At 46.1% G+C, this 57,671-nt stretch carries 48 protein-coding genes, 13 tRNA genes and 1 pseudogene (2 of these 62 only partly in view); 37 read left to right on the top strand and 25 right to left on the bottom strand.

Translation table 11 applies throughout. From position 1 onward, the window contains the following. Positions 1-612: the 5' portion of a hypothetical protein gene (locus ACOCLE_RS01135; protein ID WP_419535158.1), read on the bottom strand. Its footprint begins 375 nt before the window's first position; only the first 612 of its 987 coding nucleotides appear in the window; the start codon lies at positions 610-612; its stop codon lies off the left edge, out of view. 271 nt (positions 613-883) lie between these two features. Beyond that, the gene (locus ACOCLE_RS01130; protein ID WP_419535157.1) at positions 884-1,762 is read right to left on the bottom strand and encodes a LysR family transcriptional regulator; all 879 of its coding nucleotides are present in this window, start codon (positions 1,760-1,762) and stop codon (positions 884-886) included. Between the two features lie 145 nt (positions 1,763-1,907). On the opposite strand from ACOCLE_RS01130, the gene ACOCLE_RS01125 reads away from it, so the two are divergent. The 16 genes from ACOCLE_RS01125 (at position 1,908) to ACOCLE_RS01050 (ending at position 7,665) form a co-directional block, all read left to right on the top strand. Beyond that, the gene (locus ACOCLE_RS01125; protein ID WP_419535156.1) at positions 1,908-2,900 is read left to right on the top strand and encodes a TDT family transporter; all 993 of its coding nucleotides are present in this window, start codon (positions 1,908-1,910) and stop codon (positions 2,898-2,900) included. A gap of 120 nt (positions 2,901-3,020) precedes the next feature. After that, positions 3,021-4,292, top strand: a complete 1,272-nt coding sequence (locus ACOCLE_RS01120) for a cation:proton antiporter (protein ID WP_419535155.1) — start codon at positions 3,021-3,023, stop codon at positions 4,290-4,292. Positions 4,293-4,409: 117 nt separating this feature from the next. After that, on the top strand, positions 4,410-5,888 hold the full coding sequence (gene gltX, locus ACOCLE_RS01115; RefSeq protein WP_419535154.1) for a glutamate--tRNA ligase: 1,479 nt from the start codon (positions 4,410-4,412) through the stop codon (positions 5,886-5,888). Between the two features lie 226 nt (positions 5,889-6,114). After that, positions 6,115-6,190, top strand: a tRNA-Ala gene (locus ACOCLE_RS01110). Positions 6,191-6,197: 7 nt separating this feature from the next. Next, positions 6,198-6,273 (top strand) — tRNA-Gly (locus ACOCLE_RS01105). Between the two features lie 48 nt (positions 6,274-6,321). After that, positions 6,322-6,397, top strand: a tRNA-Glu gene (locus ACOCLE_RS01100). Positions 6,398-6,440: 43 nt separating this feature from the next. Next, a tRNA-Ser gene (locus ACOCLE_RS01095) sits at positions 6,441-6,526 on the top strand. 51 nt (positions 6,527-6,577) lie between these two features. Then, a tRNA-Glu gene (locus ACOCLE_RS01090) sits at positions 6,578-6,653 on the top strand. Between the two features lie 55 nt (positions 6,654-6,708). Beyond that, positions 6,709-6,797, top strand: a tRNA-Gly gene (locus ACOCLE_RS01085). Positions 6,798-6,845: 48 nt separating this feature from the next. After that, positions 6,846-6,921: transfer RNA gene (locus ACOCLE_RS01080), tRNA-Glu, on the top strand. Between the two features lie 55 nt (positions 6,922-6,976). Beyond that, a tRNA-Gly gene (locus tag ACOCLE_RS01075) sits at positions 6,977-7,052 on the top strand. 48 nt (positions 7,053-7,100) lie between these two features. Next, a tRNA-Glu gene (locus tag ACOCLE_RS01070) sits at positions 7,101-7,176 on the top strand. A gap of 53 nt (positions 7,177-7,229) precedes the next feature. Further along, positions 7,230-7,305, top strand: a tRNA-Gly gene (locus ACOCLE_RS01065). 54 nt (positions 7,306-7,359) lie between these two features. Next, a tRNA-Ala gene (locus ACOCLE_RS01060) sits at positions 7,360-7,435 on the top strand. Between the two features lie 19 nt (positions 7,436-7,454). After that, positions 7,455-7,530 (top strand) — tRNA-Glu (locus ACOCLE_RS01055). 59 nt (positions 7,531-7,589) lie between these two features. After that, a tRNA-Gly gene (locus ACOCLE_RS01050) sits at positions 7,590-7,665 on the top strand. A 141-nt stretch (positions 7,666-7,806) separates the two neighbouring features. Here ACOCLE_RS01050 and fba read toward each other — a convergent pair. The 5 genes and pseudogenes from fba to ACOCLE_RS01025 all read right to left on the bottom strand — a co-directional run. Further along, complete coding sequence (gene fba, locus ACOCLE_RS01045; RefSeq protein WP_419535153.1) at positions 7,807-8,871, bottom strand: class II fructose-bisphosphate aldolase; 1,065 nt, start codon at positions 8,869-8,871, stop codon at positions 7,807-7,809. 138 nt (positions 8,872-9,009) lie between these two features. After that, positions 9,010-10,083: a class II fructose-bisphosphate aldolase gene (fbaA, locus tag ACOCLE_RS01040; protein WP_419535152.1), complete on the bottom strand. Its 1,074-nt coding sequence runs from the start codon at positions 10,081-10,083 to the stop codon at positions 9,010-9,012. A 499-nt stretch (positions 10,084-10,582) separates the two neighbouring features. Further along, a complete protein-coding gene (locus tag ACOCLE_RS01035; protein ID WP_419535151.1) occupies positions 10,583-11,290 on the bottom strand; it encodes a transposase in 708 nt (235 codons plus the stop codon). Next, positions 11,274-12,554: an ISKra4 family transposase gene (locus tag ACOCLE_RS01030; protein ID WP_419532972.1), complete on the bottom strand. Its 1,281-nt coding sequence runs from the start codon at positions 12,552-12,554 to the stop codon at positions 11,274-11,276. The genes ACOCLE_RS01035 and ACOCLE_RS01030 overlap by 17 nt, the downstream gene beginning before the upstream one ends. An 84-nt stretch (positions 12,555-12,638) precedes the next feature. Continuing rightward, positions 12,639-13,025 (bottom strand): annotated as a pseudogene (locus ACOCLE_RS01025) (IS701 family transposase); the annotation flags it as partial. Positions 13,026-13,444: 419 nt separating this feature from the next. Here ACOCLE_RS01025 and adhE point away from each other — a divergent pair. Then, complete coding sequence (gene adhE, locus ACOCLE_RS01020; RefSeq protein WP_419535150.1) at positions 13,445-16,060, top strand: bifunctional acetaldehyde-CoA/alcohol dehydrogenase; 2,616 nt, start codon at positions 13,445-13,447, stop codon at positions 16,058-16,060. A 380-nt stretch (positions 16,061-16,440) separates the two neighbouring features. Here adhE and ACOCLE_RS01015 read toward each other — a convergent pair whose 3' ends face one another. Then, entirely contained in the window at positions 16,441-16,692 is a 252-nt protein-coding gene (locus ACOCLE_RS01015) for a hypothetical protein (protein ID WP_419535149.1), read from the bottom strand. A 98-nt stretch (positions 16,693-16,790) separates the two neighbouring features. On the opposite strand from ACOCLE_RS01015, the gene tnpC (ACOCLE_RS01010) reads away from it, so the two are divergent. Continuing rightward, positions 16,791-18,296, top strand: coding sequence for an IS66 family transposase (tnpC, locus tag ACOCLE_RS01010; protein ID WP_419532963.1), 1,506 nt, complete (start codon positions 16,791-16,793; stop codon positions 18,294-18,296). Between the two features lie 1,178 nt (positions 18,297-19,474). Here the strand turns inward: tnpC (ACOCLE_RS01010) and ACOCLE_RS01005 are convergent. Next, positions 19,475-19,831 carry a hypothetical protein gene (locus ACOCLE_RS01005; protein ID WP_419535148.1) on the bottom strand — a complete coding sequence of 119 codons (357 nt, stop codon included), beginning with the start codon at positions 19,829-19,831 and terminating at the stop codon, positions 19,475-19,477. A gap of 193 nt (positions 19,832-20,024) precedes the next feature. Here ACOCLE_RS01005 and tnpC (ACOCLE_RS01000) point away from each other — a divergent pair, with 193 nt between their 5' ends. Beyond that, positions 20,025-21,530 (top strand): IS66 family transposase, encoded by a 1,506-nt coding sequence (gene tnpC, locus ACOCLE_RS01000; protein ID WP_419532963.1) that lies wholly within the window; start codon positions 20,025-20,027, stop codon positions 21,528-21,530. On the opposite strand, the gene ACOCLE_RS00995 is transcribed toward tnpC (ACOCLE_RS01000), so the two are convergent. After that, the gene (locus tag ACOCLE_RS00995) at positions 21,481-22,362 is read right to left on the bottom strand and encodes a hypothetical protein (protein WP_419535147.1); all 882 of its coding nucleotides are present in this window, start codon (positions 22,360-22,362) and stop codon (positions 21,481-21,483) included. The genes tnpC (ACOCLE_RS01000) and ACOCLE_RS00995 overlap by 50 nt on opposite strands. Positions 22,363-22,422: 60 nt before the next feature. Continuing rightward, a complete protein-coding gene (locus ACOCLE_RS00990; protein WP_419535146.1) occupies positions 22,423-22,680 on the bottom strand; it encodes a hypothetical protein in 258 nt (85 codons plus the stop codon). A 301-nt stretch (positions 22,681-22,981) separates the two neighbouring features. Here ACOCLE_RS00990 and rpe point away from each other — a divergent pair, with 301 nt between their 5' ends. The 7 genes from rpe (at position 22,982) to trpC (ending at position 30,898) form a co-directional block, all read left to right on the top strand. After that, a complete protein-coding gene (gene rpe, locus ACOCLE_RS00985; protein ID WP_419535145.1) occupies positions 22,982-23,659 on the top strand; it encodes a ribulose-phosphate 3-epimerase in 678 nt (225 codons plus the stop codon). A 57-nt stretch (positions 23,660-23,716) separates the two neighbouring features. After that, a complete protein-coding gene (locus tag ACOCLE_RS00980; protein WP_419535144.1) occupies positions 23,717-24,361 on the top strand; it encodes a phosphoglycolate phosphatase in 645 nt (214 codons plus the stop codon). Between the two features lie 291 nt (positions 24,362-24,652). Then, complete coding sequence (locus ACOCLE_RS00975; RefSeq protein WP_419535143.1) at positions 24,653-26,572, top strand: MBL fold metallo-hydrolase; 1,920 nt, start codon at positions 24,653-24,655, stop codon at positions 26,570-26,572. A gap of 305 nt (positions 26,573-26,877) precedes the next feature. Next, positions 26,878-28,419, top strand: a complete 1,542-nt coding sequence (gene trpE / locus ACOCLE_RS00970) for an anthranilate synthase component I (RefSeq protein WP_419535142.1) — start codon at positions 26,878-26,880, stop codon at positions 28,417-28,419. Then, positions 28,419-29,003, top strand: coding sequence for an anthranilate synthase component II (locus ACOCLE_RS00965; RefSeq protein ID WP_419535141.1), 585 nt, complete (start codon positions 28,419-28,421; stop codon positions 29,001-29,003). Before trpE ends, ACOCLE_RS00965 begins: the two co-directional genes overlap by 1 nt. 23 nt (positions 29,004-29,026) lie before the next feature. Continuing rightward, on the top strand, positions 29,027-30,076 hold the full coding sequence (trpD, locus tag ACOCLE_RS00960) for an anthranilate phosphoribosyltransferase (protein ID WP_419535140.1): 1,050 nt from the start codon (positions 29,027-29,029) through the stop codon (positions 30,074-30,076). Between the two features lie 18 nt (positions 30,077-30,094). Next, on the top strand, positions 30,095-30,898 hold the full coding sequence (gene trpC, locus ACOCLE_RS00955) for an indole-3-glycerol phosphate synthase TrpC (protein WP_419535139.1): 804 nt from the start codon (positions 30,095-30,097) through the stop codon (positions 30,896-30,898). Between the two features lie 54 nt (positions 30,899-30,952). Here trpC and sodC read toward each other — a convergent pair whose 3' ends face one another. Continuing rightward, complete coding sequence (gene sodC, locus ACOCLE_RS00950) at positions 30,953-31,534, bottom strand: superoxide dismutase [Cu-Zn] SodC (protein WP_419535138.1); 582 nt, start codon at positions 31,532-31,534, stop codon at positions 30,953-30,955. A 93-nt stretch (positions 31,535-31,627) separates the two neighbouring features. Beyond that, complete coding sequence (crp, locus tag ACOCLE_RS00945; RefSeq protein ID WP_419537275.1) at positions 31,628-32,269, bottom strand: cAMP-activated global transcriptional regulator CRP; 642 nt, start codon at positions 32,267-32,269, stop codon at positions 31,628-31,630. 140 nt (positions 32,270-32,409) lie between these two features. On the opposite strand from crp, the gene ACOCLE_RS00940 reads away from it, so the two are divergent. Together ACOCLE_RS00940 and ACOCLE_RS00935 are read left to right on the top strand one after the other, a co-directional pair. Beyond that, positions 32,410-32,838 carry a putative quinol monooxygenase gene (locus ACOCLE_RS00940; RefSeq protein ID WP_419535137.1) on the top strand — a complete coding sequence of 143 codons (429 nt, stop codon included), beginning with the start codon at positions 32,410-32,412 and terminating at the stop codon, positions 32,836-32,838. A gap of 124 nt (positions 32,839-32,962) precedes the next feature. After that, a complete protein-coding gene (locus tag ACOCLE_RS00935) occupies positions 32,963-33,376 on the top strand; it encodes an OsmC family protein (RefSeq protein WP_419535136.1) in 414 nt (137 codons plus the stop codon). 68 nt (positions 33,377-33,444) lie between these two features. Here the strand turns inward: ACOCLE_RS00935 and ACOCLE_RS00930 are convergent, their stop codons facing one another. Continuing rightward, a complete protein-coding gene (locus ACOCLE_RS00930) occupies positions 33,445-33,786 on the bottom strand; it encodes a histidine triad nucleotide-binding protein (protein ID WP_419535135.1) in 342 nt (113 codons plus the stop codon). A 112-nt stretch (positions 33,787-33,898) separates the two neighbouring features. Here ACOCLE_RS00930 and ACOCLE_RS00925 point away from each other — a divergent pair, with 112 nt between their 5' ends. After that, a complete protein-coding gene (locus ACOCLE_RS00925; RefSeq protein WP_419535134.1) occupies positions 33,899-34,624 on the top strand; it encodes a hypothetical protein in 726 nt (241 codons plus the stop codon). A 1,086-nt stretch (positions 34,625-35,710) separates the two neighbouring features. On the opposite strand, the gene ACOCLE_RS00920 is transcribed toward ACOCLE_RS00925, so the two are convergent. Further along, positions 35,711-36,991: an ISKra4 family transposase gene (locus ACOCLE_RS00920; protein ID WP_419532972.1), complete on the bottom strand. Its 1,281-nt coding sequence runs from the start codon at positions 36,989-36,991 to the stop codon at positions 35,711-35,713. Between the two features lie 87 nt (positions 36,992-37,078). Here ACOCLE_RS00920 and ACOCLE_RS00915 point away from each other — a divergent pair, with 87 nt between their 5' ends. The 3 genes from ACOCLE_RS00915 (at position 37,079) to ACOCLE_RS00905 (ending at position 39,942) form a co-directional block, all read left to right on the top strand. Then, entirely contained in the window at positions 37,079-37,720 is a 642-nt protein-coding gene (locus ACOCLE_RS00915) for a hypothetical protein (protein ID WP_419535133.1), read from the top strand. 444 nt (positions 37,721-38,164) lie between these two features. After that, entirely contained in the window at positions 38,165-38,911 is a 747-nt protein-coding gene (locus tag ACOCLE_RS00910; protein ID WP_419535132.1) for a hypothetical protein, read from the top strand. 269 nt (positions 38,912-39,180) lie between these two features. Next, positions 39,181-39,942 carry a hypothetical protein gene (locus ACOCLE_RS00905; protein ID WP_419535131.1) on the top strand — a complete coding sequence of 254 codons (762 nt, stop codon included), beginning with the start codon at positions 39,181-39,183 and terminating at the stop codon, positions 39,940-39,942. A 64-nt stretch (positions 39,943-40,006) separates the two neighbouring features. Here the strand turns inward: ACOCLE_RS00905 and cysZ are convergent, their stop codons facing one another. Continuing rightward, positions 40,007-40,810 carry a sulfate transporter CysZ gene (gene cysZ / locus ACOCLE_RS00900; protein WP_419535130.1) on the bottom strand — a complete coding sequence of 268 codons (804 nt, stop codon included), beginning with the start codon at positions 40,808-40,810 and terminating at the stop codon, positions 40,007-40,009. Between the two features lie 98 nt (positions 40,811-40,908). On the opposite strand from cysZ, the gene trxB reads away from it, so the two are divergent. Further along, complete coding sequence (gene trxB / locus ACOCLE_RS00895) at positions 40,909-41,862, top strand: thioredoxin-disulfide reductase (RefSeq protein WP_419535129.1); 954 nt, start codon at positions 40,909-40,911, stop codon at positions 41,860-41,862. Between the two features lie 52 nt (positions 41,863-41,914). Here trxB and ACOCLE_RS00890 read toward each other — a convergent pair whose 3' ends face one another. Next, positions 41,915-42,391 (bottom strand): YhcB family protein, encoded by a 477-nt coding sequence (locus tag ACOCLE_RS00890; protein WP_419537274.1) that lies wholly within the window; start codon positions 42,389-42,391, stop codon positions 41,915-41,917. Positions 42,392-42,522: 131 nt separating this feature from the next. Continuing rightward, positions 42,523-42,939, bottom strand: a complete 417-nt coding sequence (locus tag ACOCLE_RS00885; protein ID WP_419535128.1) for a hypothetical protein — start codon at positions 42,937-42,939, stop codon at positions 42,523-42,525. A 529-nt stretch (positions 42,940-43,468) separates the two neighbouring features. On the opposite strand from ACOCLE_RS00885, the gene zapE reads away from it, so the two are divergent. Beyond that, positions 43,469-44,563: a cell division protein ZapE gene (zapE, locus tag ACOCLE_RS00880; RefSeq protein ID WP_419535127.1), complete on the top strand. Its 1,095-nt coding sequence runs from the start codon at positions 43,469-43,471 to the stop codon at positions 44,561-44,563. A 59-nt stretch (positions 44,564-44,622) separates the two neighbouring features. Beyond that, positions 44,623-45,408 carry an SDR family oxidoreductase gene (locus ACOCLE_RS00875; protein ID WP_419535126.1) on the top strand — a complete coding sequence of 262 codons (786 nt, stop codon included), beginning with the start codon at positions 44,623-44,625 and terminating at the stop codon, positions 45,406-45,408. 732 nt (positions 45,409-46,140) lie between these two features. Here ACOCLE_RS00875 and ACOCLE_RS00870 read toward each other — a convergent pair. The 7 genes from ACOCLE_RS00870 to ACOCLE_RS00840 all read right to left on the bottom strand — a co-directional run bounded on the left by ACOCLE_RS00870 (position 46,141) and on the right by ACOCLE_RS00840 (position 53,863). Beyond that, positions 46,141-46,473 (bottom strand): rhodanese-like domain-containing protein, encoded by a 333-nt coding sequence (locus ACOCLE_RS00870; RefSeq protein ID WP_419535125.1) that lies wholly within the window; start codon positions 46,471-46,473, stop codon positions 46,141-46,143. A 71-nt stretch (positions 46,474-46,544) separates the two neighbouring features. Beyond that, positions 46,545-47,588, bottom strand: coding sequence for a transposase (locus ACOCLE_RS00865; protein WP_419533005.1), 1,044 nt, complete (start codon positions 47,586-47,588; stop codon positions 46,545-46,547). Between the two features lie 79 nt (positions 47,589-47,667). Further along, positions 47,668-48,594, bottom strand: coding sequence for an agmatinase (speB, locus tag ACOCLE_RS00860; RefSeq protein ID WP_419535124.1), 927 nt, complete (start codon positions 48,592-48,594; stop codon positions 47,668-47,670). 19 nt (positions 48,595-48,613) lie between these two features. Then, positions 48,614-50,590 carry a biosynthetic arginine decarboxylase gene (gene speA / locus ACOCLE_RS00855; RefSeq protein WP_419535123.1) on the bottom strand — a complete coding sequence of 659 codons (1,977 nt, stop codon included), beginning with the start codon at positions 50,588-50,590 and terminating at the stop codon, positions 48,614-48,616. Positions 50,591-51,195: 605 nt separating this feature from the next. Further along, positions 51,196-52,014: a co-chaperone DjlA gene (gene djlA / locus ACOCLE_RS00850; protein ID WP_419535122.1), complete on the bottom strand. Its 819-nt coding sequence runs from the start codon at positions 52,012-52,014 to the stop codon at positions 51,196-51,198. Then, entirely contained in the window at positions 52,011-52,763 is a 753-nt protein-coding gene (gene murU, locus ACOCLE_RS00845; RefSeq protein ID WP_419535121.1) for an N-acetylmuramate alpha-1-phosphate uridylyltransferase MurU, read from the bottom strand. The genes djlA and murU overlap by 4 nt, the downstream gene beginning before the upstream one ends. Next, complete coding sequence (locus tag ACOCLE_RS00840) at positions 52,760-53,863, bottom strand: aminoglycoside phosphotransferase family protein (protein ID WP_419535120.1); 1,104 nt, start codon at positions 53,861-53,863, stop codon at positions 52,760-52,762. Before ACOCLE_RS00840 ends, murU begins: the two co-directional genes overlap by 4 nt. A 600-nt stretch (positions 53,864-54,463) precedes the next feature. Between ACOCLE_RS00840 and ACOCLE_RS00835 the strand changes: the two genes are divergently transcribed. Beyond that, positions 54,464-57,271 carry an LPS-assembly protein LptD gene (locus tag ACOCLE_RS00835; protein WP_419535119.1) on the top strand — a complete coding sequence of 936 codons (2,808 nt, stop codon included), beginning with the start codon at positions 54,464-54,466 and terminating at the stop codon, positions 57,269-57,271. After that, positions 57,272-57,671 carry the 5' portion of a peptidylprolyl isomerase gene (locus tag ACOCLE_RS00830; RefSeq protein WP_419535118.1) on the top strand. Its footprint extends 956 nt past the window's final position, so only the first 400 of its 1,356 coding nucleotides appear in the window; its start codon is at positions 57,272-57,274; the stop codon falls past the right edge of the window. It begins immediately after the preceding gene.

The raw sequence follows: 57,671 nt of genomic DNA, 5'->3' as shown, positions 1-57,671 counted from the left end.
GTTAAACCAAACGTGTGAAGACGTGTTTGGGTGTTGCTCACTCATCAATTGTTTAATTTCCTGAGGCCAACTAGCTTGTAATATAAAAAATGATTTAGTCAAAAGTGCTTTGGCAAATTGTCCTGGTTGAGAATGAGTGCCTTGCTTTTCATGCAACTCTCGGCTTTTTTGATCAATTAGACGTAATTTGTCTCTAGCTTCGTCTAACTGTGTCATGTAAGTTGATTGACGTCTTGTGTCATTCAGGACTTCTTGCGATATTTTTTGATCGGCTGCGGAAGATAGTCGCTTCAGCTCATCTTGAAACGTCTTGCATTCTCCAGTGAAGCTGATTTTCCTTGGGATCCTTGGAGTATAAGTATCGTATTCACATACCCTGGCACGACGAGCCTCTATGTCGGCAAACTCCATTGCAAAGTAGGAGTCGGGATGTTCATTTTTTAAGATGATGGTCTGATAGTCAGAAATATCAACCTTGTAACCTCCCCAGATGCAGGCAGAGGCGGTCTGCAAGGATGCAGAGAGTCCACTCAATACTCGAATAGCAAAATAGTTGGAATCACTATTATGGTACGCATGGGAAAATGCTCCGAAAATGCCGAGAGAGTCCATTGATATACCCCTGAATAGTGTTCTTTTGTTTGGTTGATTTCTGGTTATAGACCGGTATTCATGATCGAAGTTCAAAAAACACTACTCATCCGGTGGTTAATTTATCCTGATCGTTACGAGTGGTTTCCTTGGGGAGGGGGGCTATTTTGATTAGGAAATAGCTATGAAATACCACTATTCACTCTATTTATCTCAAATGAAACGTCACTACTAAACGGCTTCTTTTGATTTTTAGTGAGGTCGTGTTTATGAATACAGGCTGCACCGCAATTTAAGCCAGTAAGCATCGGATCAGTTGAGATACCAACCTGCTTTTGTATTTTCTTTTATTTAATAACAGCCATAGCTGCCTTTTCATCGGCTGCTTTGGAAAGGGGAGCCGAACCAGCTCACCTTGTATCAGTTCATTGGCAATGCAGAGCTCAGATAGGCAGCTAATCCCAATGCCTGAACGCACCATGCTCTTGATGGCCTCAGTCTGGTTAAGCTCCATCTTCAGATGCCTTTGCCGTAAATACTGACCAATATGAAGCTCAAACAGCATACGAGTGCCTGATCCTGGCTCTCGCAGTATCCATTCTGTTTGCTCAAGGTTTTCAATAGTTACCGCTTTGCTTTTTGCCAGAGGGTGTTCGCTGCTGCAAAAGAGAACCAGATGATCCTCTCGCCAGGGAATCGTTTCAATGCCAGGGTGCTGGCAGGGGCCTTCCACACAGGCCAGGTCGATCTCCAGTGATGCCAGCTTTTCAATGATGGTGGTGGTGTTGTGAATGTCCAGTTCTACGGTGATTTCTGGATGGTTTCTTTCAAACCGGGCAAGCTCTTCCGGTAAGAGGTAGTTGCCGATGGTGGTACTGGCACCAATCGTCACTTTGCCACTGTGGTGGTCGCTGTTATTGAACAGTCGTGAGATCTCTTCGCTGCGATCGAGTAACTCGCAGGCAAGAGGCAGGAGCCTCTTTCCTTCTGAGTTCAGGATAAGTCGATTGCCTGCGCGGTCAAACAGTTGGCAGCTTAAGTGCTTTTCCAATTCAGACAGAGCCATGCTGGTTGCTGGCTGTGATAGATATAACTGGCGTGCAGCCAGTTGAACCTGGCCGAGAGTCGCTATGGCCCTGAATACCTGCAGTTGTCTTAATGTTATATGCACGCTATTGCCGCCCGGCTTGCCTGATTATCTTATTGAACTCTATAGAGTATAAGTAAAACTGAATCTATCTATCCATAAGTTTGATTTTTCTTATTTTTAGTTGGGTTATATCTTTATTCCAACTATTTTCTGGAGATGAGTACAAGTGGCCGTTGTCAGTCAGTTAGAAGATGGCTTGCAGATGCATAAAACCGATTTGAGTGTCCGTCTCAGGAAGGTGCCAACTCCGCTGGGAGGCCTGGCGCTGGGTATTGCCAGTTTGGGAGCGGTCTGGGCACTAGTGCTGCCCGGCTTTGCCGAATGGTTTAAGTTGTCATCGGCACTGGTGGCCAGTGTGCTGGTTTTGGCCATTATTCTGAAATTTATGAGCAATCCTGACCTGTTTCGGGAGGATCTTGCTCACCCTGTGGTCAGCAGTGTGATGCCAACCTGTGCGATGGCCAGTATGGTGATTGCGCAATCTTTGTTGTCATTGGCACCTGCTTTTGCCAAAGGACTCTGGTTGATGGCTGTTGTTGCTCATCTCCTTTTATTTGTAGGGTTTACGGTTCACAGATTTATTGATTTCCATTTACACCATATGGTTCCAAGCTGGTTTGTCCCGCCGGTGGGTATTATTGTGACGGCAGTAACCAGTGCGGGTATGGGGCATGAAAAACTGGTCTTTACGTTGTTTGTTTTTGGACTTTGCTGCTACTTCATAAAGCTGCCAGTGATGCTGTATCGCCTGATTTTCAGAGAGGCGATTCCTGATGCGGCGCTGCCTACATTTGCCATTATGGCGGCACCGGCGAGCCTCTCTCTGGCAGGTTATCTGTCCATAACTAACCAGCCAAATTACTTACTGGTTGCAGTCCTGCTGCCATTGGCTATTTTTATGACGAGTCTGGTCTATGTTGCGTTTGTCCGTCTACTGCGCCTGCCGTTTTCACCTGGATATGCGGCTTTCACATTTCCAATGGTGATTGGGGCTACAGCGTTGTTCAAGCTGGCGGATATACTTAATCAACAGGGCTATCAAAAAGTTTGTGATGTTATTAACAATCTGGCCGGTTTTGAACTTTTGGTGGCGACGGTGATCGTATTTTATGTTGCCCTCCGCTATCTCTGGTTTTACTTCTCACCTCGCCATCCCTGAGGTATGTCGAGACATGGACTGACCGGTCAATATGGCCATGGGTAAATTGAACTCATGGCCTTAAATGTCGAACTTATGATCCCTCTTTATTTCGGCATTTATTTATAAACGGAACAGGAAATGTCGGTAACACATTCTGGCGCTGGTCTCGCCATCCCCATGCTGATCTTCTGCGGCCTTTTCTTATTGGCGGCTATCTCAGCGATCCTTCTTAAAAAGCTGCGTTTTCCCTATACCATTGGACTGGTTGTGATCGGTATGGCCCTGGGGATAGCGGCTGAGTATTGTGAAATACTGGCTCCCATCCTCCGTCTTTCCCTGACCCACGACCTGATCATGTATGTTTTGCTGCCTGTGCTGGTTTTTGAGGCGGCCATCAATATAAAGCTGTCGGCTCTTATGAAAGAGCTAGTGCCTGTATTGATGCTGGCAATTCTGGGTGTGGTTCTGTCAACCCTAGTTGTTGGGGTGATTCTCGGTGAATTGACGCCTCTGACACTTGCCGGTGCACTGCTGTTTGGTGCGCTGATTTCGGCAACGGATCCGGTCGCCGTTATTGCGCTTTTTAAAGAGGTGAAAGCGCCTGAGCGGATGTCTCTGCTGATGGATGCCGAGAGTTTGTTTAATGACGCAACCGCGATTGTCATGTTTGGTATTGTTCTTTCGATTATTCAATCGGGAACCGGGCTGTCTGGTAACACTGTTTTTGCGGCTTTTATCGAGTTCTTCAGGGTTTTCTTTGGCGGAATTTTTGTCGGTACGGCCATGGGGGCGGGAATGCTGGTATTGCTCCGGTTATCCAGGGGGATGCCTTATGTTCACATTGCGCTGACAACCATTCTTGCCTTTTCCAGCTTTATCATCGCAGACCATGTCTTTGAAACCTCTGGTGTGATGTCAGTGATCGCTGCCGGGATTATCACTCGCAGCTATGGCCGCCGGGCTATGGCGGACTTTATGACATTGCGCCACCTTGATCCTTACTGGGAGTTTATGGCGTTTGTTGCCAATAGTTTTATTTTCCTGCTGTTAGGGTTAAGTGAGGACTTCCTGCTTCGGAATATTGAGCATCTCAGCATGTTCTATCCCACGCTGATCATTGCCATTGTGGCTGTGCTCCTGGCGCGCTTCCTGGTGGTATATCTGTTGCTGCCAGTCAGTAATTGGATTCCACTCAGTGGAAAGGTGGACAGTAGTTCAATGAAGGTGATGTTCTGGGGAGGGTTGAGAGGCGTTGTGCCGGTTGCCCTGATGCTGTCAATTCCGGACTCCATGCCTGAAAAGCGAATGATCATAGAAATGACGCTTGCTGTTATTCTTTTCTCACTGCTGATTCAGGGGACTACCATTGGCTGGTTGATGTCCCGTCTGGGGATAAAAAGGGAAGCTTGACTCTACTCAATTGAATCAATATTTGGGTGCTGCTGGGTCTCAGCCTTATAATACCTGTTTTGGCATTCTATCAGCCTGCTCCCATTCAGGCTCAGGTCTTATTGAGAAAGCAATTTCATGACTGTACGCACCCGTATTGCACCTTCCCCTACCGGCGATCCCCATGTCGGTACTGCTTATATTGCTCTGTTTAATCTGGCGTTTGCCAAGAGTCAGGGCGGCCAGTTTCTGCTGCGTATCGAAGATACCGACCAAACAAGAAGTACGCCAGAATCTGAGCAGCAGATTCTCGACTCCCTGCGCTGGCTTGGGTTGAATTGGGATGAAGGTCCTGATGTTGGTGGTCCGCATGGTCCTTATCGCCAAAGTGAGCGTCGTGAGATCTATGCTGAGCACGCTCATGTGCTGTTGAACAAAGGGCATGCTTTCCGCTGTTTCTGTTCATCTGAGCGTCTTGATGCCCTGCGTGCAGAGCAAATGGCCAATAAGCAGACGCCTGGGTATGATGGCCACTGCCTGCATCTTTCTGAAGATGAAGTCCAGGCCCGGCTGAATGCGGGTGAACCTCATGTGGTTCGAATGAAGGTGCCTGAGAGCGGCGTCTGCAAAGTGGATGATATGCTGCGTGGCACCATCGAGATTGACTGGTCTCAGGTGGATATGCAGGTACTGGTGAAAGCCGATGGCATGCCAACCTATCACCTGGCCAATGTTGTTGATGATCACCTGATGGAAATCACCCACGTTATTCGTGGTGAGGAATGGATTAACTCTGCACCCAAGCATCAGTTGCTGTATGAGTACTTTGGCTGGGATATGCCTGTGCTTTGTCATATGCCATTGCTGAGAAATCCTGACAAGAGCAAGTTGTCCAAGCGGAAGAACCCAACCTGTATTACTTACTATCGTGATATGGGCTATCTGCCAGAAGCGCTGTTGAACTACCTTGGTCGTATGGGGTGGTCCATGCCGGACGAGCGGGAGAAATTCAGCCTGGAAGAAATGCTGGCGGATTTTGATATCAAGCGGGTATCTCTGGGTGGTCCAATTTTTGACCAGGAAAAGCTCTCCTGGTTGAATGCCAGCTGGATCCGCGAAAATCTGACCACAGAGCAGTTTGCTGACCGCCTGCATCACTGGTTACTGAATCGTGACTACCTGATGAAGTTTCTGCCAATGGCGAAAGAGCGGGTTGAGCGACTGAGTGATTTTGCGCCCATTGCTGCCTTTATGTTCTCCGGTATGCTTGATCTGTCGTCTGAAGACTTTGCCCATAAAAAGCTGGAAGCGGGTGATGTTAAAAAGGTGCTGCAGTTCACTCTCTGGAAGCTGGAACAGCTGCGTCAGTGGCAGCGCGATCAGATTTTCTCTGAAATTAAAGGGCTTTCCAAAGCGATGGACATCAAACTGGGTGATTTTAATCATCCAATTTTTGTTGCTATTGCTGGTACGCCAAATTCCTGGTCTGTCATGGAGTCGATGGAGATCCTTGGACCGGACATGACACGTGCACGCCTTCGTCATGCTGTAGAGGTGTTGGGGGGCGTTTCCAAAAAAGAAGCTAAGCGTCTGGAAAAAGAGTTTGCAGCGCTCTAACCCAGCTTCTTTGCTCTGAGGCCGGTTGTGTACCGGCCTTTTTTATAGATGCATATATAACTGCACTATTATTTGAGCATAATTTTTATAAGCGACGCTTGACAGGATAGGGGGGCATCCATATCATTCGCCCTGCGTTTCGGGGGGCAAACAAAGAGTTCTTCGAAAGGCGCTAAAGCAGAAAGCAGTTGTTAAATACATTAAGTATTGTTGCTGCGAAAGTTTTGGGGCTATAGCTCAGCTGGGAGAGCGCAACACTGGCAGTGTTGAGGTCAGCGGTTCGATCCCGCTTAGCTCCACCATTTTATTGCGGGAATAGCTCAGTTGGTAGAGCGCAACCTTGCCAAGGTTGAGGTCGCGAGTTCGAACCTCGTTTCCCGCTCCAAATCTAGAACTTAAGTGATTTTTACATCATTTAAGTCAGAAGGATTGCGTCCCCTTCGTCTAGTGGCCTAGGACACCGCCCTTTCACGGCGGTAACAGGGGTTCGAGTCCCCTAGGGGACGCCACTTATTTACAAGGTTGGAAGAGCCTTTATAATCCATCTTCATTGCGGGAATGGCTCATTGGTAGAGCGCAACCTTGCTAAGGTTGAGGTCGCGCTTTTCTTGTGACAAGAACGAACCTCGTTTCTCGCTCAAAATCTAGAGCTTAAGTGGTTTTTATATCATTTAAGTCAGAAGGATTGCGTCCCCTTCGTCTAGTGGCCTAGGACACCGCCCTTTCACGGCGGTAACAGGGGTTCGAGTCCCCTAGGGGACGCCACTTATTCTCTTTATAGAGATAAAGGTTGGAAGAGCCTTTATAATCCATCTTCATTGCGGGAATAGCTCAGTTGGTAGAGCGCAACCTTGCCAAGGTTGAGGTCGCACTTTCTTGTGACGAGAATGAATCTCGTTTCCTGCTCCAAATCTAGAGCTTAAGTGATGTTTATATCATTTAGGTTAGAAGGATTGCGTCCCCTTCGTCTAGTGGCCTAGGACATCGCCCTTTCACGGCGGTAACAGGGGTTCGAGTCCCCTAGGGGACGCCACTTATTCTCTTTATAGAGAGAAAGGTTAGAAGAGCCTTTATAATCCATCTTCATTGCGGGAATAGCTCAGTTGGTAGAGCGCAACCTTGCCAAGGTTGAGGTCGCGAGTTCGAACCTCGTTTCCCGCTCCAAATCTAGAGCTTGAGTGATGTTTATATCATTTAAGTCAGAAGGATTGCGTCCCCTTCGTCTAGTGGCCTAGGACACCGCCCTTTCACGGCGGTAACAGGGGTTCGAGTCCCCTAGGGGACGCCACTTATTCTCTTCATAGAGAGCAAGAGATGAAGATCTCTTAAATCATCTTCATTGCGGGAATAGCTCAGTTGGTAGAGCGCAACCTTGCCAAGGTTGAGGTCGCGAGTTCGAACCTCGTTTCCCGCTCCAATTTCAAAGTGTTGTATTTGTTATAAAAAATGGCATAATGCGACAGGTTGATATGGGGCTATAGCTCAGCTGGGAGAGCGCAACACTGGCAGTGTTGAGGTCAGCGGTTCGATCCCGCTTAGCTCCACCAAACATCGTTTGATGTATGTGTCCCCTTCGTCTAGTGGCCTAGGACACCGCCCTTTCACGGCGGTAACAGGGGTTCGAGTCCCCTAGGGGACGCCACTATTACAGTTGTTGTGTGAACAGTGGTGTCCAGCTTTTTAAGCTGATGACTCAAATATGCGGGAATAGCTCAGTTGGTAGAGCGCAACCTTGCCAAGGTTGAGGTCGCGAGTTCGAACCTCGTTTCCCGCTCCAATAAAAAAACCAGTCGAATTGACTGGTTTTTTTATGTCTTGAATTTTCTACCCCTCCTCACTCTTTAATGTCTTCCGATTATTATGACTTTTGTTAGTGGTATCTCTTCCTGGGGTGGACAGGAAGAGTTTTGCTGGCAGGTTAGCTGACCTTGGGATTTAGCTCTCCAGAGTTGTAACGGAGGTACATGGCTTCCAGACTGCTGGTCGGGATTTTGCTTCCCTGGCCAGCACAACCAAATGCTTCATAGCGATGAATACAGATCTCTTTCATGGCTTGTGTAGAGGCTTTCAGGTACTTCCGAGGATCAAATTCCGATGGGTTTTCCTGCAGAAATCTGCGGATAGCACCGGTAGAAGCCAGGCGCAGGTCGGTATCAATGTTGACCTTGCGCACTCCATTTCGAATGCCTTCCTGAATTTGCTCAACCGGAACGCCATAGGTTTCCGGGATGGAGCCTCCATGGTCATTAATCACTTTCAGCCAGTCCTGTGGAACAGAAGAAGAGCCGTGCATCACCAGGTGAGTATTCGGGATGCGCTGGTGAATGGCGCGGATGCGGTCGATGGCTAGGATATCGCCCGTAGGAGGGCGGGTAAATTTGTAGGCGCCGTGACTGGTGCCGCAGGCAATGGCCAGGGCGTCCACGCCGGTCGCTTTTACAAAGTCAGCCGCTTCATCAGGGTCGGTCAGTAACTGGTCGTGAGACAGGGTTCCTTCAGCGCCGACACCGTCTTCTTCACCTGCCTGTCCGGTTTCCAGTGACCCCAGGCAGCCGAGCTCGCCCTCTACTGAAACACCGCAGGCGTGTGCCATATCCACGGTTCTACGGGTAACCTCAACATTGTATTCGTAGCTGGAGGGGGTTTTTCCATCCTCCATGAGTGAGCCGTCCATCATTACCGAGGTAAAACCAAGCTGGATGGATCGCTGGCATACTGCCGGGCTGGTGCCATGATCTTGATGCATGACTACCGGAATATCCGGGAATTCTTCGGTTGCCGCCAGGATGAGGTGGCGAAGGAAGGGGGCGCCGGCGTACTTTCTTGCCCCCGCAGAGGCTTGAACGATAACAGGAGAGTCGGTTTCATGCGCCGCTTCCATGATGGCGCGCATTTGTTCGAGGTTATTGACATTAAATGCCGGGATACCGTAGCCATTTTCTGCAGCATGATCCAGCATCTCGCGTAGGCTAATCAGGGCCATTACCCGCTCCGTTCAGTGAATTGAATGAAAGAGAGTATTATTGCCTCTGATTGTGCAACTATGCAAAGTTGTGTTGAATTTTGTTTTGAGAAGGAGGGGGGGGGGAGGACACCGGCGGCAGCCGGTGTCTGGTCTGAATTACAGTACGTCGATACTGTTCAGATCGTGATGAGCCTGTTCGAGACGGGAGATCATGGTCTCCTGACCGGCACGCAGCCATACGCGAGGATCGTAGAACTTTTTGTTTGGCTTGTCAGCACCTTCAGGGTTGCCCAGCTGGCCCTGCAGGTAAGCTTCGTTCTTCTTGTAGTAGTTCAGAACGCCTTCCCAGCATGCCCACTGGGTATCGGTGTCGATGTTCATCTTCACTACGCCGTAAGATACAGATTCGCGGATCTCTTCCAGGGTAGAGCCAGAACCGCCATGGAAGACGAAATTCAGAGACTTGGCTGGAATACCGAACTTCTCAGAGCAGTACTTCTGGGAGTTGTCCAGGATCTTTGGTGTCAGCTGAACGTTGCCTGGCTTGTACACGCCGTGAACGTTACCGAAAGAAGCAGCGATGGTGAAGCGGTGGCTGATCTTGCTCAGAATTTCGTAAGCATAGGCTACGTCTTCTGGCTGGGTGTACAGCATGGAGCTGTCCATGTGAGAGTTGTCTACACCGTCCTCTTCACCGCCCGTACAGCCCAGTTCGAATTCCAGTGTCATGTCCATCTTGGCCATACGCGTCAGGTATTCGGCGCAGGTAGCAATGTTTTCTTCCAGAGACTCTTCGGAGAGGTCGATCATGTGAGAAGAGAACAGTGGCTTGCCGTGTTGCTCGTAGAACTCTTCACCCGCAGTCAGCAGGGCGTCAATCCATGGCAGCAGCTTGCGTGCGGCATGGTCAGTGTGCAGGAGTACAGGGATGCCGTAAGCTTCTGCAACCGCGTGAACATATTTTGCGCCGGCAATGGCGCCCAGAGCGCCAGCAGGGTCAGTCTTAAGGCCTTTACCTGAAAAGTAGGAAGCGCCACCGTTAGAGAACTGAATGATGACTGGAGACTTGACTTTGGCAGCAGCTTCCAGAACTGCGTTGATTGAATCGGTACCAACAACGTTCACTGCTGGCAGTGCAAACTCACCGGCCTTGGCAGCTTCAAAGATTTTCTGAACGTCATCACCGGTAACGACGCCTGGCTTTACCAGGTCCAGGATTTTCTGGGACATGTGACTGATCCTTCCTCGATCAAGGGTTAACAGTGTGTTTTCAGTTTGAATGCTGTGTCTGGTCAGGATTTCTTTTCTTGTAGCCCAAGCTCAATGACGGGAAAGATCGAATCATCCATCGTTTTTTGAAGAGGGCTAAAAAATTCCGGCTTAGACACTTCAAATTCTTGCTAATGATACGGAAAGGTTACAACAGGTAAAGCCTTTTTCCTAATGAATAAAAAACTATGGCAGGGGAGTTTTATAACTGTTGTTTATTGTTGTTTGTTTCTGTTTTTGTTCGGTGCGATTGTGTTTTTCATACAGCCTGAATTTGAAAATGTTTTTTTTAGTTTATTGGTTTTTATTGAAGATAGCGTTTTTATAAGCTTTTCCTGAGATTAAATGTAGAAAAAAACATGTCAATGTATGAATGCTATTGATAAATTTTGATGCTCTTTTTGCAAAAAAAATCAATAGCGGTTTCTTGATTTGAATCAGTTTTTTTGTGGTTTAGAACTTACGCATTGACAGCTCTGATAAAAGATGGTCTCAGCCAGTCTTTACCATCAGAGAAGCTCTTAATGAAGTCCCAAATAGCATCCTTGAGCGCATCATTCTTAACGCGATAGATGCTACTGAGAGATTCAGATACTTTCTTGGCCTGAAGGCAGGCATACCCAAAGATAGAGGCAAAAATATGGTTCCTGACCTGCTGCTTTCCTCTCACCTGAAAGCGCTCAATACTGCAGAGTTGTTTCAGCGCCCGGTGATACTCTTCGATCGCCCAATGGTGCAGGTGAAGTTCATTAAAGCCTACCTGTGGTGATACCTCTGATCCAGCATGGGGTGTGTAGACGACGTAATGGCGCAGCTCGTTTTTTAGCCGCGTCCGGTACAAACGCACAGAACCAAAATTACGTAGCCAAACGGTTATTCCCTCTTCAGGAATCTCCAGGCTCTGCACTTGTTGGTAGTCACCCTTTTGGATAGAAACAGTACGGTTGCTTTTAACGGCAAACATAAAACCCAGACCGTTGTTTTTCACAGTCTTCAGGTTTGCGGCACTGCTATACCAGGAATCCCCCGTAACAAATGCAGGTCGTAAGCCCCATACAAGTACTTCTTTCAGCATCTCGAGAAAATAATCATTTTTGGACTTTCCGTCCGCAGAGTCATAGATAGGGTGCTCTCTCAATTTGATAACTGACTCATAGGTTAGCTTCAACCTTTCCAGTCATGAACTCAGACCAAAGTTGTTCCCAGCGCCCCTTACTCTGGATCAGTGCTCTTGTTGTCAAAAGCACTTCCGCTCCTGTTGCTTTCCACCTCATTCCAGAACCACATAATCGTTGCTTTACCAGAGTCTTACAAGCCGCTTCAGTAACTCCTGAACCTATTGGCCAATGGCGTTTAAGCGCCTGATGATAATTCATTAACTGGTGATTGTTTGTAAAATAGCTCACAGCTTTGTAGCGCTTCTCTGTCAGTGCGATTGTCTTTTTCGGGAGCTCGGCTGATTCAATTTCCTGAAGGATTTTTTTGGCTGCTCCACGCTTGTTTTTCAAACTATGTAGCCTGTCTTCAAGCCACTGGTGTCGCTTCGCCTTACTGGTTGGAAACAGTGCTTCCGCTGCTCCAGCTAAATATTCAGATGCATGATAAAAATCGAGTATCTGCCCAGAGGTATGTTGTTTCAAATAACTCCAGTTTTCTCTAGCCCCGTCAGCTACCCCGATGTATGTGGCATTTGGGTAGAGTCGTTTTAGATCTGCAATCTCCTCGTCGAGCTTGCTCATAAAGCTTTGTTTACCATACTCTGGCGAACTGGCTGTATATATCGTGTGGAGCCTGTCTCCATCTGCAGAATATAGGCTCAATGTCCCACACATGGCTTCCCTCCAGCCTTCTTCACAAAGCAGCATGCAGGTTCCATCCAGACCAATGGCTATTGTTTCAACAGGCTCTTTTAGTGGAGGAAGGTGGTAGTGAGTGTCTTGCTGGTCTTCAATTAATGCACCTACTCTGTCCGATAAATGCTTGATATAAGAATTTGAAAGCGTCCTTTGATGGTTGGTCTCAAAATCTTCTTTTACCGCAGGCGCTGGCATCTGGCTGTATTTCCAGGCGATAGACTTGGCAAATTTGGGGGTAGCTGAACCAATAATACCGGCACGAAGATCAAGTGCTGCCAGAGTACTGCCACCTCTGACACCCTGATATACGGAGCGCTCCAAAGGTATACGACCGTATAAGGTTTCATAGTGCTTAAGAACCTTTCCTTTGTAGTTCCACTTCTGCTGATTAACGACGATAGGTTCTTTATTGGGTGATTCAAATAGCCCCAATAACTCTTTTGTTCCAAGCTGCCCGGCTTCATTGAGTGCACGCTGTAAACTATCTTCAAGATTCAGCATGTTGCCTGAATCTATAGAAACTTCAATTTGCAAAACGATGCTTTTGGTAGAGCTGGAAATAACAGAAGCGGGCATGACAGTTAACTATTATGAGTGGTGTTCCCATAGTAGCTGTGAAAATAGAGCACTATTGTTTCAATCATTCAGAGAGAGCACCCCATAGATACGGAAATTGACAGGAAGGCTATAGCCTTTGATATCGGTGTAATAGAGCGTTATGAGATTAATGCCCTTGACGGCTTTATGATGCTTGCCCGAGTAATGATAGCCGATGAATGCCGTGTAGTTACTGTACGGCTTATCCAGCACCGTATCATCAACCGATAGCGTGCCCCCATCAAGAATCAGCCTTGCGGCTACTTCCATGAAAAGGTCATTGGGAGCAAAGTCTTCACGTTGTAGAAAACGGTTAACGCTGTGGTGTGACATATCTCCGATCTCACTAAGGCGAGTACAGGTTGCTGATTTCGGCTCACACAATAGAAACCCTGTATATTTCGGCAAATCACACCCAGCTGTTGTAGGTCTTGTTATCTTTCTACGCACGACGACATCCGCTATTTTTTGCTGATCTAGCAATTTTTACAGCTGCCTGTCAATGCGAAAGTCCTATGGTTTTCTTGTGTTGTAATGCTGAAAACAGCAAACGACATATACCTGAATTTAAAAAATAAATACGTTTAAATAATTTTGTGGAATAAAAGTTTTGCGACATTCGATAAATATTCAGTGGCTAATGCCTGAAAATTTATCGAAATAAAGAATTTAGCAATAAATGGCAATGGTCAGGCATTAATACTCAGGATGCACTATCTTGAGGGTGTTGAAATAGAAGACGGACATCTGATGGTTGCCAGCTTATTAAACAGTATTCCTATTTCGAGCGAAGACTTAAAACGAAAAGCCTCGAGATTATAGACAGTTTTTTAAAGGTTATCTTGGTTAACTACTAGAGGGCGATAATCATGGCCGGAAAAAAGCAGGCTGAAAAAACCGTAAATAAAGATGCGGTTGTTCAGGATGTTGATGCTCAGATTAATGCATTAATTGAGCGGGCAATGGTTGCAAGGGAGAAGTTTCTTAAGCTGACGCAGGAAGATGTCGACAGGGTGACAAAAGCCATGGCCCTGGCTGGTCAGGCTGCTCATATGGAGCTTGCCCGAATGGCGGTTGAGGAGACTGGGCGTGGTATCCTTGAAGATAAGGTGACCAAAAACATTTTTGCGACTGAGTATGTTTACCACTCCATCAAGTACGATAAGACGGTAGGCGTTATTGAAGACAACGCTGAAGAAGACTTCATGCTGGTTGCTGAGCCTGTAGGTATTGTTTGTGGAGTTACTCCGGTGACCAACCCGACATCCACCACCATGTTCAAGTCTATTATTTCTACCAAAACCCGTAACCCTATTATTTTTGCCTTTCACCCTTCTGCACAGAAATGTTCCAGTGAAGCTGCCCGGATTGTTCGCGATGCAGCAGTTGCAGCCGGTGCGCCTGATGACTGTGTGTTGTGGGTGGAGCATCCTTCCATTGAAGCTACTCAGAAGCTGATGACGCACCCTGAAGTTGCTGTCATTCTGGCGACAGGTGGTTCCGGCATGGTTCGAGCTGCCTACTCTTCCGGTAAGCCTGCGCTGGGTGTCGGTTCTGGTAACGTACCTTGCATTATTGACCAGTCTGCGGATATCAAACAGGCCTGTAATGACCTGGTTATGTCCAAGAGTTTTGATAATGGCATGATCTGCGCTTCTGAGCAGGCCGCGATTGTTCATCAGGCGGTTTATAAAGAAGTCGTCAAAGAGCTGAAGTCTCAGAATGTTTACTTCACCACGCCTGAAGAAACCAGACGGCTGGCTGAAGTGGTCATTCATGACGGTCATGTAAACAGTAAGATTGTTGGCATGAAGCCTTCTTATATTGCGGAGCTGGCTGGTATCAAGGTGCCTGAGAATACCCGTATTCTGGCTGCAGAAATTGAGGGGGTAGGTCCAGAGTTCCCGCTGTCCCGTGAGAAGCTGTCTCCAGTTCTGGGTGTACTTAAGGCTAAAGATGCGCACCATGCTATTGAGCTGGCGGACCAAATGTTGAACTTTGGTGGTCTTGGTCACTCAGCTGTACTTCACGCCCAGGATAACCAGGTGATTGATGAGTTCTCTCTGGCCATGAAAGCGGGTCGTATCATCATCAACTCACCAAGCACCCATGGCGCCATTGGTGATATTTACAATACCAATATGCCTTCCCTGACTCTGGGATGTGGTACCTACGGCGGTAACAGTACAACTTCCAACGTATCTGCTGTTAATTTGATTAACGTGAAGCGTGTTGCTAAACGCCGGGTCAATATGCAATGGTTTAAACTTCCCAGAAAGATCTACTTCGAGGCTAACTCTCTTCAGTACCTTGAAAAGATGCAGGACATCTCTCGTGTATTTATTGTGACCGATGAGGTTATTCAGTCCCTGGGCTATGTTGATAAAATTCTATACCACTTGAGAAAGCGCTCTACACCGGTTCAGGTTGAAATCTTCAATCAGGTTGAGCCCGATCCAAGTCTGGAAACCGTTCGCAATGGTGCCCGTGAAATGGCGCGCTTTAATCCGGATGTGATCATTGCTCTGGGCGGTGGTTCACCGATCGATGCAGCTAAGGGAATGTGGCTTTTCTATGAACAGCCAGATGCCGACTTTGCCGGTATGGCCCAGAAATTCCTCGATATCCGCAAGCGTGTCTATAAATTCCCGCACCTGGGCAAGAAGGCGAAACTGGTTGCGATTCCAACCACGTCCGGTACGGGGTCTGAGGTAACGTCATTCGCCGTTATTACCGACAAGGAAAAAGGGGCCAAGTACCCGCTGGCTGACTATGAGCTGACTCCAGATGTGGCGATTATAGATCCTAATCTGGTACTGACAGTTCCTAAGAAAGTGGCTGCAGATACTGGTCTGGACGTGCTGACCCATGCGATAGAAGCTTATGTGTCCATCATGGCTTCAGATTACACTGATGCGCTGGCTATGAAAGCCATCCAGCTGGTCTTTGATTATCTGCCACAGTCTTATGAAACGGCCGACAGAAAAGCGCGTGAGAAAATGCATAATGCTTCCTGTATTGCCGGTATGGCATTTGCCAACGCATTCCTGGGGGTAAACCATGCGATCGCTCATAAGCTGGGTAATGAACTTCATATTTCTCACGGCCAGGCTAATGCGGTGTTATTGCCGCATGTGATTGAGTATAACGGCTGCCCTAATCCAACCAAGGTGGCATCATTCCCGAAATATCAGTACTACATTGCCCATGAGAAGTATGCTGAGATTGCCAAAATGCTGGGCTTGCCTGCCAAGACTCCGGAAGAGGGGGTCAAATCGCTGGCTAATGCGGTTCGTGACTTGATGAAGCGACTGGGTATGCCTGCTTCTCTTCAGGAGATTGGTGTTGATGAGTCTCTGTTTAAGAGTAAAATCAGCATGCTGGCTAACCATGCGTTTGAAGATCAGACCACAACGGCAAACCCTCGCTTGCCATTGATTTCTGAGCTGGAAGAACTGCTCACCAAGGCTTACTACGGTAAATAATCTTCGACTGAAATATGTCGTATGCCTCTAGTCACTCGTTGATTAGAGGCATTTTTTTCAGGTGAAGAAAAACACGTCCAACCTATTAAGGTAACCTTTGCGGTTGTTGCGTTGGAAATTCAATTACCTCTGGCATGGAGGCGGTTAAGATTTCTCACATCTGCCATTTTTGATGAGCGTGTCACTGGCTAGGAAAAGAAAGAGATGGGGGAGTCGAACTTCCTAACTATGCTATTGCGCTGGGGTATGGATAGCCAGCCCTGCGTTAGAATTCCCCGCAATACCCGAGAGCACAAGTAGCCTCTCATTACTCGTCATTCCACCTGCTCTGTCGTCCATATCATCATGCTCATTATGGTAGTTAGAAAGCACGGTTGGAATTACATCTTGCTGGTTAACCCTTCCCAGAAAGCCTTAAGCTTGTCCATAAAAGACTGGCTCGCATCTTTAGCTTGCTCTGCAAGCTTTCCCGCTGATTCTTTGCTTTGTTCAAGCTCACAGGCTGTCCGTTCTCCCAAGCATTGAGCTTTGCAGGTATTGCTGTCCTGTTCGCTAACAAGACTGGAGGCTTTGCACTTGGCTTCGCAAACGGTTTGCTTTTGCTCGCAGTTCAGAATTTCGGCGTTTACCATTGAAGAAAAGTAACTATTCAGCACCCTTCATATAAATCTGGAATTTTCTGATTTTTCGACCATCATCTTATACTCAATTTTTCTAACAAATCTCCAGTATGGAACCAGACTTCCCAGCTACTCCGTTTACCGAAGCTCTCCTTAAAGAGAATGAAGAGCTTCGGACCGAGAATGCGCTTTTACGGGAACGTTGCAGCGAACTGGAAGAAAGGGTTAATAAAAACAGTCAAAACAGTAGTAAGCCACCATCGTCAGATGGTTATCAAAAGCCCAGTAAAAAAGGGAGTGATAAAGGTGATACATCTTCCAAAGAAGCCCCCTGCTCCTCACAGGAAACACCGAACCCCAAAAGCCTTAGACCATCTTCAGGCAATAAACCAGGTGGCCAGAAAGGTCATCAAGGCTCTTGTTTGAGACGTGTCGCCTTACCCGATTATGTCAGGCATCTGAAGGTTGAAAAATGTTGCTGTTGCCAGTCTTCGCTTATCGATATTAAACCCACCAAATACATTGAGCGACAGGTTTTTGATCCAGGTAGACCCGGAGAATTTGAAGTTACCGCGTACTGGGCAGACGTTAAAGTATGTCCTTGTGGTAAACGGAACACCGCTGAGTTTCCCCAAGGAGTGAAAGCCGCTGCTCAATACGGAGAAGTGACTCAGGCAATGGCTGTTCATTTAAACCAGTATCACTTCATCCCATATCACCGGGTGTCTGAGTATTTCAATACTATTTATTGCATGAGTGTCAGCGCAGGCTCTGTTGCCAATTTTGTTGCCTATACCCATGAGAACCTGGCCTCTACTGAGCAGAGTATCCGCGATGCTTTACAAGAAAGTCCGGTTGCAGGAGCGGATGAAACTGGCATGCGGGTTGACGGTTCACTGTGGTGGTTACACATTATGCGAGATGACCAATGGACGCTTTACTACCTCTCAGAAAGGCGAGGTTGTGAAGCAATGGATGCAATGGGCATCCTGCTGACTTTTGCAGGCATTCTGGTTCACGATCATTGGAAGTCCTACTTTGCCTATGCGGCAGTGCATGTGCTTTGTAATGCCCATCATCTGAGAGAGCTTCAGGGAGTTGTCGATAGGGATGCGAATAAGCTGGCTCTGCGGCTGATGAAATTGCTTACGCTCTCCTGGCACTTCTGCAAGAAATACAAAGCAGCCGGTCTGACTCAAATGCCTGGTGCAATACAGCTTCGCATTGAGACGATATACGACCAAATCCTTCAAAGGGCTCTCACGAAGGAAACCGCTTATATGGAAAAACAACGACAGGTGCTTGGACGTAAGAAGGTCAGGAATACCAAGGCCTACAACCTGTTCAAAAGGCTTATTGAGTTTAAGGTTGAAACGTTGCGCTTCATGTCGGACTTTTCAATTCCCTTCGATAACAATGGCAGTGAACGTGATGCCAGGATGGCCAAACTTAAGCAGAAGATCTCAGGCTGCTTCAGAAGCGAAGACGGAGGTACCATGTTTACCCGAATCCGAAGCTATTTATCATCTGCTAAAAAGCAGGGGTTGAACATATTTCAGGCGCTTCTTAAAGCGGTTCGAAATTACAACAATACGCCTTTGCTGGGTGCTGAATAGTTACGAAGAAAAAATAAGAACTACAAAAATAGATAGCTGTTTCATAAAGGACCAGAATAAAAAGCGTTAGAAAGAATGTTCTTACCAGTTTACTTGATCTGAGGATGAAGAGTTTTCTGAAATGTTAATTTTTTGCGTTGTGGTTCTGATATCTAGAAGTTTTCTTAGAGTTGTATGCGCAAATAGATTTTTTTTTATATATGACGCACTCTTTAATAATTCTAATAATAATAGGAAGAATTTTATTAGAATGAATATAAAGTGGGTGTCTCCCTTACGAAAAATTTACACTATTTTTTTGTCATAAAAGCATCGAAATGCACTGAATTATTACTCCCTGTCTTGTAAATAAGTTTGCGTGGTTGTTTTTTGATGGGGTGGTGCGCCAGTATTGGCGGCGTATTTATTTATACTAAATATTACTTAAATTTAAACTTTTCTACTTCTTTGGCTATTAACCCTTGAATTACGGCGGTTCTGTGGTTTTTTGAGGCATGTCTAACGGTTTTTATGCGTTCAGTGTCGTTTTTTGCTTTTGGACTGATTCTTGAGAGCCCTGTGATTATAGCTCTATAGTCATTTATGTTTGTTCATATTTGATAATTTCACTAGATGAAAACCAGCATATAAGAAGGCTCGAGTTAGGCTGCAACAGGCTTGACTAGTGGGCTTACAGTCCGCATTATCAGTGTAGGTAAAGGTGCTGATCAAAACGTATGATTCAGAGCATTGGTCACTGGTTGCCTAAGATAGGGCTAGCAGATGATTCAGTGGGAGTACATACAAAGAAACGGAATCAATCAAAACTGTGGCGGTTTTGCTGAATTCCAGTTTTTCGATCACACTCTATACTACACTGGTGACGTATGAAGCTAACCAGTGGCTTCGACAATCAGTTGGTCCCGGATGAGAAGCGGTGTGAAATTATGTGTTATGTGTTGTTCTCTTTTGCATATTTGTAACTCCGTGCTACCAAGAAGTCAACCTTTGTCTGTTAGTTTGTGTGCTTCAGGGATATAAGTCCTGTGAAGTGGGTTTCAAAATGCGGCAGCTAACCAGTATTGCCGCTTGTATATAGTGTTACTGTAGCTGGATAAAAGCTGTGATCTGCCGTTAAACCTTGTAGTTAAATGTTGGGGTTTTGCTGTAGGGGGTGCTCTCTCAATTTGATAACTGACTCATAGGTTAGCTTCAACCTTTCCAGTCATGAACTCAGACCAAAGTTGTTCCCAGCGCCCCTTACTCTGGATCAGTGCTCTTGTTGTCAAAAGCACTTCCGCTCCTGTTGCTTTCCACCTCATTCCAGAACCACATAATCGTTGCTTTACCAGAGTCTTACAAGCCGCTTCAGTAACTCCTGAACCTATTGGCCAATGGCGTTTAAGCGCCTGATGATAATTCATTAACTGGTGATTGTTTGTAAAATAGCTCACAGCTTTGTAGCGCTTCTCTGTCAGTGCGATTGTCTTTTTCGGGAGCTCGGCTGATTCAATTTCCTGAAGGATTTTTTTGGCTGCTCCACGCTTGTTTTTCAAACTATGTAGCCTGTCTTCAAGCCACTGGTGTCGCTTCGCCTTACTGGTTGGAAACAGTGCTTCCGCTGCTCCAGCTAAATATTCAGATGCATGATAAAAATCGAGTAACTATTCAGCACCCTTCATATAAATCTGGAATTTTCTGATTTTTCGACCATCATCTTATACTCAATTTTTCTAACAAATCTCCAGTATGGAACCAGACTTCCCAGCTACTCCGTTTACCGAAGCTCTCCTTAAAGAGAATGAAGAGCTTCGGACCGAGAATGCGCTTTTACGGGAACGTTGCAGCGAACTGGAAGAAAGGGTTAATAAAAACAGTCAAAACAGTAGTAAGCCACCATCGTCAGATGGTTATCAAAAGCCCAGTAAAAAAGGGAGTGATAAAGGTGATACATCTTCCAAAGAAGCCCCCTGCTCCTCACAGGAAACACCGAACCCCAAAAGCCTTAGACCATCTTCAGGCAATAAACCAGGTGGCCAGAAAGGTCATCAAGGCTCTTGTTTGAGACGTGTCGCCTTACCCGATTATGTCAGGCATCTGAAGGTTGAAAAATGTTGCTGTTGCCAGTCTTCGCTTATCGATATTAAACCCACCAAATACATTGAGCGACAGGTTTTTGATCCAGGTAGACCCGGAGAATTTGAAGTTACCGCGTACTGGGCAGACGTTAAAGTATGTCCTTGTGGTAAACGGAACACCGCTGAGTTTCCCCAAGGAGTGAAAGCCGCTGCTCAATACGGAGAAGTGACTCAGGCAATGGCTGTTCATTTAAACCAGTATCACTTCATCCCATATCACCGGGTGTCTGAGTATTTCAATACTATTTATTGCATGAGTGTCAGCGCAGGCTCTGTTGCCAATTTTGTTGCCTATACCCATGAGAACCTGGCCTCTACTGAGCAGAGTATCCGCGATGCTTTACAAGAAAGTCCGGTTGCAGGAGCGGATGAAACTGGCATGCGGGTTGACGGTTCACTGTGGTGGTTACACATTATGCGAGATGACCAATGGACGCTTTACTACCTCTCAGAAAGGCGAGGTTGTGAAGCAATGGATGCAATGGGCATCCTGCTGACTTTTGCAGGCATTCTGGTTCACGATCATTGGAAGTCCTACTTTGCCTATGCGGCAGTGCATGTGCTTTGTAATGCCCATCATCTGAGAGAGCTTCAGGGAGTTGTCGATAGGGATGCGAATAAGCTGGCTCTGCGGCTGATGAAATTGCTTACGCTCTCCTGGCACTTCTGCAAGAAATACAAAGCAGCCGGTCTGACTCAAATGCCTGGTGCAATACAGCTTCGCATTGAGACGATATACGACCAAATCCTTCAAAGGGCTCTCACGAAGGAAACCGCTTATATGGAAAAACAACGACAGGTGCTTGGACGTAAGAAGGTCAGGAATACCAAGGCCTACAACCTGTTCAAAAGGCTTATTGAGTTTAAGGTTGAAACGTTGCGCTTCATGTCGGACTTTTCAATTCCCTTCGATAACAATGGCAGTGAACGTGATGCCAGGATGGCCAAACTTAAGCAGAAGATCTCAGGCTGCTTCAGAAGCGAAGACGGAGGTACCATGTTTACCCGAATCCGAAGCTATTTATCATCTGCTAAAAAGCAGGGGTTGAACATATTTCAGGCGCTTCTTAAAGCGGTTCGAAATTACAACAATACGCCTTTGCTGGGTGCTGAATAGTTACAAAATCGAGTATCTGCCCAGAGGTATGTTGTTTCAAATAACTCCAGTTTTCTCTAGCCCCGTCAGCTACCCCGATGTATGTGGCATTTGGGTAGAGTCGTTTTAGATCTGCAATCTCCTCGTCGAGCTTGCTCATAAAGCTTTGTTTACCATACTCTGGCGAACTGGCTGTATATATCGTGTGGAGCCTGTCTCCATCTGCAGAATATAGGCTCAATGTCCCACACATGGCTTCCCTCCAGCCTTCTTCACAAAGCAGCATGCAGGTTCCATCCAGACCAATGGCTATTGTTTCAACAGGCTCTTTTAGTGGAGGAAGGTGGTAGTGAGTGTCTTGCTGGTCTTCAATTAATGCACCTACTCTGTCCGATAAATGCTTGATATAAGAATTTGAAAGCGTCCTTTGATGGTTGGTCTCAAAATCTTCTTTTACCGCAGGCGCTGGCATCTGGCTGTATTTCCAGGCGATAGACTTGGCAAATTTGGGGGTAGCTGAACCAATAATACCGGCACGAAGATCAAGTGCTGCCAGAGTACTGCCACCTCTGACACCCTGATATACGGAGCGCTCCAAAGGTATACGACCGTATAAGGTTTCATAGTGCTTAAGAACCTTTCCTTTGTAGTTCCACTTCTGCTGATTAACGACGATAGGTTCTTTATTGGGTGATTCAAATAGCCCCAATAACTCTTTTGTTCCAAGCTGCCCGGCTTCATTGAGTGCACGCTGTAAACTATCTTCAAGATTCAGCATGTTGCCTGAATCTATAGAAACTTCAATTTGCAAAACGATGCTTTTGGTAGAGCTGGAAATAACAGAAGCGGGCATGACAGTTAACTATTATGAGTGGTGTTCCCATAGTAGCTGTGAAAATAGAGCACTATTGTTTCAATCATTCAGAGAGAGCACCCCATGAGTCTGTCCTTCAGAACACCCCTTTGTATATTCAAATTTCCCAACACCACCAAACACATCAAACACATCAAAAGCACCAACAAAACTTTCCGCGCTCTGCTGATAATAACGCTCTCCACGGGGTGCCGCACTCAAATCACTTAAAAAAAGCAACAAAACAAGAGCCACCCCAAATTTTATTATTTTTATTAAAATCAACTTACATATTTCCAACGACATCAAATCATTCACTGCTAGTTTTTAGAAAAAATACATCCATTCAAAACAGCCAAAAATTATAGCAACCAGCAACAAATAAAATGAAAAATTTATAAATTTAAGTTATACGGATAATAAAACGCTACCCAAACATCAAAAGCCGTAAAGAATGAAAGGTACACTTTAAAAACCGGAAAACACACTCATCGACTTGATTAATAACTCATAGAATATGGGTTCAGCTTTTCTTACAGGAAGAGCATCAAGCACCTGACAGAAGCATAGCAACCCGTTACAATCGCCCAAGTTCATACACTGGCTGATCAGGAACACCATGCGCGACTTTATTATTGCCCCGAGTATTCTTTCTGCAGATTTTGCCCGACTGGGCGAAGAAGTTGACAATGTTTTGACCGCTGGTGCCGACTGGGTCCATTTTGATGTCATGGACAACCATTACGTCCCTAATCTCACCCTCGGCCCTATGGTATGCAAAGCCCTGAGAAAACACGGTGTCACCGCCCCCATTGACGTACACCTTATGGTGAGTCCAGTGGATCGCATCATCGGTGATTTTATTGAAGCGGGTGCCAGTATGATTACTTTTCACCCGGAAGCATCAGAACATATTGATCGCAGCTTACAACTGATTCGTGAAGGCGGTTGCCAGGCTGGGCTGGTACTCAACCCAGCAACGTCTCCCGACATTCTTGAATATGTTATGGACAAACTGGATATGATCCTGTTGATGTCGGTAAACCCGGGATTTGGCGGTCAGAAATTTATTCCTTCCACACTGAAAAAGCTCTGCAGGGTTCGCAAACTGATTGATGATAGCGGACTGAATATTCGCCTTCAGGTAGATGGCGGTGTGTCAGCCAGCAATATTCGTCAAATTGCTGAGGCCGGCGCTGATACCTTTGTTGCAGGATCAGCAATCTTTGGTGCAGACAGCTACAACGATGTTGTTTCTCAAATGCGTTCAGAGCTCGCTGAGGTAGTAGCTTTATAAATCATGAACACACTACCTTCCAACGGCCATCCACTTCTTAACAACCTATCTATGGTTATGTACGATCTGGATGGCACTCTAGTGGAAAGCGTTCCTGACCTTGCCGCTGCACTGGACAAAATGCTGATTGATATGGGAATGCCCATTGCCGGAGAGTCTAAAGCCCGGCTATGGGTTGGTAACGGCATTCCATCACTGGTAAAACGAGCACTGGCTGATGACATGAGCGGCGATCAACCTGGCCAGGTGGATTCCTCTCTGTTCGAGGCAGCCCACGAATGCTTCAAGTCCCATTACAGCGAAGAACTCGGACATCACAGCTACCTCTACCCAGGAGTTTCTGATTTTCTTGAAGCGATGAAAGATCGCGGCATCAAACAGGTCGTCATTACCAATAAAAGTGAGCAGTTCACTGATCGCCTGCTGCAACTGATGGGTATTGATCATTACTTTGACCTAACTATTGGTGGCGATAGCCTGACCGAAAAAAAACCTCATCCGATGCCTTTGTTATATGCAATGCAAAAGTTTAATATTTCTTCAGATCAGGCTCTAATGATCGGAGACTCGGTCAATGATATCCGTGCAGCCAGAGCTGCTGGTGTTTGCGTAATCGGACTACCTTATGGGTACAATCATGGTGAACCCATAGAACAGTCAAACCCTGATCTTGTCGCTCTCACCTTAAAAGAACTTCTTTGATTTTCTCCATAATTTTCAACAACCTCTCTGAACTGGCAAACAGAGAGGCTGCCCCTCCTAGTCTAAGGAACTTTATTCCCAGCTAGACACTCTAAGAAATCAGGTTTCATACGCCATATTAAATCAAGGCGTTCAGCCCACTGAATTCTTCAACATACAATCGAATAAAGTGGTAACTATCTGGGCCACATATATTTCACGTAAAACCTCAATATCATTTTTTCATAATTAACGCTGTATCAATTAAGTCCATAACTCAGGTATGACTTTTTATCAAACCCAACAATAAACTTGGAAAAACAGCAATTAATGGAAGCACAAGCGACAGCATACTCAGATCCCCAGCAAAGACATCGGACTTTTGAACCAGATAACCAAGCGCGTTTTTCAGGCTATAACACCCAACCTGCCCCCCACAGCATAACCCTGGTTCGAGAGACCGATACCTCTACACACAACAACGAAACAAACCCATCAAAAAGGATTTATGAACTAGCGGCTGTCCAACTTTGTGAAGCAAAGAATCATGTCTACCATCGAGGATGGTTTCATGATCAACCAGTGAGTAATTACGCCGACCTGATTCGTCGACCTTCTGAAGACCCGGAGAGACAACGTACCTTGTCAGGTAATCTTGTCTATCAATACTGCGATTCAAATGAAGCATCAAAATGGACAAACCTCCAAGATTGGAAAGATGCTCTCAGCATTGGCTTTAACACCTTCAAAGAATACGCATGGTCGCTGTTAACCCTTCGAGACTCTTTCTTCATAACTCCCTGGTTTAGGCCAGAAGCTCTTGCAACAGCAAACCAGTCTGTCCTACCCATGAAACCTGGGCAGTTCCAGCACCATGGACATGCCCATATTTCCATCTGCCTGCGCGGTGATGATGGCTTGCCGCTGTCCATCACCTTTGATCCAGCTACCAGCTCTATTGGCCCATATGAAGCTAAAACCACACCGATCCATAATCGCAAAGCGGACCTGATTCTGCTTAGTCATGGCCACATGGATCACTGCCGAAATATTGGTGAGGTTACCAGACCACAGAAGCCTCTCTTTTCTCGCATCGTGACCTGGATCAAAACCCATGTACTGCTCATTCATCCAACCGATGATGAAAGCACTGAGCACAGAAAATACAGTAAATTACTGATCCCGGCAGGCACTGAAAAGATGCTTGATCACATCCAGTTCCTGGATAAAGAAGGTGATGTTACTAAAGCCTATCCTTATGACCCATACAAGGTGCGCCGCAATAATTCTGATGTAGCCACCATAGTGCCCATTCTATCAAAACACTGGTCCGGCACCTCTCCCCTCAATGGGCACAAAGCACCGGCGCTTGGCTATCTGGTCATCACAAAGGAACAAACCGTATTTTTTGCTGGCGACACTGGCTACGAAGAAGACATGTACAAAGCAGTGACCAAGATTGCCAGCATTTATAATACGTCGGTTGATCATATCTTCCTTCCGGCTGGGCCTGATCATCAGCGTCATCAGATGGAAAAGACTCATCAGGCAACCATTGACGCCATCAGTTCAAGGCTACACACACAGTTTCTTCCCACCTACCAGAGACTTAAAGCAGAATGGGGACCTGATGATGACCCGTTGCTTACTGATACAATCGATATCAAAAATATCAACCATTTCCGGGCAAAGCTAACGGAGCTATTAAAACAAACTCACGCAAGCTTTATCCACAGTGGTCATTATAAACTGGGAAATATCCATGCTGAGGACCCATTTTTGTGCATGATAGACCTGATCAGTCCCTGTTGTGACGGCAAAAGTGCATACCTATGCAGTGAAGAGCATTTCGCTCACCTCTCCGAAGTGGATGCAAGACATGAAAAAGAAGCACGAAGCCGAGTGCGCTCCTACATGGAAAGCAGCACATATGAAGCCTGTAAGCAAAGAGTACTGTACGACCTCAACTCGCATATCAGTAACTCAAAAGCCAAGCTCACACTCCTGCTTCATCAGTTACTGTCGCAGAGTCCATTAGGTTATTTGCGATCTATTGATGGTAGTGACAACCATGGGTGGGTTGACGCATTGGTTGAGATGGTGGATGAAGAGGCCTTTGATATTAGAAAACTCAATCTTAAAACATTCAGTGATTGGTATAAAATTCCTCCGGATCAACGAACAGAAAGTGATTTAAGGACCCTTTTCGGTTTGCAACAACCGACCCCGTAATATACCCTTGGCGCTGACGATGATTAAACAAGTAATATTGAAAAGCTTGGGGAGACTCAGGCTAAGCGTGCGGAGTTCGCAGTGAATCACTGTTATCACCAACATAGCTTTCATTTCAGATGCAGCAGCTACAGCCGCTGCAAGCACATCCCTTTGTCTTCAGTTTCCCTCCTTTCTACCTCCTGGCGCTGGCAAAGCTGGCCCTGGGCCTGACAATAACACTCAGCCCAATGGCAACACGGTTGTTGCCAAGCATAGATAATTTCAATCAATAACATTCCCTTAGCTTATTTGAGAGAGCTGCTATGACGCCTGAACAATTTGCGCGTCTGACCAGAGAAGGTTACAACCGCATTCCCGTTGTACGTGAGATTCTGGCAGACCTGGACACACCATTAACCACCTATCTCAAGCTTGCCAATGGCCGCTACTCCTACCTGTTAGAGTCCGTTGAAGGAGGCGAAAAATGGGGCCGTTATTCCATGATTGGCCTACCCTGCCGCACCCTGCTGCGGGTCAATGGCGATCGCATTAATATCGAAACCGATGGCCAGATTGTGGAAGAACATACCACCAGCGACCCTCTGGAGTTTATCAAGGAATTCCAACAGCGTTATCAAGTACCTGAGCTGGCAGAACTACCCAGATTCACTGGGGGCCTGGTTGGTTATTTTGGTTACGACACGATTCGCTATATTGAACCCAAACTGGCAGAGAGCGCTCCAAAGGACGAGCTGCATACACCTGATATCCTTTTGATGGTCTCTGATGAGCTGGTCGTATTCGATAACCTCAGTGGCAAACTAATCCTTATTACCCATGCCAACCCCGATGAATCCGCCGCTCTGGAAAAAGCCCAGTTCCGTCTGGACAACCTCGTACGTCAACTGCAGACCAGCAACATTCAACCACCGGTTCAGGCATCCCTGAACCCCGCCAGTGAAGATGATTTTCAGTCAGGATTCGGTGAAGAAGCCTTCAAAGCATCCGTTGGCGCGATACGTGACTACATTCTTGCTGGCGACGCCATGCAAGTCGTACTCTCCCAGAGAATGTCCATCCCTTTTGACAGCTCTCCCCTGAATCTTTACCGGGCCCTCCGAAGTACCAACCCTTCTCCTTACATGTATTACATGGATCTGGGTGACTTTCATGTCGTCGGATCTTCTCCTGAAATCCTGGCCCGACTGGAAGATGGAGAGGTGACCGTAAGACCTATTGCAGGCACTCGTAAGCGAGGTGATACCGAAGAGAAGGATAAAGCTCTCGAGCAGGAGCTACTCAATGACCCTAAAGAGCTTGCAGAACACCTCATGCTGATCGACCTCGGAAGAAACGCCGTTGGTCGTGTAGCTTCTACAGGCTCCGTAAAGCTGACTGACAAGATGGTCATTGAACGTTACTCCCATGTCATGCACATTGTTTCCAACGTAACAGGGCAACTGAAAAGTGGACTGGATGCCCTTGATGTACTAAAAGCTACGCTACCTGCAGGCACATTAAGCGGTGCGCCAAAAGTAAGGGCCATGGAAATCATCGATGAAATGGAACCTGTAAAACGCGGTGTATACGGTGGCGCTGTGGGATATCTGGCATGGAATGGCAATATGGACACCGCCATTGCTATTCGGACTGCAGTCATCAAGGATCGTCAACTCCACATTCAGGCCGGAGCAGGTATTGTCGCTGATTCCAGTCCTGATCTGGAATGGAAGGAAACCATGAATAAGGGACGCGCCATATTTCGTGCGGTCGCCATGGCTCAAACTGGATTTATGGGCGGCGGCTACCCCGCGTCTTCTGGCAATCAAAAAACAAACAAGCGCTCTTCAGAGGTGAAACACTGATGCTGTTAATGATCGATAATTACGATTCGTTCACCTTTAATCTGGTTCAGTATTTTGGAGAACTGGGCGCTACTGTCGAAGTCCACAGGAACGATCACATTACCATTGAGGACATCGAGCAGCTGAAGCCTGACCATATTGTTATCTCTCCGGGACCATGTACTCCCAACGAAGCTGGCATATCAATGAATGTTATACGACACTTTCAGGATAAAATTCCTATCCTGGGTGTGTGCCTTGGCCATCAAAGTATCGGACAGGTTTATGGAGGTAAGATCGTCCGGGCCAGACAAGTCATGCATGGTAAAGTTTCTCCGGTTTTCCATAAGGATTTCGGGGTTTTCCAGAGCCTGGCCAATCCGGTCACAACAACCCGCTATCACTCACTTGTCATTGAAAAAGAGAGCCTGCCTGATTGCCTTGAGGTAACAGCATGGACTCAGTTTGAAGATGGCAGTAACGATGAAATCATGGGCGTCCGCCATAAAGAACTGCCCGTTGAGGGCGTTCAGTTTCATCCAGAATCCATCATGACCGAGCAAGGGCATGACCTTCTGGCCAATTTCCTCAAACAGTCCATATAACAAATATACCAGGGAGTGAAACCATGCAGATAAAAAAAGCGATAAACCGGATCGTGCAACACCTTGACCTGAGCAGGGATGAAATGGTCGAGGTAATGCAACAGATCATGACTGGCAAGTGCAATGATAGCCAGATTGCCGCCTTTCTGGTTGGCATGCGGATGAAAAGTGAGAGCATTGAAGAAATCACTGGGGCTGCCATGGTCATGCGACAACTGGCTACCCAGGTTCAAGTTAATGCTGATCATCTGGTAGATATAGTTGGTACAGGGGGAGACGGTGCCCACCTGTTCAACGTCTCTACCGCTTCTGCCTTTGTCTGTGCCGCTGCAGGCGCCAAAGTTGCAAAACATGGCAACCGGGGTGTTTCCAGCTCAAGTGGTAGTGCCGACCTTCTGGAGCATGCAGGGGTTAATCTGGACATTACCCCTGATCAAGTCGCCCGCTGCATTGAAGAGATTGGTGTCGGCTTTATGTTCGCACCAGCCCACCACTCAGCCATGAAAAATGTGGTAGGTGTACGCCGGGATCTGGGTATTCGCACACTGTTTAATATTCTTGGACCAATGTCCAATCCAGCCAACGTGAAAAACCTGCTAATTGGTGTTTTTACCAAAGAGCTTTGCCGCCCAATGGCAGAAGTACTCCGCGAGCTGGGGAATGAACATGTTATGGTGGTGCATTCCGTGGATGGACTGGATGAAATCAGTATTGCCAGTGAGACCCACGTAGCCGAGCTAAAGGATGGAAAAGTCTACGAATACATACTCAAGCCGGAAGATTTCAATATTAACTCGCAAAGCCTGATTGGACTGGATGTAAGAGACAGTAGTGAATCACTGGCTCTTATCAAGGATGCCCTTGGCAAACAACAGGGAAAGTATGCTGAAAAAGCAGCCAGTATGATTGCCCTGAACGCAGGTACAGCCATTTACCTTTCAGGTGTCGCCAGTCGTCTGGAAGAAGGCATCCTGATGGCTCAGGATGCCATCGACAGCGGTCTGGCTTTGGAGAAAATGAAAGAACTGGCCAGTTTTACCCGCGTTTTTTCTGAAGACGCTGTAGCTCAATAAGTGTGAGGGTAACCATTCATGTCGCTACCGACCATTCTGAATAAAATCATTGCACGGAAGCATGAAGAAGTTTCTGAGCGCAGCCTTTCCAAACCACTTGATGAAGTAAGAAAGCTGGCCGAGCAGAATGCACCAGCACGAGGCTTTGCCCGCAACCTGCTCTTAAGAGTTGAAAAGCAGCAGGCAGCCATCATTGCAGAGATCAAAAAAGCCTCTCCCAGCAAAGGGGTGATTAGAGAAAATTTTGAGCCAGCAGAAATTGCCAGAAGCTATGAAAGCGCTGGGGCCTGCTGCTTATCCGTGTTGACGGATCGTGATTTCTTCCAGGGCAGCGAACGCTATTTACAGGCTGCTCGTGAGGCCTGCTCTCTTCCTGTACTGCGAAAAGATTTCATGGTCGACCCTTATCAAATATACGAAGCACGAATGATAGGTGCCGACTGTATCCTGCTGATTGTCTCAGCCCTTTCGGACCAGCAACTCCGTGATTTCAATGAGCTGGCACAATCTCTTGGAATGGATGTATTGGTTGAGGTGCATGGAGCGGATGAGCTGGAAAGGGCTCTCCCACTACCCGGCGCCATCCTCGGGATCAACAATCGCAACCTGCATACATTTGAGGTCAGCCTGAACAACACACTTGAACTACTTGACTCAATTCCTACTGGTCGACTGGTTGTCACAGAGAGCGGTATTCACACCCAAGGTGATGTGAAATCCATGGTCCAGCATAACGTGAAAAGCTTTCTGGTAGGTGAAGCGTTTATGCGTCAGGATAATCCAGGGCAAGCTCTCAAGACATTGTTTGGCGCCTATTTATGAAGACGGCTAGCCAAAAAGTCAGCCAGCCTTGTAGCAGTTATTTCTATATTTCAGTTACTGAATAATCCCACACGCTATTCTGGCACCACCACCACCCAGCGGAGGGTTGTCAGAATAGTTATCGGAACCCGCATGGATCACCAGCGAATGTCCTCTCAGCTCAGGTAATGAGAGCCTGGGTGCCTCAACAGGGGTCACCGCATTACCATAATCATCAACAGTTAAAGCAGGTAGATCACCAAGGTGTCCATGCCCCTGAGGCCCTTCGTGATGACCTGTGCTTTCCGGGTCATAATGGCTACCGGCAGCCAGAGCAGCTACTTTCTGGCCATCTTTCTCTCCCGGCTCACAAGATGGGTGCTCATGAACATGAAAGCCATGCTTTCCCGGTGGCAGGTCATGAAGCGCTGGCTGTAGCCTTACACCCTGGGTGACATCATCATCGTCAGCGTAATGAATAAACACTTTGCCCACTGTTGGCCCATTACCCGCAGGAGTTACCTGAAACATCACTACTTCCAGCTTTTCCTCAACTTTGCTCGTGTTCTCTGCATGGTTCGCAGTATCCGAACACCCAGACACTAAAGCAGAAAATACAATAGGTAGAGCCAGAAACCTGATGCCACTATTAAACATATTACGTAACCTCTAAGTATATTTATAAGACTCAGTATAGGTTCCAAATACCCCTAATAGTGCTGATAGCCATGATAACCAAGCTCTTATCAGCTAGCGGGTACCAAAAACAACCATGGTTTTTCCTTTTACAGAAACAAGTCCCTGAGCTTCTAAGCTTTTCAGCACTCTCCCAACCATTTCACGGGAACAACCGACAATACGGCCAATTTCCTGACGGGTTATCTTAATCTGCATACCATCGGGATGCGTCATGGCATCTGGTTGACGGCAGAGATCCAGCAGGGTTCTGGCCACTCTCCCCGTTACATCAAGGAATGCAAGATCCCCCATCTTTCGGGTGGTATCCTTCAAACGGGTCGCCATTTGACCAGAAAGCATCATCAGGATATCAGGCTCTTTCTGAACCAGCTCCCTGAACTGCTGGTAGCTGATCTCTGCAACTTCGCATGACGTTTTGGCCTTCACCCAGGCACTGCGCTCCGCGAGGTCATCATCAAACAGCCCCATTTCACCAAAAAAGTCGCCCTGATTAAGGTAAGCGACAATCATCTCACGGCCTTCATCATCTTCTATAACAACGGACACAGCAACCTTGACGATATAATAAAGAGTATCCGAAGTATCACCTGCACAGAGAATGGTACTTCTGGCCGGATAGTTTTTTCGAGAGCACATGGACAAAAAGTGCTCCACTCCAGGGCCTGGTCTGACGGGCAAATTCTTGGTCAACATCTCCTCACCACAACTACCTTGTTTGGATACCATCATACCGTAAACTTTTCTTTCGTTAATTGTGGATGTTCCTTTTCTTGACTGCCTTGGCACTATTCACTGAAAAAAAATGCAAAATATAAAACGATCTCCTTCTATCTATGGAAAATACATCATTCTCTCCTAAGCTCACTGCGTGGTCTTTACACGTAACAGAGATGATGTTTATGAAAGAACTGCCTGCTTTTTGTTCAATTCACCCATACTTCAGGGTTAACCCTGAACACATGCACGCATTCGATGAATTAATGAACGCCTTTATCGAAAGAACAGAAAAGGAAGAAGGTGTCATATTTTATGGCTTCACCTGCCATGGCAATGAAGTATTCTGTCGCGAAGGTTACATCAACGCCCATGCACTTTTGCATCATATTGAGAATGTTTCTGAGCTACTGGATGAGGCCAGTAAAATTGCCGAACTTACCCGTTTGGAAGTGCATGGCAGTGAAGCTGACGTTACACACCTTAGAGAGCCTTTAGCCCACTTACAGCCAGACTTTTATACCTTCAAAAAAGGCTTCATTCGATAATGCAAAAATAAGAATATCACCACTTCTTCTATGGCCTGTCTCTGTTTACATGGCTGTTTTCATTCAAAGGCTTTAGAATGGCCCCAAATAGAAATAGTCCCAAAGGCCAGAACAGGAATTTCGAATGAAGGCACAAGTAAAGTGGGTCGATAACCAGCGTTTCCTTGGGATGACCGCCAGTGGCAATTCTGTCGTTATGGATGCAGATAAGCATCAGAAAAGTGCTCCAGGCCCAATGGAAATGGTATTGATGGGATTAGGTGGGTGCTCTTCCGTTGATGTGGTAAATATTCTGGAAAAAGCCCGGCAGAAAGTTATCAGCTGCCATGTGGATATTGAATCAGAACGTGCTGATGCTATCCCTGCGGTCTTCACCAGAATACATCTGGCTTTTGTCGTTAAAGGCAGCAATATCAAAGAATCTCAGGTTCAGCGTGCCGTTAGCTTATCTGCTGAAAAGTACTGTTCTGTTGCTCATATGCTGGGCAAGGGCGGAGTCGAAATTACCCACAGTTATGAGATTATAGAAACCGAATAGTAGATTAAGCCACAAAGAACACAAAGAAAGCTTCTAGGTTCTTCCTTTGCGCTCTTTGTGGTTCACAATCAGCCTGGAGGCCACTGCATTTGACGACCTGCCAGCAGGTGCAGATGTATGTGGTACACCGACTGTCCACCATGGCTGTTGGTATTCAGGGCAAAACGAAAACCATCTTCATCAACGCCTTCCTGAGCCGCGATATCCTTCGCCACCAGCATCATCTTGCCAAGCACAGCCTGGTCTTCTGCTACTACATCATTCATCGTCGAAATATGCTTCTTGGGAATGACCAGAATATGGGTTGGAGCGGCAGGGTTAATATCCCTGAACGCCACTACCTCATCATCTTCAAATACTTTATCTGCGGGAATATCTCCCTCAGCAATTTTACAAAAAAGACAGCTCATTATTTATAAAACCCGTTGGCTCCGACTACTATTGAATTGCTTTATCACACTGGCCAGCTTAAAAAGCAGGCAAAACTTTCATCAGCTTATTATGCTCCATAATACAAACACTATGAAAAAATACATCTTATTATTTTTTTTCACCCTCATCCACTTACTCCCAAAACACGCCTTTAGTTCTTATGAGTTAATAGGTTATGAACTTGGCTCTTCTCCCAAACCATTCACTGAAGAAGAGAAACTTCTCAATAAAATCGAGGCTATACAAGAAAAATTGGATGAGTTGGTCTCAGAAAATGAGTTATCACAATCTTTAGCTCTTACCGCAAGCGGTGTTCTTGCCACGTTTGCTTTTGGTATTTTCCGTATGATTTCTTTCGCACAATCGGATACTAAGGAGCCTATATATAATTGGGAATTAGACGATGAATGGAAAACCATGAGAACATTTATCTTTAATGATACTATACTCGCAGCCCTAGGAATCGGTGGTGCTATAGGGTATAGCAATTACACTGATGAAAAGCTTCCATCTCTTAGCGCAAAAGACTCTTTAAAAGTAGGTATTGAGACCTTTATAACAGGCTTTGGATTAAGCCTCCTATTATCCGGTACTTCTTATATGTTTCATGAAACTGATAATAAGGGCTTCTTTTACGCAGTACGCGCTGCCTTCCATGGTTTAACCAATTTATTGACTGCTATTCGAATGTGCCACTATATCAATCAAGCTCGCCAGGATAGACAGGATGAAATCTTTGATTTAAAAATACAGCTAAAAAAAGCCAGAAACAAACTTGCCCAACTAAGAGGTGATATAGCACCAGATGATATTTAGCTCATTAACAACGGTTCAAATTTATCAGTGTTGGTCTACCACAACCACATTAAAAATGAGTTTTTTAATTTTGAGTAAATTCTTAAATCCGCACAGTTAATTTTCACTACCCCCTTAATATTAACTTTAGAATTGAACTGGTGATAAGCCTAATCACCAGCCAACGCTAAAATCATGCCGATATTCGGTTATAAATAAAACCCGTTGATCTGGTATATTCCTGACTGCTTGAGGTTTTCATGACTATAATTCAAGTTATTTGTATCCACTGCCAGAGTGCCAGTAGCATTGTTAGAAATGATAAACTGAAACAGGCCATCAATGCTGTCGCTGAAGAAACTACAAAATGAGCTTCCAGCTTCAATACCGGCACAACGACAATCAGCCCGGCACTCTTGAATTCATACTCAAAATGGCCATGAATGGTTCTGGAGTCAAAGACATTGTGTACTTATGATCAGTCCTAATACGACTCGAGCCCATTTAAAAAACACTCACCACCACAGATAACTGGTACCTTTATACAGCCTGTCTTTCAGAAGATAAACACATAGCTGACAAGTAATTTGCCCAGAGTACTGAACGACAGAACCTGATGCCGGGAATTCGATTAAAAAGACTGACAAAAAGGACAATGGGTTTTTCAAAATCCGAAAAATTCACGACAAGGTTATTGGTGAATTTATATATAGAGAATACTATCAATATCTCTGACCCGTGGCCCAATATGATTCTTTGGGGATTATCAGAATATGAATATAGGCAGCAGGGTTAACATCCCTGATATGCTACTATCTTATCTTCTTCAAACACTTTATCTGAAAGGGTATCTCCCTCAGCAATTTTAAAAAAAAGGCAATTTATTATTAACAAACCTTTTACCCAAAAAATGTTGAATAACTTTGCTATAATTCCAGTCTTTTTTCAAGATAAGCCTAATGGTCATTAGTGTACAGTATCGTGAGACACAAACCACTATGAAAAAAATTTCGCTCTTATTTTTTTTTGCACTTCTTATTATTTTTAACAAAAGCGTACTTGGGAATGAAGACTTGGTGAGGGTGCTCTCTCAATTTGATAACTGACTCATAGGTTAGCTTCAACCTTTCCAGTCATGAACTCAGACCAAAGTTGTTCCCAGCGCCCCTTACTCTGGATCAGTGCTCTTGTTGTCAAAAGCACTTCCGCTCCTGTTGCTTTCCACCTCATTCCAGAACCACATAATCGTTGCTTTACCAGAGTCTTACAAGCCGCTTCAGTAACTCCTGAACCTATTGGCCAATGGCGTTTAAGCGCCTGATGATAATTCATTAACTGGTGATTGTTTGTAAAATAGCTCACAGCTTTGTAGCGCTTCTCTGTCAGTGCGATTGTCTTTTTCGGGAGCTCGGCTGATTCAATTTCCTGAAGGATTTTTTTGGCTGCTCCACGCTTGTTTTTCAAACTATGTAGCCTGTCTTCAAGCCACTGGTGTCGCTTCGCCTTACTGGTTGGAAACAGTGCTTCCGCTGCTCCAGCTAAATATTCAGATGCATGATAAAAATCGAGTATCTGCCCAGAGGTATGTTGTTTCAAATAACTCCAGTTTTCTCTAGCCCCGTCAGCTACCCCGATGTATGTGGCATTTGGGTAGAGTCGTTTTAGATCTGCAATCTCCTCGTCGAGCTTGCTCATAAAGCTTTGTTTACCATACTCTGGCGAACTGGCTGTATATATCGTGTGGAGCCTGTCTCCATCTGCAGAATATAGGCTCAATGTCCCACACATGGCTTCCCTCCAGCCTTCTTCACAAAGCAGCATGCAGGTTCCATCCAGACCAATGGCTATTGTTTCAACAGGCTCTTTTAGTGGAGGAAGGTGGTAGTGAGTGTCTTGCTGGTCTTCAATTAATGCACCTACTCTGTCCGATAAATGCTTGATATAAGAATTTGAAAGCGTCCTTTGATGGTTGGTCTCAAAATCTTCTTTTACCGCAGGCGCTGGCATCTGGCTGTATTTCCAGGCGATAGACTTGGCAAATTTGGGGGTAGCTGAACCAATAATACCGGCACGAAGATCAAGTGCTGCCAGAGTACTGCCACCTCTGACACCCTGATATACGGAGCGCTCCAAAGGTATACGACCGTATAAGGTTTCATAGTGCTTAAGAACCTTTCCTTTGTAGTTCCACTTCTGCTGATTAACGACGATAGGTTCTTTATTGGGTGATTCAAATAGCCCCAATAACTCTTTTGTTCCAAGCTGCCCGGCTTCATTGAGTGCACGCTGTAAACTATCTTCAAGATTCAGCATGTTGCCTGAATCTATAGAAACTTCAATTTGCAAAACGATGCTTTTGGTAGAGCTGGAAATAACAGAAGCGGGCATGACAGTTAACTATTATGAGTGGTGTTCCCATAGTAGCTGTGAAAATAGAGCACTATTGTTTCAATCATTCAGAGAGAGCACCCCTTGGTGATTGATGCCCCCTCCCCTCTCCCGTCCGAACAATACATTACTGAAGAACACCTTTTAGATGAAATTGAGTCCTTACAAGATAGGCTCGACAGTCTCGTCGCAAACGGGCGATTATCCGCCTCAGCGGCAATGACGGCGAGCGGCGTACTTGCAACATTGGCTTTTGGTGTATTCCGCATCGCTTTCTATGCCCGTGCTGTAGAAGATAAATGGATGTACGAGTGGGATACGGGTGATTGGGAAGGTGTAATTTTGTATTTTCTTATGGATTCCGTTCTCCCAGCTCTGGGTATTGGGGGACTCATGGGCTTTAGTAATTACATCGATGAAGAACTGCCATCACTGAGCGCAAAGGACTCAATAAAGGTCAGTTTTCAAACGTTTGTCACTGGCTTAGGCCTTAGCTTGATCGTGGCAGCCATAAAGATAGAAGACAAAAGTGACGGTTTGTTCTCCCAAACACGTATTTTGTTGCATGCCCTGACTCATGGGCTTACCGCATACCGTACATACACTTATATTTTACAAGAGCGTCAGGCTAAACAGAATAAAATCTTTGACCTTCAATACCAACTAACCGCAGCAAGAAAACGGTTGAGTCAACTAAGGGAAGAATCCAACCAGGCTGAAACACCTTAATCACATTAGAACAAATAACAATACTTAGTATGATTTTTGACACTTTCTACAGTGACTCAAGACCGGGTATCTACTTTTCTTTTAACCCATGAATAAAAAGTGCATCATGAATAGAAAAGACAAACTCTTTCTAAGAGTATTTTCAAAAAATACGAAACATCACTTTCATCATATGTGCTATGTAGTCATGGTACACACAACAAAAAAGAAATCCTCTCAAACTCCAATTTCAAAAGCCAAGTCTATATAAGAAAATTTAAGGTAGTTATGCAATTCAATTATCAAAAAATAAAACAACACCCCCAATCATTTGACAAAATTACCATTAGCCATTGAATACAGGCGACAAACATATTCTTATCGTTACTTTGCTATAATGTCACTTTTATAATTCATCATCTCACACATGCTTGAGCCGAAAGATACTAATGGATTTACAGTACCATGATCAGATCACTCTATCTTTTTTCCTTTACACTCTTCATGTTTTTTTCAAATAATGTTACAAGCAATGATTATTTAATGGACTATGAAACCGAAGTTCCCAATAGAAGACAGTTCATAACGGAAGAAGAATTGCTTAATGAAATTGAAGCTACACAAAAACAACTAGATGAGCTTGTATCTGAAGGCAGATTATCAGCCTCAGCTGCAATTGCAGCAAGTGGCGCGCTTGCAACTCTGGCTTTTGGGGTGTTTCGTATTGTAAATTGGTTTCAAAACTCCAGTAACACATGGATTTTCAGTCATTCGTGGGAAGGCGATGGAGAATATGACTGGGACGACGAAATGGGGATCAAACCTGTAATCATCAGCTGCTTTCAAGACTCGATATTACCGGCATTAGGTATTGGAGGGCTTATTGGGTATAGCAATTACAGAGATGAAGAACTTCCCTCTCTTAACACAAAAGATTCCAAGAAGGTTGGCTTAAAGACATTCCTAACCGGCCTTGGCATTAGTTTTATACTATCCGGTACCAGGCTTACTAATGAAAAATATTTTTCCAGCATTCGACTGCTAACTCACGCTGCCATTCACGGCCTGACGGCATACAGCATGTTCAATAGCGTCATTACCTCTCGCCAGGAAAGGCAACAAGATATTTTTGACCTGAAGACTCAGTTAGCACTAGCTAGAAGAAAATTGGCCCAGCTGAGAGGAGAAGTCGAGCCTGCAGATAATCTCTGAATTCTTTTATCACTATGAATAACCAATTGCATCTAACAGCTAACTCTAGAGCAACCCCAGATGAAAAATGATTACTTTAAGATTTTTCAAGAACACTCCGAAATTAAAGAAATAAATGGTTATTAGGTATTTACTAAAGAATGACCACATAAGGTTTAATTTTTTGAAAAATTCAATTATCAGGCAAAATTCATCAGTTTTATCAAGTCTGATATCAATAACGGCCTTGCTCTCATTCCTCTCTAGCATATGAACGGATATACAGCGCTATGAAAAAACTGCTTTGTGTTATTTTTCTGACCGGTCTCTCATTATTTTCGAAAAATGCAATGAGTGAAGATAATTTAATAGCCCATGTGGCAGGAGAGTCTCCCAGCAAACCATTCATCACTGAAGAAGAGCTACTCAATGAGATAGAAGTTACTCAACAGAAACTGGACAAACTGGTCTCAGAGGGGCGCCTGTCTGCCTCAACGGCTCTTGCAGTGAGCGGTGCTCTTGCAACACTTGCCTTTGGTGTCTTTCGAATCGCCGACTTTGTCCACGCTAACAGTGATGATATCTGGTTCAATCAATGGGCCTGGGGTGGATATTATGACGATGATGGAGATTTGACTACTGGGCGCTGGCAGGAGGGTGGACAAGGTATTTCAGGTATCCTTATTACCAGTTTTCTGGACTCAATATTTCCTGCATTAGGCATTGGCGGGCTCATGGGGTACAGCAATTATGAGGATGAACAGCTCCCCTCCCTCAGCAAAACAGATGCCGTTCACTTCGGCCTAAAAACATTCATGACAGGCCTTGGCCTGAACCTCATCCTGTCTGGCTCAAGCCTTGCGGCTTCTTCAAAGCATTTCGGTGCTGCTCGCACATTAATTCACGCTTTTGTGCACGGTTTTACAGGTTATCAGATGTTCACCAGCATTTTGAGCGCCCGTCAGCAAAAGCAAAAAGATATTTTTGATTTGAAAACCCAGTTAGAATCTTCAAAAAGACGGCTCGCCCAGTTAAGAGGCGAAGAAGTGTAGAGTATGCCTGAAACGGGTTAAAACGGTTGCAGCACTCTTCGCAGCAACCGCCCATCTTGAAAAATCAAGCGCCTTTCTCCATTTCCCGTTCCCACAATAGAGAGGCACCAACCACAGCGGCAGGAATAATCAACAGATTAACAAGAGGAACCAACATAGCAATATTAACAACCGCACCAAAAGGCCACGACTTTGATAGCTGCGGCTTCAGTCGCAATAACATCTCAGAAAAAGATACACCCCGGTTATCCGCTGCATAGTCGCAGTATTGGATTGCCATCATCCAGCCGTTGAACAAAAACCACAATACAAAGCCCAATACAGGAACAAAGGACAGAAGCAACAGTACTATTGCCCGGGGCAGGTAATACAGCAGTTTGCGCAACTCTCGGCCAATACTCCTCGGCACAATCGTCAGCCAGTCTGATAATTTAAGATCAGGCAGCTCAGCACCTTCCATTCGCTGTACTTTTTCAGCCAACAGCGCATTAAACGGAGCAGCAATAAAATTCCCAATAATGGTAAACGTAAAAAACATTACGGCCGCCAGTGCCAGAAAAAACAGAGGCCATAACAGATACTCCAGAAATGCCAACCACTCAGGCATCCAACCCGTAAGTTGCCCCATCCACAGCGAGAAATGCCCCGATGCCCAGTAAATAATCCCGCCAAACACCAGAATATTAATGACCAGTGGAATCAGAACAAACCATCTCAACTGTGGCAGCGCGATCATTTTCAGCCCCTGGATAAAGTAACCGGGACCTGATAAGGGGGTGTTATGCATCATCACTCTATTTTTAATTCTTGCCAGAAGCTGGAATATTACACCAGCAAAAGCCATTTCTCTTCCCTTATCAATAGCCACAGGCAATACAATCCATCACTATTGCCAATTGCCATGTCAGAAAGGCAATAGCTATTATATGCCCATTTGATACCCCCCCTTCTTAAATGGAGTACATAATGAGCACAACCAGACACTCCCGCCTGCTGATTCTTGGTTCCGGGCCTGCGGGTTATACCGCCGCGGTCTACGCAGCAAGAGCCAATCTTAACCCGGTCATGATTACAGGCATGCAACAGGGTGGCCAGCTGACGACCACGACCGATGTTGATAACTGGCCGGGGGGACAGGAAGGACTTCAGGGGCCTGGCCTGATGATGGATATGGAAGCCCACGCCATACGCTTTGGTACTGAAATTATTTTTGACCACATCGAAGAGGTCGATTTCAGTAAGAAGCCATACACCCTGAAAGGCAGCCACACTTATACCTGTGACGCCCTGATTATCGCTACCGGAGCCAGCGCACGCTATCTGGGTCTGGACAGTGAAGAAGCCTTCAAAGGCAAAGGGGTTTCCGCCTGCGCAACCTGTGATGGGTTCTTTTACAAAAACCAGGATGTCGTCGTGGTCGGTGGCGGTAACACGGCGGTCGAAGAAGCGCTCTATCTCTCTAACATCGCCAAGACTGTTACTGTGATTCATCGACGTCAGGAATTTCGCTCAGAAAAAATCCTTCAGGATAAATTGATGGATCGCGTGCAGAACGGCAACATCAAACTAGTTCTTGACTCTGTTCTGGATGAAGTTCTGGGTGACGATATGGGAGTCACCGGAGTCCGAGTCAAAAACGTGCTCAACGGGGAATCTGAAGAAATATCAGCGATGGGCTGTTTCATCGCCATTGGCCACACTCCGAATACCGGCATCTTTGAAGGCCAGCTGGACATGAAAGATGGCTATATCAAAGTGAACAGCGGCCTGGAAGGCAATGCCACACTGACGTCAAAAGAAGGGGTATTTGCTGCGGGGGATGTCATGGATCATGTCTATCGTCAGGCGATTACCTCTGCAGGTACTGGCTGCATGGCAGCATTGGATGCTGAGAAGTACCTGGATGCCCTGGAAGCTTAATTAAACAGCCTGACTAACAGGCTTCTTCGCAAGGAAGCCTGTTAGTCACCGCTTATTTATCGGTTGTCGCCGTTTCTTTCGCAGAGTCACCGTAACCGTACTCTTCCGCCAAAGCCCCCTGCTCATCAGGGCTGGATTTAGGAGCATAGTCCTTAGGCTGCTCCAATGGTGGCGTACGCTCATTACGACGTTTGTGAATCTTCCCTGACAGCAGCGCATTACTGCTTAACAGGGAGTCGCCAAGCCGGTTACGGACTTCTTCATCCTTACAGAGATCTTCCGCACCATTGGCAAGATGCTCATGGACATCCCGGTAGGTATCAGTGAGTTTATTGATCAGGTGAGCCGATGTGGTGAAGTGATCGCCCACACGCTCCTGGTATTCTTTAAATTCCTGCTGAAGTTCATCCAGCTGGCTCTCAAGTCTTCCGCTACGAGATTTTGAACCTGACAGTAAATGGTAAACGAGCGCACCACACAGAATCCCCGCCAGAAACGCCAGACTACCGACAAACCAAAGTACGTTCATGTTTTCCACAGTATCGCCTCACTCAGTGGGGCCCGCGCCCTTGTCATTAAATCACAACGCCATGTCCTTAAGCGCCTATTGTATAGATTCCAGTGAAGTTGGCCTAGTCCATAAAGGCACAAGTTAACCCGTTACTCTGTCCACCACTCAGCTCCCGATTGACTGTCTATGCCCAAAAAGTTTGGAAACGCATGCCTGATGCTTCTGCCATGAGCATCTACGTATAAATTAAGCGTGACTGCAGAGCTCTTATCAGAAGCTTCCTGCAGCCGGTGTGTATTGTCATTCTCCGGAACCAAATACGCTTCTGGCTGAAAAACCTTCAATTTCCGGCTTTTATCCAGTATGGCAATATCCATTCCAGAGCTCAGCAATTTATCGGTATACCCATAGAACTCGACAACATCCCCATAAATCAATAGCGGCCCACATTCAACATCATGATCATGGGTAATCGTACTCTGTCCGGGAGAGAGAACAATTGCAACAACGGCAAAAGGGATAGTCCCAAAGTGGAGCTGTTGGAATTCGGGGCTTTGATATAACACTTCGCGATATTAGGCTTTACTGCTGACCTTTAACAGCAAGTCCTCAGTACTCACTGGCGACATAGACAGACTTATACCCAGATAGCGCCAAACCCATTTGGGCATTTCACTTCTCGGCACACCGATATCAACACCTTTCTCAATACCTGCGCCCACCAAACTCTGAAGAGCCCGAGCAAAGCCACTCAAATCAGATACCCATCAATTTGTCACCCAACTACTTTGTATAGCTCTTTTCATCAAGCTATGATGAAAAAATAACTAAATGCCAAAGAACTCATACACATGGGTTCTTTGGCATAACGACCTGACAATACTGCCAGTTAGTATCCACCTAGAACTCACCCCCTTAACACAACAATGAAAAGCCCTTTATCCGACAGGACTGTGCCAACATCTACGATCACTCTACAAGCAAACCTTGCTACCAACACAGAGTACAGTTACATTGGCAACGCTCAAAGCGTCGCAAAACCTTTACAAACATGAAAACAATAAGCAGAGAACCTTTATTAATCAGAATGTTATTATGACCCCGCAAGCTTGTTATCACAGGGATATAACCCAGAAAGGCTTCAGTAAGGATCCTGCCCAGGCTGAGGCGGTGAAGCACTTGCAAAGCCTGTTTGAAACGCTGACACTCCCTCCCAAAAAGTCACTGCTTAAGACGATTAAAGGTGCTTTTAGTAAACCCAGAGAGCCAGTACGCGGCCTCTATTTCTGGGGTGGTGTGGGGCGGGGCAAAACCTGGTTGATGGATACCTTTTATAATTGTCTGCCCTTCCCGGAAAAGCTTCGAATGCACTTCCATCACTTTATGCGACGGGTGCATGCCGAGCTTAAGACACTCGAGGGGCAGAAAAACCCGCTTTCAATCGTCGCTGAGCGTCTTTCTAAAGAAACAAAGATTATCTGCTTTGATGAGTTCTTTGTTTCCGACATCACTGACGCCATGATTCTGGCCGGCTTGATGGATCAGCTATTTCAACGGGGCGTCACACTGGTCGCCACATCGAATGTGGATCCAGACCTCCTCTACAAGGATGGACTGCAAAGAGCCCGCTTCCTTCCTGCCATCGACCTGATTAAAAAGCACACCCTGGTCGTCAATGTGGATGGTGGTGTGGACTATCGCCTGCGTCTTCTGGAAAAAGCTGAAACGTATTATTGGCCTCTCAATGATACAAACCACGAAAAGCTTGAGAAGATTTTTCTAGACCTGGCTCCTGACCCGGAACATATTGAGTTCTATCAGTGCATTGAAATTTCAGGACGCCCCATTAACAGCGTGAAAATATGCAAAGATGTGGCCTGGTTTACCTTTACTGACCTGTGTGATGGCCCCCGTAGCCAGAATGACTATATTGAGTTAGCTCGTTTGTACCATTCAGTCATACTTCAGGCTGTCCCCCAGTTTGATGCTAACCGGAATGATCAGGCTCGCCGCTTTATAAACTTGATTGACGAGTTCTATGACCGGGGCGTAAAACTTATCTTATCCAGTGAAGTTCATCTTGAAGCACTCTATGCAAGTGGTACTCTGTCATTTGAGTTTAAGAGAACCCTGAGTCGCCTGCAGGAGATGCAGTCCACAGAGTACCTTGCCCGGCCTCATAAACCATAAACAGCTTCGAAAATAACTATTGCTGACGCAGAACAATAAGTACAGAGGAGTTTCATCGTATGGATCTTGGTGTTCAAAACAAAGTTTTCATGGTTGCTGGTGCCAGCTCTGGACTCGGCTATGCCATCGCAAAGAAGCTGGCTGAAGAAGGCGCAAAGGTTTCTATCGCCAGTCGTAGCCAGGAAAGTATCGCCAAAGCAGCCGCCAGTATCAGCGAAGAAACGGCGGCTGAAATTCGAGGTTATACATTTGATGCCCGTGAAGCGGATTCGATTACCCAGTGGGTAGAAGACACCCAGAATGACTTTGGTCATATTGATGGACTGGTCATCAATGCCGGAGGCCCAGCACCAGGCTTCTTTGAAGAATTTGATGATCAAGCTTGGCAGGCGGCTTTTGAATTGACGCTCATGAGCGCCGTAAGGCTGATCAGGGCTACCTTGCCTGCTCTGAAAGTAAACGGCGGTAGCATTCTTACACTGACCTCTTCTGCCGTAAAGGAGCCAATCGATATACTGGTGATGAGCAATGTCATGCGTTCAGGCGTCAACAGCCTGGTAAAAACACTGGCAACCGACCTTGCGCAATACAACATTCGCATCAACAACCTGATTCCGGGCTCTATCAGTACGGACCGTATCAAAGCTCTGAATATGTTCCTGGCAAAACGGTCTGATACCAGCCCAGGAAAAGTGCGAAAAGCTGCCGAGTCTGCCATTCCTATGGGGCGCTACGGCAAGCCTGAAGAGTTTGCCAATGCTGCAGCATTCCTGCTTTCAGACGCTGCCAGTTACATCACCGGAACCAATACCGTGGTTGATGGCGGAAAAATGAAGAGCGTTTAAACAGCGCGGGCTTTACCGGTTAAGCAGGGAAGCCCGTCATTAAATTCAATAGTCTTTTTCTTACTCCACACGGAACTTCCACACTATTTAGTTTTCTAAACAACCATTTTCTGAGAGTAGAGCTGTGATTATCATGCCTCTAGTCTCTCCGGGCACTGCCATTATACGAACCATCGCATTGACTCAGCAGCAGATTCCGACAGAGAAAGCACTAACCGATTGATAAACAAAGACTCTTAGAGAAGCCTTAACAAGCAAACGCTAAAACTTTCTCTATGAGATCAATAGATTAAGGCTTTGTCAGGAGTCACTGTTGGCTCAGGCTTTATGGAGAAGGCGGTCTATTTGCCATCATTGGTTTGTTAAAAATGAAAGCTCTTTTCCTCACAACAGTATTAGCGGTATCCGTAGCATTTTATACCCATATAGCTATTGCTAACGATACCGTTCAATATCCCATCGACAGCCGGTATGTGGTAATAGTCCCTAAATCGCCACCCGGGAGTTTTTTGGGATGGTTTTCTTTGACACATCTTTTTAAAAGCTACGATTATCTCTGGGCTCCCTGGAGAATGTTCATATGGATTCTGGATACAGAAACGGGCAGAATCAGAATATGCTCAGCTGCGCATGTTGAGTTTTCAAACCCAGCATTAAGTTGCTCTGATTGGGAATAGCCCCAACTTAATTGCTGAATGCCACTACCCACTGATGGTTTCGAAGCTCCTCACATCACTTTTTCGGTATGAGTGGTTCATAAGCACCTGCATTGAACGCATTTTGATAACCAGCATTCGTCAGTGCCTTCTGAGCTTTACCACTGCGATTACCACTACGACAATACAGCACAACCTCTCTTTCCAGAGAGATATTTCTCTGGGCAAGCCCTTCCACAATATCCTGAAAAGGGATATTTATTGCTCCTGCCAAGTGCCCCTCTGAGTATTCCGCTGGCGTTCGAACGTCTACCAGCAACGCACCATTTTGGACCCTTTCCCAGACGTCATTATAAACATCTTCTGCTCCAGCAGAACTTATAACCCCGAGGGCAATCAGAATACTCAAGCAATACCGGTTAAACAGACCCCACATCCTAAAAGCTCCCTATCTAACTGTTTTTTTTATAATCATAGAACTTACGCATTGACAGCTCTGATAAAAGATGGTCTCAGCCAGTCTTTACCATCAGAGAAGCTCTTAATGAAGTCCCAAATAGCATCCTTGAGCGCATCATTCTTAACGCGATAGATGCTACTGAGAGATTCAGATACTTTCTTGGCCTGAAGGCAGGCATACCCAAAGATAGAGGCAAAAATATGGTTCCTGACCTGCTGCTTTCCTCTCACCTGAAAGCGCTCAATACTGCAGAGTTGTTTCAGCGCCCGGTGATACTCTTCGATCGCCCAATGGTGCAGGTGAAGTTCATTAAAGCCTACCTGTGGTGATACCTCTGATCCAGCATGGGGTGTGTAGACGACGTAATGGCGCAGCTCGTTTTTTAGCCGCGTCCGGTACAAACGCACAGAACCAAAATTACGTAGCCAAACGGTTATTCCCTCTTCAGGAATCTCCAGGCTCTGCACTTGTTGGTAGTCACCCTTTTGGATAGAAACAGTACGGTTGCTTTTAACGGCAAACATAAAACCCAGACCGTTGTTTTTCACAGTCTTCAGGTTTGCGGCACTGCTATACCAGGAATCCCCCGTAACAAATGCAGGTCGTAAGCCCCATACAAGTACTTCTTTCAGCATCTCGAGAAAATAATCATTTTTGGACTTTCCGTCCGCAGAGTCATAGATACGGAAATTGACAGGAAGGCTATAGCCTTTGATATCGGTGTAATAGAGCGTTATGAGATTAATGCCCTTGACGGCTTTATGATGCTTGCCCGAGTAATGATAGCCGATGAATGCCGTGTAGTTACTGTACGGCTTATCCAGCACCGTATCATCAACCGATAGCGTGCCCCCATCAAGAATCAGCCTTGCGGCTACTTCCATGAAAAGGTCATTGGGAGCAAAGTCTTCACGTTGTAGAAAACGGTTAACGCTGTGGTGTGACATATCTCCGATCTCACTAAGGCGAGTACAGGTTGCTGATTTCGGCTCACACAATAGAAACCCTGTATATTTCGGCAAATCACACCCAGCTGTTGTAGGTCTTGTTATCTTTCTACGCACGACGACATCCGCTATTTTTTGCTGATCTAGCAATTTTTACAGCTGCCTGTCAATGCGAAAGTCCTAAATCAACATTCAGTCAGCAATCAATTTTACTGGAAGCCTGAATGTAGAGCATATCCAATGCCACCGTCGCGGCGGCTAGTGAAGTAATGTCTGCACTATCATATGCTGGAGCAACCTCCACCACATCCATTCCAACAATATCAAGCCCTTGTAATCCGCGAACTAACTGCAAGGCACGGTCTGATGTCAGGCCACCACAAACCGGAGTTCCTGTTCCCGGCGCATAAGCGGGATCCAGGCAGTCAATATCAAACGTCAGGTAAGCAGGACGATGTGATACGGTCATATGAACCCGGTCAATAATCTCTGAGATGGGCGCCTCGTTGACATATCCCGCATCAAAGACCTGAAAGGGCGTATTTTTCTGATCATGATGGGTACGTATACCGATCTGAACAGAGGACTCAGGATTGATCAGTCCTTCCTGCACAGCATGATAAAACATGGTGCCATGATCATACGGTCCCCCTTGATCATAATCATCCGTATGAGCATCAAAATGAATAAGCGACAGCGGGCCAAATTGTCTTGCATGGGCACGAAGCAGTGGCAAGGTGATAAAATGGTCTCCTCCAAGGGTCAGCATCTTTTTACCTTCTGCCAGTATTGCCTCAGCATGCAACTGCAGTGACTCACACAGGTCACTGGCATTTCCTGCTTCAAAGACCAGATCACCACAGTCAGCGATGGAAAGGTAATCATTTAGCCTGAACCCCCACGGCCAACGTGGCGACTCCCAGGCCAAGTTGATTGATGCCTTGCGAATAGCTTCGGGACCAAAACGGCTACCACTTCGACCAGTCGTAGCCAGGTCAAAAGGCACCCCGGTAACTATCCAATCGGCATCACTGTTGATCGGATCAAAATCCAGTGGTTGTCTGAGAAAACCAAAAGCGTTGGAATAGAGAGAGTAATCCGCTTTTTTACCCAAAGTTGTCACTTCCTTACTCCTTATTATCCTAATAAGACTTTTTTGTATCTGTTTGAGAACCTGTCAGGTAGGTATAACCCTTAAGAGCTGACTCAAGCTCAGCTAATACAGCAGAACGCTGCGCCTCTTCCAGGCTATCAAAGACCATTTGCTGATAGGCCTGAAAAAAATGATCAGGTTTCAGGTCCACATATCGCATCACATCTTCAACATTATTGCCCTTATATAATTCATTGACCTGAACCTTTCCATCAGCACTGATTTCCACAGAGGCAGAATCCGTATCTCCAAAAAGATTGTGCATATCACCCAGGATTTCCTGGTAAGCACCAACCAGAAATATCCCTATGTAATAGGGATATTTCTGACTCCATTCCGGCACTGGTAGCGTTCTTTCGACCCCCTGACCATCAACATATTGGCCTATAACTCCATCAGAATCACACGTAATGTCAAGCATATAAGCACGGCGAGATAACGGCCTGTCCAAATGAGACAAAGGTAGCACTGGAAATACCTGACGCATCCCCCATACATCTGGCAATGACTGAAACAGTGAAAAATTCAGATAAAAACGATCCGCCAACCGCTCACTCAGCTCATCAATCAGCCCCCTGTGAGACCGGTTTTTATAACTGAGACACTTCATCAATTTATGAAAGATGCCAAGGCTCATCTTCTCTGCCCAGGCTTTTTCTTCAAGCCTGACGATTCCCGTTTCAAAACCGGCATGAATTTCTGCAAGATTACGAAGTATGTCATGATAAATTTCAACAAGCGCTCTTTGCCCATTATTTTCCGATAGCTCAACCCATGACATCCAGAGATTTTGAAACTGATAGGCGCTATCAATGGCCGGTTTCTCAAAAGGCCCTACCTGATGACGCTCTACACCCACAATATCTGTGACCAAAACAGCATGGTGAGCGGTCAAATTTCTACCTGACTCGGAAATAATGCCCGGCTCAGGGGCTTTGCTTTGTCGACACAGACTACCGATAATCGAAATAACGCTATTGGCGTATTCTGAAAGGCTGTAATTCATGGAACATTCACTCTGGCTTCGTGTTCCTTCATAATCAACAGCCAGCCCTCCACCAATATCAATCCACTGAATGGGCACCCCCATGCGGTAAAGCTCAATATATATACGACCACATTCACTGATACCCTGACTGGCATCTCTGATATTGGTGATCTGAGATCCAAGATGAAAATGCAATAACTGAAGACAGCCCAGCTGATTCACATCCTTCAGCCGACTTATAACACTGATAATTTGTGCCGTGGTCAGACCAAACTTTGACCCCTCTCCCCCGCTTGCATACCACATTCCTTTCGTTTTCGAATTCAGTCTTGCCCTTAACCCCAATCTCGGGCTCACACCAAGCTCTTGCGCTTCAGCCAGTACAAGCTCAAGTTCCGAAAACTTTTCCAGAACAATATAAACCTGACATCCCATTTTCTCCCCGATGAGAGCCTGACGAATATACTCCCGATCTTTGTACCCATTGCATATAATCACTGCACTGGTTTGTCTTGCAAAAGCCAGAACAGCCATCAATTCAGGTTTGCTGCCAGCTTCCAGCCCCAGCTGCTTATCCTTCAATAAAGACTGGCTGTTTATAATGGTCTCTACAACACTTCGCTGCGGGTTAACTTTTAAGGGATACACAGCCAGATAGCGATTTGCATAAGCATGATCGTGAATGGCCTGATTAAATGCATGACACAAAGTGAGTACTCTATGCCTGAGAATTTCTGGGAATCGAATCAAGACAGGCAGTGAAGCCCCCTGCCCCAATAACTCTTTTACAATTTCATTCAGTTCAATATCCAGCTGCTTTTCCTGCGAACAAAAAGTAACGTTTCCACTGAGGCTGATATCAAAATACCCCTGACCCCAGTGCTGAATATTGTATGTTCTACGAGACTCTTCGACACGCCAGCTGGTATTGATTAAAGAGCTGGTGCTGTGGATTTTTTTTCTGGAGAAGTTGTGCATTGATCTGGTGGATAACCTCCCGAATAAAACAACCTCTGGTTAATCATATGGCTGAAACAGCAGGAGTATAGTCATCCATGAACAAGAGCAGTGGCTCTGAAAACAGATTTTCAGAGCCGATTTATTGATATGGGAGTGAAACTTTTTACAGGTCTAATAATTCTTTGGGAGAAGGAGCAATAAAAGAAGGATCATTAAAAAAGAAAAAGGGCATCACCTTAAGCAGAAGGATGCACAGCTCTTTCGACAATGGAAGTAGAAAACTCATTGATCTCTTTGAAAATAAGGTACTTCCTTTTTCTCTGTAACGCACCTCTCACCTTCCTGCGGAACTCTGAAAAGCAATAAACCACAGGTCTGTTGGACTCTAGATTTACTCTGGTAGCTGCTGGAACGTACCAGTACATAAACTGTTTGCGCTTCGAATAAATCACAGCCCTGGCCTCCAGAAAAATAATTGAAATGAATGGTTAATTGTTCATTTAGTCAATTAATTTCTAAGAAAGTTCCCAATTCAAAGAGTACAGGCCTGAATCAATACCTCAAAGGAGCTGGAGCTCAGTCCAGCTGCTAGAAAAATAGCGAAATTAAGAGCTGTTACGGGGTTATTTGCCCTTTCTAGAAGCACGAACCTGATCGTAAGCGCCTTGAATTTCCTGAGTTTTTTCCTTTGCCACTTCCATCATTTCCTCAGGCAATCCTTTAGCCACCAATTTGTCTGGATGATGCTCACTCATCAGCTTTCTGTAAGCCTTCTTTACTTCAGCATCTGAAGCACTTTCTGATACTCCCAGAACATCATAGGCCCGTTTCAGATCCATTCCAGATGATGCCCGACCTCCACCAGACCCTGAGTAGTATCCACCTTGCTGGTAGTACTCCCTCTGGGCAATGAACCGTTTATGGATCTGGTCAAAAGCAAAATTCCCGACCCCAAGAATGCCACAGACCTGTTTGAAAACGGCCTGCTCTGAAGCACTCAACCCTCCGTCCGCATAGGCTGCAGAAAGCTGAATTTCCAGAAACATGGGAATCAGGGTGCTCGCCCCGGCAACCTCACGAAAAGCCCTGAGAGCACCTTCAATATCAGAAGAGGGTTTCTTCCCTTCATTAAAAAGCTCAATTGCCATTCTGCGCTGGTCTTCCGAGAGGCGCATATTGTGCATAATGGCTCGGGCAGTTTCTATCTCATACTCGCTGACACGACCATCTGCTTTTGCAACCCTCCCCATCACCAGAAAAGTGGCCCTGAAAAAGGCGGTCTGTGCTTTTTGTCGATAGGCGGCAGAAGCTCCAAAACCGGCTGTTCCCTGACCTCCTAAGAATGTCCGATTAACCCAGGAACCAACAAACGCTCCCAAAATAGCACCGAAGGGTCCACCGGTCATAAACCCAACCAACGCACCAATTACTATTGCGGTCATGAAGTCCTGCTCTGATCTTGAAGATTGTTTTGGTTTTTGGGCTGGTCCTGATACTGATGTTGAAGGTAATCCTCCAATGCCTGTAATCGTTCAATGGAGCCGACATCAGTCCAGAACCCACTATGGTGCTGACCACTGACCCTGCCCTGTTTAATGGCATCCACTAGTAAAGGAGCCAGGGAAAAGGCTTCCCCTGCCTCATACCCGTCGAATAAACGTGGTGACAGTATGCTGACACCACTGAATGTTAGTCCAGACCTTTGTGGTAACGAGTCCTTTTCAACCAGAATCCCTTCATCAAGACAAAAGTCACCCTCAGGATGAAAGTCTGGATTATTCACCATAACCAGGTGGGCAAGCATTCCATCGGGAAGGCTCAAGCTCTCCAGGTCCACATCCGTATAAACGTCCCCGTTAATAACAATAAAAGGGTCATCACGTTTTTCAGGCTGCTCTTCTGTAAGCAGAGGTAACGCTCGTAAAATACCACCACCAGTTTCCAGAGGCTCTCCTTCAGGGGAGTACTGTATATTGACCCCCCAACCGGAGCCGGAGCCAAGCGCCTCCTCAATTTTTTCTCCCAACCAGCCATGATTGATGACCAGCTGCTTGAAACCAGCCTCAGCCAGACGCTCGATATGATAGGTAATCAGTGGTTTTCCCACTACCGGCACCAGTGGTTTCGGAATCGATAGGGTAATGGGCCTGAGCCTTTTGCCATAACCTGCGGCAAGAATCATGGCCTTCATACACTGGCACCCTCCATCACTTGTTGGAGCCGTTGATGCACAAACGGCTCAACGTGCTTCCCTAACCATTCGGCATGTTCCTTAAACTGGGGATATCGGTGACATACCGACAATACATACCCCAGGGTTCTTGAAATATCATTGAGATAACCTGACTTTCCGTCTCGCAGCCATAGTCTGGAGAAGATACCCAGACACTTCAGATGACGCTGCAGCCCAGTAAGATCAAACCATGCTTTAAGTTGTTCAGGATCATGAGCGGCCAACACCGGATGGTGCACCATAAAAGAGGAAAACCAGAGATCTATTTTTTCTTCAGGCCAGGATATATAGCAGTCCCGCAGTAACGACACGACATCATACAGCAACGGCCCATGAAGGGCCCCTTGAAAGTCAATAACCCCGATACTCCCATTCGGGGTCATCATCAAATTTCGGGAGTGGTAGTCTCTATGGACTGTACCTTGCGGCTGCTCAAGCATACTTGAAACCAGCGAGGAAAACAGATCATTCAGTTGGCTTGATAACTGTGGCTGCTCAGTTTTAATCCCCATAAGATCCCCAAGAAACCACTGTGGGTAGAGAGACAGTTCAAAGCGTAATAGCTTTTCATCATAGGGAGGCAGGTTATCAGGCGGCTGTTTCTGGATAAGCACCAACGTTTCCAGAAGCTTCAGGTAGTATTGGTCAGCAGTAGTTTTCTGAAGCAAAATCTGCATTGGAGCATCCCCCAGATCCTCCTGAAGCATAAAGCCATGCTCATAATCCACAGCAAACACTTCAGGAACATGCACACCACCCGCTTTCCAGCGTCGGGCTATCTCTACAAAGGCATGAGAGTCTTCAGTTGCCGGAGGGGCATCTACTGCCACCAGCGTTCTCTCAGGCGTCTGAACCCGATAATAGTTTCGAAAACCAGCATCACTGCCAATAGCCTGCAAAGGCATTGAAGCACCTTCACAAGCCATACCTGCATCAAATGAAGGGTTATTTTTGCTCAATAGAACTGAGACAACCCATTGTGCCAGTTGTTCCCGGCGTAGAGATTCTTCAGACTGAACCCCAGGAGCCGTCTGAAGCTCTGAAATTGTTGTGGCCAACGCTTTTGCTTCCTGTTAAGCAGTGTCGATCAATACTCAAGACTATCACAGAGAGTTATTCTGGCCTATTGATGCTAAGGCTTCTATCTTCAAGCAGTCAGCTTACCTGTCCGGACAATATATATGCTTGGGTTATTTGACATTTCAAGTACCCATGTTCAGAGTTTCCGGTGGATTTAACACTGCATTTCCTTTGCAAATGGATATAGAATATTCCGATTCTGATGCAGTTTGCACATGATCAGATGAAACCTTTTTGCTGCATTAATCCTGCTGCATGGCGGATAACCGGTTAAGCCAAGTATTCTCCACCGGTAATTCAATTGATCTGAAAACGGTTTATATGCCGACAAGAAGCCCGTAGAACGAGCAAATTTATTTTCATGAAAAGCCACCTCATACATCTCGCAGAGAGCATCAAAGCCTTCGAAACTGAACATGAAGTGCTATCTGTCTCTAACTCTGTCGCCATGTCAGTGAGGAATAGTAAAAATACATTGTTCATGTCTGTAAATAGACAACAGAGTATTTTTATTTTAATCCAGCCTTTTCTTCGCCAGATTTTCCAAACAAGAACGTTGCCCCAGGATTGCTGAGCTTATGGACATGCATCTGCATCATCTACCGTTTACACCAAGAGCCCTGACTCTGGCTATTGCTACCGGCATTATGGCCAGTCAGCCAGTCTCAAATGCTATAGCTGTAGAAACCCCAGAAAGGCAACAAGGTGAATGGTATTGCCAGACACTCAGTAATGGCCAGTGGACCTGCGACCCACTAACGGCTCAATCACTGTCTGCACAGCCAGTGCCAAAGGGTAAACAACAGGCCAGAACGCGGAAAAAAACAACAGTACAAAAAACGTCTGAAGTCGTACAACAAAGCAAACCACTGAAACAACATCTGGACTGGCAGCCAATCGACCAGCTCTCGCCGGAACGTCAGACAGCTGAGCCATTTTACAGCTGTGGCGCCTATATTGAGCCCCCCAGACCCGGCAAAGATTACAAGGGGGATACGAATAAAGCCCCAATCGTTGCAGAGTCCAATGAGTCCAGTTATGACAAAGCGTCAGTTGCAAAATTCAAAGGAGATGTAACTGTTCGCCAGGGGAGTCGCCAATTTGAAAGTGACATGGCCTCTCTGGACAAAAACCGAAACTACGGACAGTTCGAAGGCAACGTCCGCTTTCGTGAAAATGGTATTTTGCTGGTCGGTGATAAAGGCGACCTGCAGATGGACAGTGGGCGGGCAACCCTTGAAAACACCGCTTATGTGATGCATGAGCAGAAAGCCCGTGGTAGTGCTTCACGCATCGTACGTAATGAAGATTCGACCCTTGAGCTGGCAGATGCAACCTATACGACCTGCCCTCCAGGCGATAAGGGCTGGCAGCTATCAGGGCAAAACGTCACTCTTGATATGGACAGTGGACAGGGGTTGGCTAAAAACGCTGTTGTTCGTGTTCAGGGACTGCCAATCCTTTATACACCATACCTGTCCTTCCCCATAGATGACCGAAGAAAATCAGGCTTTCTATACCCTACTCTTTCTCAAAGCAGTGATAACGGCCTGGATTTCTCCATTCCTTATTACCTGAACATTGCGCCAAACTATGATGCAACCCTGACACCCAGATATATGAGCAAACGGGGATTCATGCTGGAGAATGAATTCCGCTATCTCGTAGGCAACACTCAGGGTGAGCTGGGACTTTCCGGATTGCTGGATAAAGATGAACTGAAAAAAGAGAATCCCTATTACAATGACTACCGCTGGCTGATTAACTATCGTCAGAAAACCGATTTAACCAGCAACTGGGTGGCAGAAGTCGATTATGCAAAAGCCAGTGATAAAAACTATCTGGATGACTTCAGCACCAGTCTCAACCTTTCTGCCAATTCACCACTGAACCAGCGGGTAGGTACCCGCTATCTGGGTGGCGATACCAACCACAGCTGGCAGCTGAGTCTGGATGCTCACCAATACCAGAACATGAACCAGACGGCAGATGATCCCTATAACAAACTTCCACAAATCAAACTGTCTGGCAACTGGCTGGCCAGTAGCAGCCTGAGCCTCAATTATGTGGCCGACTACACTAAATTCACTCGTGATGATAACTGGCATTACGTGAATGAAACTCTGGTAAACCCATCAGACAGTGTTTACCAGAGTAATTACGACTCAGGTTACGGCATCAAGAGAGCAAACGGTGAACGGCTCTATCTGGAAACTGGGGCAGGCTATTCTTTTGACTGGAGCTATGCTTTTATCCGCCCAGCGGTGAAGGTTCAACATGTTGAATACCGACTGACGGACTTAAGTGAAACGGATGTAATCACCGATCTCAATAGTGCCTACGGTAACTTCACCTCAACAGATTATACCGAGTCACCCAAGACGACTGTACCAACTTTCAGTCTTGACAGTGGACTTTACTTTGACCGCTTCACCAATATCGGAGGCACAGAGTTCATCCATACCCTTGAGCCTAGAATGAAGTATCTCTATTCCCCCTACAAAGAGGGACAGGAGATGAACCCGGTCTTTGATACGGCATTGATGAACTTCAACTACAACTCACTCTGGCGTGACAGTCGCTTCTCTGGGTACGATCGGCTGGGTGATGCCAACCAGCTTTCCCTTGGTCTGACAACCCGGTTGATAGAAGATGATGGGTTTGAGCGTGTTCGCTTTGGCGTTGGTCAAATCATCTATTTTGAAGACCGCCAGTTGTGGATCAGCCCTAATGCAGGTATTGATCCGGGCATCATTGACCAGGACCAGGACACCGACCCAAATGATGAGGCTAAACGGCTTCAAGAAGATATGAAGGATTCGGTATCCCCACTGGCATCCGAACTGGTCTATAACATAAGCCATACCATGAATGTCCGTCAGGACTTAATGTGGGATACCAGCAACAATGAACTGGATAGCTATGGCCTTTACTATCAATACAAGCCGGGTGATCGTCGGGTACTGAACGCCGGTTATCGCTATCTGCGTCAGGCTGACCGGTATGTAAAAAATGAACAGAACGGCTATGTCGATGACCCAAATAACCCGGGTACATACCTGACCACAGACAACAATCTAAGCCAGACTGACCTCTCTGTTGCATGGCCTGTATCCAACAACTGGTCTGCAATGGGTCGCTGGCAGTATGACTTAACCAATAAGCGGAACCTTGAGATCTTATCCGGAGTCGAATATAACAGTTGCTGTTATCAGGTTCGTGTTCTGTGGCGTAAGTGGGTCGATGATGATGACAACATTGATCACCCCAACAGCAAAAGTGGTATATTTCTCCAGTTTGTCCTGAGAGGGCTTGGGGATCTGACAAGTGGTGCTACGAAAGAGTATCTCAAAGGTATTAAAGGTTACGCAGGGGATGAGAAGTAGATGATGAAGGGATTGAAACGCATTGCACTGGCTTCCCTGTGCCTGCTGACTTTCAGCAGTGGTGGAGTTTATGCACAATCAACTGGGGCGACTCAAAACGCTCAGAAACTTGTCAGCTCGAATCGGGCACAACTGGATCGCAAGGTAGAACTGGATCGCATCGTTGCCAAAATTGACCAGGACGTCATCATGCAGAGTGAGCTTGACGCGCGTCTTGAGGCCGTGCATCGACAGCTCTCGTCCAGAAATATCAACCTGCCTCCGGAAGATGTCCTGAAGCAGCAAGTACTGGAACAATTGATTCTGGAAAACATTCAGATCCAGATGGGCAAACGCGGTGGAATTCGTATTGATGACTGGTCATTAAATGATGCTATTGCCCGTATTGCCCAACGCAATC

The organism is Endozoicomonas sp. (genome assembly GCF_965196975.1).
GTDB lineage: Bacteria > Pseudomonadota > Gammaproteobacteria > Pseudomonadales > Endozoicomonadaceae > Endozoicomonas.
Note: the sequence above shows the minus strand (reverse complement) of the source record. Positions and strands in the feature narration are given on the sequence as shown.

Excerpts from the sequence above, each read along its gene's own strand:
- ACOCLE_RS01120 (WP_419535155.1), top strand. The coding sequence starts at position 3,021 with ATGTCGGTAACACATTCTGGCGCTGGTCTCGCCATCCCCATGCTGATC.
- gltX (WP_419535154.1), top strand. The coding sequence starts at position 4,410 with ATGACTGTACGCACCCGTATTGCACCTTCCCCTACCGGCGATCCCCAT.
- fba (WP_419535153.1), bottom strand. The coding sequence starts at position 8,871 with ATGGCCCTGATTAGCCTACGCGAGATGCTGGATCATGCTGCAGAAAAT.
- fbaA (WP_419535152.1), bottom strand. The coding sequence starts at position 10,083 with ATGTCCCAGAAAATCCTGGACCTGGTAAAGCCAGGCGTCGTTACCGGT.
- ACOCLE_RS01030 (WP_419532972.1), bottom strand. The coding sequence starts at position 12,554 with ATGCCCGCTTCTGTTATTTCCAGCTCTACCAAAAGCATCGTTTTGCAA.
- adhE (WP_419535150.1), top strand. The coding sequence starts at position 13,445 with ATGGCCGGAAAAAAGCAGGCTGAAAAAACCGTAAATAAAGATGCGGTT.
- ACOCLE_RS01015 (WP_419535149.1), bottom strand. The coding sequence starts at position 16,692 with ATGGTAAACGCCGAAATTCTGAACTGCGAGCAAAAGCAAACCGTTTGC.
- tnpC (WP_419532963.1), top strand. The coding sequence starts at position 16,791 with ATGGAACCAGACTTCCCAGCTACTCCGTTTACCGAAGCTCTCCTTAAA.
- tnpC (WP_419532963.1), top strand. The coding sequence starts at position 20,025 with ATGGAACCAGACTTCCCAGCTACTCCGTTTACCGAAGCTCTCCTTAAA.
- ACOCLE_RS00995 (WP_419535147.1), bottom strand. The coding sequence starts at position 22,362 with ATGCCCGCTTCTGTTATTTCCAGCTCTACCAAAAGCATCGTTTTGCAA.
- rpe (WP_419535145.1), top strand. The coding sequence starts at position 22,982 with ATGCGCGACTTTATTATTGCCCCGAGTATTCTTTCTGCAGATTTTGCC.
- ACOCLE_RS00980 (WP_419535144.1), top strand. The coding sequence starts at position 23,717 with ATGTACGATCTGGATGGCACTCTAGTGGAAAGCGTTCCTGACCTTGCC.
- trpE (WP_419535142.1), top strand. The coding sequence starts at position 26,878 with ATGACGCCTGAACAATTTGCGCGTCTGACCAGAGAAGGTTACAACCGC.
- ACOCLE_RS00965 (WP_419535141.1), top strand. The coding sequence starts at position 28,419 with ATGCTGTTAATGATCGATAATTACGATTCGTTCACCTTTAATCTGGTT.
- trpD (WP_419535140.1), top strand. The coding sequence starts at position 29,027 with ATGCAGATAAAAAAAGCGATAAACCGGATCGTGCAACACCTTGACCTG.
- trpC (WP_419535139.1), top strand. The coding sequence starts at position 30,095 with ATGTCGCTACCGACCATTCTGAATAAAATCATTGCACGGAAGCATGAA.
- sodC (WP_419535138.1), bottom strand. The coding sequence starts at position 31,534 with ATGTTTAATAGTGGCATCAGGTTTCTGGCTCTACCTATTGTATTTTCT.
- crp (WP_419537275.1), bottom strand. The coding sequence starts at position 32,269 with ATGTTGACCAAGAATTTGCCCGTCAGACCAGGCCCTGGAGTGGAGCAC.
- ACOCLE_RS00940 (WP_419535137.1), top strand. The coding sequence starts at position 32,410 with ATGGAAAATACATCATTCTCTCCTAAGCTCACTGCGTGGTCTTTACAC.
- ACOCLE_RS00935 (WP_419535136.1), top strand. The coding sequence starts at position 32,963 with ATGAAGGCACAAGTAAAGTGGGTCGATAACCAGCGTTTCCTTGGGATG.
- ACOCLE_RS00930 (WP_419535135.1), bottom strand. The coding sequence starts at position 33,786 with ATGAGCTGTCTTTTTTGTAAAATTGCTGAGGGAGATATTCCCGCAGAT.
- ACOCLE_RS00925 (WP_419535134.1), top strand. The coding sequence starts at position 33,899 with ATGAAAAAATACATCTTATTATTTTTTTTCACCCTCATCCACTTACTC.
- ACOCLE_RS00920 (WP_419532972.1), bottom strand. The coding sequence starts at position 36,991 with ATGCCCGCTTCTGTTATTTCCAGCTCTACCAAAAGCATCGTTTTGCAA.
- ACOCLE_RS00910 (WP_419535132.1), top strand. The coding sequence starts at position 38,165 with ATGATCAGATCACTCTATCTTTTTTCCTTTACACTCTTCATGTTTTTT.
- ACOCLE_RS00905 (WP_419535131.1), top strand. The coding sequence starts at position 39,181 with ATGAAAAAACTGCTTTGTGTTATTTTTCTGACCGGTCTCTCATTATTT.
- trxB (WP_419535129.1), top strand. The coding sequence starts at position 40,909 with ATGAGCACAACCAGACACTCCCGCCTGCTGATTCTTGGTTCCGGGCCT.
- ACOCLE_RS00890 (WP_419537274.1), bottom strand. The coding sequence starts at position 42,391 with ATGAACGTACTTTGGTTTGTCGGTAGTCTGGCGTTTCTGGCGGGGATT.
- zapE (WP_419535127.1), top strand. The coding sequence starts at position 43,469 with ATGACCCCGCAAGCTTGTTATCACAGGGATATAACCCAGAAAGGCTTC.
- ACOCLE_RS00875 (WP_419535126.1), top strand. The coding sequence starts at position 44,623 with ATGGATCTTGGTGTTCAAAACAAAGTTTTCATGGTTGCTGGTGCCAGC.
- speA (WP_419535123.1), bottom strand. The coding sequence starts at position 50,590 with ATGCACAACTTCTCCAGAAAAAAAATCCACAGCACCAGCTCTTTAATC.
- djlA (WP_419535122.1), bottom strand. The coding sequence starts at position 52,014 with ATGACCGCAATAGTAATTGGTGCGTTGGTTGGGTTTATGACCGGTGGA.
- murU (WP_419535121.1), bottom strand. The coding sequence starts at position 52,763 with ATGAAGGCCATGATTCTTGCCGCAGGTTATGGCAAAAGGCTCAGGCCC.
- ACOCLE_RS00835 (WP_419535119.1), top strand. The coding sequence starts at position 54,464 with ATGGACATGCATCTGCATCATCTACCGTTTACACCAAGAGCCCTGACT.